Origin of the sequence: uncultured Ilumatobacter sp., assembly GCF_963980585.1 — a bacterium.
Classification (GTDB): Bacteria; Actinomycetota; Acidimicrobiia; order Acidimicrobiales; family Ilumatobacteraceae; genus Ilumatobacter_A.
In genome coordinates this window covers 1-57671 of the sequence record NZ_CAXCAM010000008.1, presented here as the reverse complement: position 1 = coordinate 57671, position 57671 = coordinate 1, and the positions used below count along the sequence as shown (strand labels likewise).

The window sequence follows — 57671 nt, the reverse complement described above, 5'->3', positions numbered from 1 at the left end:
TCATCCAAGACGACTGCGGCGAAGACATCGCGGCCGCCCTCATCTCGTGGCTGGCATAACCATGTCGACTTCGATCTACGACGAGGCGTTCGAGTGGTACTCCAAGAACTGGGACCCAGATCGCCCGGTCGGCGAGTGGTGGGCGCTCCTCGCCGAAACGGGTTGGTCCTTTCCTTCGTGGCCCGAGGGGCGGGGCGGCCGCGGGCTCAGCCCGCGTGACGCCAAGCAGGCCGAGCAGGCTCGACTGGACGCTGGCGCGTACGGGCCTCCCAAGGGTTTGTCGACGTTTCTCGTGGCCCCGACGCTGCTGACCTACGCCACCTCCGAACAACTCGATCGCTTCATGCCCGGCATTGTGCGCGGCACCGACACCTGGTGCCAACTGTTCTCCGAACCAGGAGCCGGCAGCGACCTGGCTGGCCTGTCGACGCGTGCCGTTCGCGATGGCGACGAGTGGATCATCACCGGCCAGAAGGTGTGGAACTCAGGTGCTCAGAATGCGGCGTTCGGCATTTTGATGGCACGGACCGACCCGGATCTGCCCAAGCACAAAGGCATCTCCTTCTTCCTGATCGACATGACCCAAGACGCCGTCGATGTTCGGCCGCTCCGCGAAATGACCGGCGACATTGCCTTCAATGAGGTGTTCCTCTCCGAGGCTCGTGTTGCCAACGACGACCTGCTCGGCGGACAGGGCGAAGGCTGGCGGGTCGGTATGACAACACTGTCGCATGAACGCGATCCAGACAACTCCGGATCCGGTAGCGGATTCGATTTCGCCGGCGCCGATCTGACGCGCACTGCTGGCGAGCATGCAGCAGCGGTCGACGGAGACGTCGACGGGTTTGGATTGGCAATGAGCGGCGGGGCAAACCGGCTCCTCGACGACATTCTCGATGAGTTTGATGGTTCGGCGGACCCGATTCGACGACAACGAATGATGCAGCTCGCCGAACTCCGCCGAACATCACGTTGGTCAACAGCGCGATCAATGGCGGCGGTCAAAGCGGGCGGTCAGCCGGGGCCCGAAGTCTCGACGCTCAAGGTCATCGGCGCGGAGGTGTCACGCCGGACACGCGATCTCGGACTCGAAGCGATGGGACCTGAGGGCATGTTGTGGGGAGACGACACACCGACTGGCGGGCAGTTTCATGCGTACTGCATGTTCACTCCGGCAATGTCGATTGCCGGCGGCAGCGACGAGGTCAACCGGAACATCATCGGTGAGCGAGTGCTGGGGCTGCCTCGCGAGCCCGGCGAGTCCGAACAACGCCAACGACCGTGGTCCGAGCTGCCACGCAACTAAGCGCAGGACAAGCCGAACCCGATCAAACGGAGCACACGATGACCATCTCGACTGATGACCGCCTCGAACTGCACGAACTGCCCGGGCGATACGGCGACGCCATCGATGATCGAGACTGGGCGCGGCTCGACCGAATTTTCACCGATGACGCCACGTTCGACATGACCGACCTTGGCGTTCCGCTCCTCGAAGGGCTGACCGAGATTCGGCGCTTCATGGACGAAGATGCCGAGCATCCGAAGACCCACACAATGACGAACATCTACGTCGATGCTGATGACGATGGCGTTCGCCTCAACTTCCGGATCGTCGCCTTACTGCGCGGCGGTCTCGCTGGAACTGCTTCGTACTACGACCAGGTGATCAAGACCGGTGACGGTTGGCGAGTCCAGCACCGGGTGGTCACCCTCCGTCGCCGGCCTGACTGAGATCGCCCACACGGTCGGAAGCCATTTGCGACTCTCAGGATCTGCCGCGACGGACGGCCTCGCGCATCAGTGACCGGTTGCCTTCTTCGCGGAGCAGGCGCAGCCGAACACGCTCAAGCTTCCAACCGTCGACGGTGCGGATCGCATCATCGGTATAGGTACCAAACATCGTGTAGCGGTCGGACCCCTGTCCGGTATGCAGCCAGTGCTCGGCGCGCATGTGTGCCGTGATCGTGGCCCGGTTGCCGTCGATCGCGTAGCGGTGCGAACCGATGAAGTGCTGCGAGCGCTCGAGACCGGCAAACAGCACGCGGGCATTGGCGACCACCCGGTCAGCGGGCGCTGGACGCGGCGGTGGCTCCGGCTGGTAATCGCTCATGTCCATGGTGACTTCGTCAGCGAACACGGTTCGCCACAAGTCCCAGTCTTCGTGATCGAGGCCGAACGCGTATCGATGGATGAGGTCGCGCAGGTCCGACTCGTCGATGAGTCGTTGCACCAATTCGTCGTTCATGACTGCACCCATTCGTCCGTGCTCAACGCGCCGATATCGGCCGCAGCAATACCAAGCCACTCGTCGAGTACTTCGGCATTGTGTTCCCCGCGAAACGCTGCCACGCCGACGTCGGAGCAGTCAGTCGCCGACATCCGATACGGGTTGCGTACCACCTTGCGCGTGCCACCGGCCCGGTCGTCGACCTCGACCACCGTGTTGCGATGCATGACAGTCGGAGACTCCAATACTTCGCTGCAATCCCGGACGTCAGCCCACGCCAGGTTGGCCGCTTCAAAGGTTGCGATGACCTCGGCCCGACCCGCGAGGCCACACAGGTAGTCCGTGATGATCCTGCGACGCGACGCAACCTTGTCGGCGATATCGGCGTCGGCCGGCGTCGGATCGACCAACCCCGCGGTCTTCGAGAGCTGATGCCAGATCCAGCGGAGGCCCCCGGTCAACATCTTGGGTCCGTCGACGGTTCGCCACACCTCACCGTTGACCGACTCAGTTCGTCGGGCTCCGTCGAGCACATTGACAATGATGTCGGCCGAGAAGGTCATCGCATCGATCATCGCCATGTCAATGTGCTGCCCCCCGTGGCCGGCGTCGCGCATCCGGAGCGCCGAGAGCACACCAATCACACCGTGCATCCCGGAGAGCACGTCCGCGGCGCTCAGGTCGAGGTCGAGCGGCATCTCGTCACCGACCCCGTGGGGCAGGATGCCCGATTCGGCATGGATGATCGAGGCGTACGCGGCGCGCTGCGCCTCTGGGCCGTCCTGACCGAAGCCGCTGATTGACAACATGATCAGCTCCGGATGACGAGCATGCACGGTGGCCCAGTCCAGGCCGAACTTCGCCATCACGCCCGGGCGAAAGTTTTCGATCAACACGTCGGCCTGCTCGGCGAGTTGCAACACCAACTCAGGGCCGCCATCGGCCTGCAAGTCGATGCAAACATTTCGTTTGCCGCAGTTCTGCTGCGTGAAGTAGGTCGAGAGACCGGCGGTCTTGCGACCCCACAGTCGCGTGACGTCGCCATCGGGGGGCTCGATCTTCACGACGTCCGCACCAAGATCAGAGAGCGTGCGTCCGGCGATCGGCCCGGCGAAGACTCGCGAGAGGTCGAGCACCTTCACCCCATCAAGCGGCCGCGGCCCCGCCATCAGGTCAGCCTGCCTTGGGACAGCATCCCGTCGGGATCCATCATCTCGATCTGCTCGCGATAGAGCTTGAGCAGTCGAGGATGGGTGAACATCCAGAACCTCCCGTTCACAATGCCGTCGAGCACGATGCGGCCCACCTCGTCGGGATCCATCCCGTTCGACAGGAAGTCGCCGATCTTGCTGCCGAGCTTCTTGCCGGCCTCGCCGGCCTGCGCCACTTCACCCTGTGCCGCCTTGCGGTTGCGGACGCTGTTGCGGCTGATCTCGGTGTTGATCGGCCCGGGGCAGAGGACCGATGCATGGTGCGGTGACTTGCCGATTCGAAACTCGCGTTCAAGCGTTGCCATGAGCGCGATGACGCCACTCTTGGCGACGTTGTACGGGCCCGCGGCAGCACCGGCGATCAGGCCCGAGACCGACGAGGTGGTGTTGATGTGCCCTCCATGCTCGGACTGTTGGATGAGCGGTTGAAAGACCTTGGTGCCATAGATCGGTCCCCACAGGTCGACCCCGAGTGTCCATTCCCAATCGTCCACCGTGACGTTGAAGAGCTTCGCAAACACAGCAGCTCCGGCGTTGTTGCACAGTACGTCGACGCGTTTGTGGGTGTCCATCGTCGCGTCGGCCATCGCTTGCACATCGTCAAGTTTCGAGACATCGGCCTGCACGCCGATCGCGTCGTGTCCGGCGGATCGCAACTCCGCGGCAGCTGCCTCGACGCGATCAGCATCGATGTCCGCCATCACCACCGCCATTCCGGCTTCGGTGAATGCCCGAGCCATGCCGAGACCGATGCCACCGGCCGCGCCGGTGATCACCGCCACCTTGCCGTGTGGTTCGAATACCAACTGGTCGTCGCTCATGACTTTCCCACCCTGTGGCCCCATCTCGCTTGCGCGCCTGAGAGTCGGCGCTGATGTCACGGATCCCCCGATCCGATGACGACGCTACATCCCCGCGATGATGACCTCATGGCCGAAGAGAAGCAGGACAAGTTCGTGATGGACTTCGACGTGACCGAGCGCGCCGACCGTCCACCGCAGGAGTACTACGACGACATCAAGGCCAAATTTGCCGAGGAGCGCGACCTCCGCCTCGAATACCGACCGCCCGGCACCGAGAACTACCGCGATCTCGACGGCGCGATGGCCGACCTCGCACGTGACCCGTACGCCGACGATTGGGTCGAGCGCACACCGATTGACGATGTGGCCAACGGCGGCGAGGTCGAGGTGCTGTTCATCGGTGGCGGATTCTCCGCACTGCTCACATCGGCACGACTGCGCGAAAAGGGTGTCGAGAGCATCCGCATCGTCGAACGCGGCGCCGACGTCGGTGGCACCTGGTACTGGAATCGGTATCCGGGAGTGGCGTGCGATGTGGTCGCCTACGACTATCTGCCGCTGCTCGACGAGATGAACTACGTCCCCACCCGGCACTACGCGCAGGGCCCAGAGATCTTCGCCCACTGCCAGGCAATCGCCGAGAAGTACGACCTGTACGACCTCGCCGTGTTCCAGACCACCGTGACCTCGACGGTGTGGGACGGCGAGGCCCAACGTTGGAACATCACGACTGATCGCGGCGACACGATGCGCGCCAAGTTCGTGGTCTGCGCAAACGGCACGTTGGCCAAGCCGCGTTTGGCGCGGATTGACGGCATGGAGACGTACCGGGGACACTCCTTTCACACGTCGCGTTGGGATTACGGCTTCACCGGCGCCGACCTCGAAAACCTGCGCGACGTCCGCGTCGGCATCATCGGCACCGGCGCAAGCGCCGTACAGATCATCCCCAACCTCGCCAAGACGGCGAAGAGCGTGCACGTGTTCCAGCGCACCCCGTCCTCGATCGACATCCGTGACGACTGGGAGACCAGCGACGAGTGGGCAGCCAAGCAAGGCGACGGCTGGCAGGCCAGGCGCCGCGCCAAGATCGTCAGCAAGCTGCGCGAGCAGGCCGAACGCCGCGGTCAACTGCGCGGCGGCATCACTCGTGACGAGAAGATCCGCCGTCAGGAGAACAACAACATCGACGCGATGATGCGCATCCACAAGCGCATCGACGACACCGTCGAGGACCCTGCCACGGCCGAGTCATTGAAGCCGTGGTACATGCTGATGTGCAAACGGCCGTGCTTCCACAACGAGTACCTCCCTGCGTTCAACCGACCGAACGTGCACCTCATCGACACCCATGGCAAGGGTGTCACCGAGATCGGCGAGCGCGGCCCGATCTTCGACGGCGTCGAGTATGAAGTCGACCTCCTCATCTACGCCACCGGGTTCGAAGTGCAACAGACCGGCATCTACAACCGGATCGTCGGTGACAACGATCTCGACCTCAACGACAAGTACGACAGCGGCATCCGCACCATGCTGGGCATCCACACCGCCGGTTTCCCGAACATGTTCATCATGGGCGGCTACCAGGCATCGTTTCAGTTCAACCTCACCGACCTGCTGCAAGTGCAGGGCGACCACATTGCGAACTGCATCAAGCACGCCCGCACGCACGGCTACGACACCATCGATGTGACGTCTGAGTCGGAGGACTGGTGGGTGCACGAGGTGATTGCGCACCGCGGAAAAACCACACGCAATCAAGAGTGCACGCCCGGTTACTACAACTTCGAAGGCCAGGAAAACCGACGCCAGGACGGCAACTACAACGGCGGCTTCCCGGCGTACATCGATCACATCGCCGACATCGAGGCTGACATGGACACCCATTTCGTCTACACCAAGGACTGAACACAACATGGCCGACAACACCTGGGAACACATCCGCATCGAGCGCCCGAGTGACCGCGTCGCTCGGATCACGCTCGCCCGACCTGAGGCCGCGAACGCGCAGAACTACCAGATGCTCAGCGAGCTGAACGAGGCCTTTGACGAAGCTGCACGCGACGACGAGGTCCGGGTGATCATCCTCGCCGCGGACGGCAAACACTTCTCAGCCGGCCACGACCTTCGCGCCGACACCGACATGTCCGACATCGATCCACTCGGCACCTGGTGCTGTTTCGACGCCGAGGGCGCCGAGGGCTACATGGCCAAGGAGGCCGAGATGTACGTCGGGTTGTGCTGGCGGTGGCGGAACATCCCCAAGCCGACCATCGCCCAGGTGCACGGCAAGGTAATTGCCGGCGGACTGATGCTCATGTGGCCGATGGACCTCGTGGTGTGCAGCGACGACGCGACGTTCTCAGACCCGGTTGTCGCCTTTGGCGTCAACGGCCATGAGTACTTCACGCACCCCTTTGAGGCCGGCGCCCGCCTGGCCAAGGAAATGCTGTTCACCGGCCGCTCGATCACCGCGGACGAGGCACTCCGATGCGGCATGGTCAACACCGTCGTCGCACGCGACGACCTTGAATCGACGACGTTGGCAATGGCCGAGCGGATCGCCCAACGCCCGATGATCGGCCTCACCCTCGCGAAGCAAAGCGTCAACAACACGCTCGACCAGATGGGGATGTACACCTCGATCCAGTCGGCGTTCGCACTGCACCACGTCGGACACAACCACAACGCGCGAGTGCACGGCATGATTGTTGACCCCGCCGGCGCACAGGTCATCCGCGACGAAGCCTGAGCGCCGGGAGGAGCGGGTGAAACCGCGACGCCGTGGGCCGCATCGTCACGCGACGACTGAGTTGCCTAGGTTCGGCCTATGACCGAACGCATGCCCGCCGTGTCCCTCGCCGCCGTCCCGGGGCGCCGCGCCCAGACCGTCGAGTTGGCAGCCGAGATCGAACAGCGCGGCTTCTCCGGTCTCTACTGCCCCAGCTTCGGCGATGCGATGGGGCTGTGCCTCTCCATCGCTCACGCAACCAACACCATTGAGTTCGGCACGTCGATTCAGCCCATCTATCTGCAACATCCAGTGGCACTTGCGACGTCCGCGAGTTACCTCCACGAAATCGCTGACGGGCGATTCAGGCTCGGTGTCGGCGTCACCCACGGCCCAGTGATCAAACGCCTCGGCGTCGAGACCGGCAAGCCGCTGAGCGACATGCGCGAGTACGTCACGACAATGCGCGAAGCCTCCGAGCAGATGGGCGGACTGCCCGACGTCGTGCTTGCCGCCCTGCGCGACAAGATGGTTGAGCTCTCCGTGGAGGTCGGTGACGGTGCGGTCTGGGCCAATGCGTCGCGGAGTCGGATGGAGCATTCGCTCGACCTCGTCCCCGATGATCGACGCTCATCAGACTTTTGGATCGGCAACATGATTCCGACCGTTATTGACGAGGACATCGAAGCCGCCCGCGCCCGAAACCGCAAGACGTTGCAGGGTTATGTCGCCCTGCCCAACTATCGCAACTACTGGATTGACGCCGGATACGAGGCCGAGATGGAGGCAGTCGCCACCGCTCTGGCTGCACGCGACAAGGACGCCGTTTTCGCTGCGATGAGCGACGCCTGGCTTGACGACTGCACGCTCTCGGGTTCAGCAGATCGCGTTCGCGACGGAGTCGAGGCCTGGTTTGACGCCGGTGTCACTGCGCCGATTCTGGTCCCATCATCGACCTCGGGCGGCCAGGTCAAAGCATTCGCTGAACTGTTCGACACGTTCGGCTGAGGCCGACTCAAGAAACCGCACGCTCAGATCTGGAGACCCGTCGTGGCGCCACCATCGACGAGCATGTTCGCTCCGGTCACAAAGCTGGCTCGGTCACTCACGAGAAACGCGACCACGTTCGCGATCTCTTCGGGTGTCCCCAAACGACGAAACGGATTCTGCTTGAGGGTCGCGTCCCAGAGTTTGCCGCCTTCTTTGCGAGCATCGTCCCAGACCCCTCCCGGGAACAGAATGTCGCCCGGAGAGACGACATTGACCCGGATGCCGCGCCGTGCCACCTCGAATGCCAGCGACTTCACCATGCTGACCGTTGCTGCTTTGACCGCTGCGTAAGCAGCGATCCGCGGCGCTCCGGTGCTGGCTGCACGCGAGCCGATACAGACGAGGTTGGCACCTGCGTGATCTTCCATCTTGCCGAGCGCAGCGCGGAGGAGTTCGTCGGTTCGCACGAGGTCGACATTGACCGATGCGCTCCAATCCGGTCCCGCCATCGCCGACACGTTCGAGACGACGATGTCGAGCCCACCCATCTGCTCGGCCGCCCATTCGACGAGCGCCGTCGGGTCACCCTCGACGGCCATGTCGGTAGCACGGTGATGGACCGTGCCCAGCGCCGACAACTCAGCTGCAGCTGTTGCGAGGCCGTCCGCGTTGCGGGCACAGATCGTGACGACCGCACCCTCTTCGAGGAGCGCCTGCGTGATGCCACGGCCGATGCCCTTGCTTCCGCCCGTGACGAGAATGCGTTTGCCGGTGAGTCCAAGGTCCATCACACAAACGTAGGCGGGCGCCCTGGCAGTGGCGCCGTCGGACTCACCGACGACTCCGCGCCTGGCCAGCTACGAAAGGCCGCCGCGGCCTGCGCGGCGACTCGGTCTCAGGCGTCTGAGCGGGGCGTCGGCGTGAAACGGACGTTGAGATGTTTGACGCCGGTGACCAACGGGATCCCTGCGACGTCAAGCGGGACGGCGTCACCCACCACTTCGATGTCGGGAAGCCGGGTAAACAAGTCGCGGAAAACCACCGCGAGTTCGCGTCGCGCCAAGTTGGCACCGAGGCAGAAGTGCGGACCGGGGCCACCAAAACCGAGGTGGGGGTTTGGACTGCGCAGCACGTCGAACCGCTCAGGATCCTCGAAGACCTTCGGGTCGCGGTTGCCTGCGCCGTACAACATCACGACCTTGTCGCCCGTCACGAAATCGTGGCCCGACATCGTGAGGTCGTTGGTGACGGTGCGGCGCATGAAGGTGACCGGCGACGCGTAGCGAACGATTTCCTCGACTGCGGTTGGTGTGACACCTTCAACGTCGTGTTGCCAGATAGCGCGCTGTTCTGGGTGCTGCGCGAGAAGGTTCATGCCGTGACTGATCGCCGTCCGAGTGGTGTCGTTGCCGGCGACTGCAAGCAGGATGAAGAACGGCGCCACCTCTTCGGGGGCGAGCATCTCACCATCGAGATCATTGTGAACGAGCTTCGATGTGAGATCGTCTGTGGGGTTCTTCCGACGCTCGTCAGCGAGTTCGTTCATCAGTTCGGTCAGCTGGATTCCGGCACCAAAGATGGCCATCATTGGGTCGCCGTCACCGATGAACTCGGGGTCGCCACCGCTGAGTATCACATTCGTTGCGTTGAGCACGGTGTCGAACTCGCTGCGCGGGATCCCCATCATGTCGCAGATCACGAGTAGCGGAAATGGTTGCGAGAGCGCCTTCACCAGGTCAACCTCGCCCTGCTCACAGAATCCGTCGATGACCTCACGCGAAATTGTCTCAACCGAATCGAGGACTGTCGCGAGGTCAGTCGGCGTGAACGTCTTGGCGACAATCGCGCGCTGACGCTGATGGCGCGGGTTGTCCATGTTGATGAACGACCCGAAGAATTCGAGTGCTTCAGGCGGTAGGTCCACGATCGAGATCGCACCCTGGGCAGAACTGAACTCCTTGGCGTTCTTGCTGATCTGGACGATCTCGTCGAAGCGAGTGACAGCGAAGAATCGTTCTTCCTCACCGGTCATGTCATTGACGAACTGGACCTCGCTGAAGGGTCCGGATTCGCGGATCGCGATCATCTCCTGCATTCGATCGTCAAGAGGCTGCGTCCAGAAAGACGGTTCAATCAAGCGGGAGGTCATGAAACGATCGTAGAACGCCAACCCAGGCTGTTCTCGCACCGTGACAATTTGCCCGTAGACCAACCAGCCGGCATGGACACCCACACGAGATACCAGCCGAAACCACCGACGCTTGATTGCGTCCGTATCATCCAGTTTGATGGGCCGTGAGTGGATCGATGAACCCTTTCCACCGCCACTAGAACCTCTGGTATCTCGACGGCGGCGACTGGCTGGCAACCGCCCGTTCGACCCGCGACGGGTACCGTTTTATTACGGGTGGGTTGTAGTGGTCGCAGGCACGATCGGAGCGATCGCCTCAGTACCCGGCCAGACCGCCGGTGTCAGTGTCTTCACCGACGACCTCATCTCGACAACTGGGCTCACCCGGTTGCAGTTGGCGATTGCCTACCTCGTCGGCACCGGAATGAGCGGCCTCTTCCTTGGAGCCGGCGGTCGAGCGATTGACCGGCACGGATCGCGGGTGGTTGCCTTCGCCGCAACGCTCGGCCTTTCGGCGACCCTCGTCGCATTGAGCGCAATTAGGCCGCTGAGTACCCCCATCGGTCTCGTTGTTATGTCCGTCGGATTTGGCTGTCTGCGATTCAGCGGACAGGGCCTGCTCACGCTTGCCTCGCGCACGATGGTCGCGCAGTGGTTCGACCGCCGGAGAGGGCTCGTGACTGCCGCATCTAGCTCTGTCGTGGGCTTCGCTATCGCTGCTTGCCCTGCGCTTTTCCTCATGCTGATCGATATCAACGGCTTCCGTACGGCGTGGCGAATCATGGCGCTCACTTTGGTTGTGGTCGTCGGCTCGATCATCATCACCTTCTACCGAGTCAGTCCCGAGGCCGCCGGGATCAAAATTGACGGGCAGAACCGCACCGCCATCGCCGACGGACCCGAGCCCGGTGCATCCACAGCAGAACAGACGTTGCCGATCTTGGGGACCGAGCACGACGCCACCCGGGCACAGGCCCTCCGTGACGTCCGGTTTTGGGCGCTGACGATTCCGGTTGCAGCGCTCTCTTCGACCGCAACTGCCGTCACGTTCCACATTGTGGACCTCGGTGCAGAACTCGGGCTCACCGACAGCGAGATCGTGCGCATCTTTGTCCCTATCGCCTTCGTTAGCGTGCCCGTCACGCTGCTCACGGGTTGGATGACTGATCGCGTCACGCCGCTGGTTATCGCAGCCGCAATGTCGCTCACCCAGTTGGTGATGTACCCAACAATTGGGTTTCTTGACACTTGGTGGGGCGCAATTGCGGCTGTGATCACGTGGGGCGCCGCACAAGGCTGCTTTTCATCGCTCACCTCGGCAGCTATCCCTAAGGTGTTCGGACGCCGGCACCTTGGGGCGATCTCTGGTATTCAAATGAGCGCGATGGTCATCGGTAGCGCAATCGGACCAGCGTTTTTTGCACTCGTGCAGTCGGTGACCGGTGACTACCGGGCTGCTCTGTGGCTGTCGACGGTTGTCCCGGCCGTTGCGTTGGTGTTGTCGATCGCCGGGCTCCGCCACGACCGGCAGGTAACTGCGTAGCGCTGGTCAGCCCGCAGTGGAGACCGACCCGCCACCGAAAACTTCGAAGGCTCGGAAACTCAACGTCTCCGAGACCTCTCGTTGTCAATACTTCCGGCGACGACAAAACCCCCCGGCTGCGCACCGGCGTCCACAACAGTGTCCAACCCAATAAACATGTTGCAGACCACATGACCCCGACTGCGTCTAGGCCGCCTTAGGACCGTCCCTACTATTTCAACGCTGCGTCACTCCAGTAGACGCGCCTAACAGACTTCACCGTGGCAAAACCAGATGACGACCAGGCCCTGCGGATCTAGAACGTTCGTTGAGGCGTCGACCGCACCGTCGACATCACGGGTTCCGTCAAGCGCTCGAGTCTTTCTTCGCGATCGAGGGCTGGCCTTATGCGCCGACCGATGTCGCAGAGGTCCTGCAAACGAGATACGGCGGTCGGACAACGGATTGGGTATGCCTGGCCGAGATCAGGGAGCCCGGGCATCAACTGGTCTTCTATTCACTCGTCCCGGAACGCGGCCCCGCTGATCGCTTTCCGGAGATCTGCGAATACATCACCCGCGCAAACTTCGGGTTAGCGATTGGCAACTTCGAACTCGACATGCATGACGGCGAGATCAGATACAAGACAAGCATTGACGTAGAGGGTGCAACAATCACACCGGCGATGGTGAAGCAAATCGTCCACGCCAATGTCATCGTGACCGGTCTTTACCTCCCAGGACTGCTGGCGGTCATCAGCGGCGAACTCAGCGCGACCGAAGCCATCGGGCTGGCCGAGCCACCGGGCTAAATCCGAGCAAAACGCCGCCGAGCCCCACATCGGCATCAGCGCACCGCCTGAGTGAGGCTCCGGTGGAGCGGCAGACCCGGTTGGGTTAACGACCCGTAGGTGCGACATTACTCCGCGCTGGCTGACCTTCGAGAGATCTCCTGCTCAGGTGGGTTCATCGTCGATGAAGCGATGATGCTCCGTCTCGGCCAATCCATCAGGCACTGAAGAGCGCACAAGGTGTTCTCCGACGCAGCACCACCCACCGCACCCGGTGAGGAGAACTTTCTCTTCTCGCTTACCGCCGACGGGCACATCACCACACCCTGGCGCGCAAGAAATCGAGGGAATGCTCGATCCAGCGGCGTACACCGGTCGCTGCGCAGAGGTGGTTGACGGATACGCAGACTACGCCGATGCTTTGGCAGGCGAGCGTCTGGGTGTGAAATCGTTTCCTTTCCGATCGGCACCAGCAATTCGTGATTGGCTCAATCGGCGACCACGGAGCCAGACCCCGATGCGACACGCCTGCAAGGCACAATGCTCAGCGACGATCGAACAATTCGTACTCGGCTGGCACCTTCGCGCCGTTCCGGCCATGTCGGTAACAAAAGAAGCCCTGGCTGATCTTGCGATCAACCAGGGCTCCAGATGGTGGCGGGGGCAGGATTTGAACCTGCGACCTTCGGGTTATGAGCCCGACGAGCTACCGAACTGCTCCACCCCGCGGCGAACAGTGAAATTAGAATACGCCGGCAACACGGCGATGACAACCAAGCTCCACGTGACGGTTGACAACCCGCCGGGGTGCCGCCCAGGACGACCCGCTCCGACCCTGCGCAATCGCCACTGATCACATCGCCAGCGCTGCCAGCCGGTACGTTGCTCCGGTGACACCAGCAGACACAGCGACGCCGACGGGCAACGACGATGTCGCCCGCGGACTTCTTGGCGCCGGTATCGCCGTCTGCGCCTGGTCAGTCGGCACCATTCTCGCCAAGGGAATCGAGATGGGCGGCCTTGCCATCGGCGCCTACCGCTTCTGGATCTTCGGCATCGGGTTGGTCATCTGGATGCAGGTCCGGGGCATGCCGTTCAGCGCACGCGTCATGCGCAAGTCGATGTGGGGCGGCCTCGCACTCGGCGCTGACATCGCGCTGTTCTTCACCGCTGTCAAAGAGACAAGCATCGTCAACGCGACGATCATCGGCTCGCTGCAGCCGATCCTCGTCGGCATCATCGCCGCCAAATTCTTCGGCGAGAAGATCCGCAGGCAGGACGCTCTGTGGTCATTGGTCGCCTTGGCCGGCGTCTTCGTCATCGTTGCTTCGTCAGCTGACAACGAGGTCACCAGTCTCCGTGGCGACCTCCTGGCCGCCGCGGCAATGTTCTCCTGGGGCGGCTACTTCATCGCGTCAAAGCAGTCGAAGAAGGACATGTCGCCCACCGAGTTCACCGCGGGCACGTCACTCTGGACCGCAATCATCTGCACACCGCTCGGCTTCGCCTTCGGCCAGGACATGTCGATACCGTCCCCCAAGAACCTCGGACTCCTCCTCGTCATGATCGCCGTGTCCGGCATCATCGGCCACTCGTTGATGAACTGGTCGCTCGTCCGCATTCCGCTGTGGGTCGGATCAACCTTCACACTCCTCATCCCCGTCTTCTCCGCGCTCCTCGCCTGGATCTTCTTTGACGAAGAACTCCTCGCCATCCAAGCCGTCGCCATGGCCGTCGTCCTCGGCTCGCTCGCCGTGATCGTGCGCGGCCAGTCGAGTCCGAAGACCACCGCGCTCCCCGCCAAACAGTCGACCTCATCCTGATCCGTAGCCTGCAGCAGTGATCGCGATCGCCACCACCGAAATCCTGGGTTACCTCGCCTCAGCCATCGTCGTCACATCGCTCACAATGAGCTCAGTGGTGCGCCTCCGGATGCTGTCACTGTGCGGTTCGGCCACCTTCTTTGTCTACGGCCTCCTGATCGAGTCAGCGCCGATCATGTTGACCAATGTCGCCATCGCCGGGATCAACATCTGGTTCCTCAGCAAGGAGTTCCGCGCTGGAGGCATCGACCTGGGTGTGTCCAAAATCCGCGCAGACTCGCCGTTCCTGCTGGACTTCATCAGCTTTCACGCCAGCGACATCGGCAAATTCCAGCCTGACTTCGCGATGCCCGTTGGCCCTGACGTTGTGGCACTGCTCCTGACCCGAGACGGTCTTCCCGCCGGGGCACTGATCGGTACCCAGCACGGCACCACATTGGACGTTGACCTTGACTACGTCCTCAGCGCCTATCGCGACAGTCGTCTGGGCGACTGGCTCTTCAGCGACAAGTCCAAAGTGTTCCGCTCACTCGGCATCAGTGAATTACGCGCTGCAGCCACCACCGATTCCCACGACCACTATCTCGTCCGGATGGGTTTCACACCACCCGCGCGGAACCCCGCCGGACAGAGCGACGATCTTGTCCTCCGGCTCTGACCGCCAACCCGCCGAGACACTCAACAACACTGCCGCCGTTCCGGGTCAAGAAGTCACAGCAGTGACCCGACCCCATTGGTGACCTGCTTGCACCTTGGGTGGATCAACCCATGACGGGGACCGATTTCATCGCTTCGGCGATGTCGGCGTCTGGGAGGTCGTAGTCGACCATTTCGCCCGACAGGTACTTGTCGTAGCTCGTGAGATCGAGATGGCCGTGGCCACAGAGCGCCGTCAGGATGACTTTCTCCTCGCCGGTCTCCTTGCATTCCAGTGCCTCGCGAATCGCCGCCGCGATGGCGTGCGTCGGCTCGGGGGCGGGCACGATGCCCTCGGTCCGAGCGAACTCAAGCGCCGCCGCGAAGCACTCGGTCTGCGGAATCGAGATCGCCTCGACCAAGCCCTCGTTGTAGAGGTGCGATACAAGCGGCGCCATGCCGTGATAGCGGAGGCCACCAGCGTGAATCGGCTCGGGCACGAAGCTGTGGCCCAGCGTGTGCATCTTCATCAGGGGTGTCATCCCTGCCGAGTCACCGAAGTCGTAGCGGTACTCGCCCTTTGTGAGTGTCGGGCACGCAGCCGGTTCGACACAGCGGATGGTCGGGTTCATGTTGCCGGCGAGCTTCTCGCGCAGGAATGGGAACGACAGGCCACCGAAGTTCGAGCCGCCGCCCGTGCAGCCGACAAGCACGTCGGGCACCTCGTCGACCTTGGCGAGCTGCAGCAGCGCTTCCTCGCCGATGATCGTCTGGTGCATCAGCACGTGGTTGAGCACCGACCCGAGGGCGTAGCGTGCGTTTGGATCCTCGACGCACATCGCCACCGCCTCGGAGATCGCAATACCCAAAGATCCGTTGTGGTCGGGGTTCTCAGCAAGCAACTGGCGGCCAAACTCGGTCAGCTCAGACGGGCTGGAATGAAGCGTGGCGCCCCAGATCTCCATCATCGTCTTGCGACCCGGCTTGGCCTTATAGGACGCAGCCACCTGCCAAACCTCACACTCCATGCCGTACTGTGCCGTGGCGAATGCCAAGGCACTCCCCCACTGGCCCGCACCCGTCTCGGTGGTGAGCTTCGTGATGCCCTCCATGTGGTTGTAGTACGCCTGAGGCACCGACGTGTTGGGCTTGTGCGAGCCAGCCGGGCTGCCACCTTCGTACTTGTAGTAAATCCGTGCCGGAGTATCCAGCATCTCCTCGAGCCGCTTGGCGCGGAACAACGGGCTCGGCCGCCAGATCTTGTAGACGTCGAGCACCTCGCCAGGAATGTCGATGTAGCGCTCGGTCGACACCTCTTGTTCGATGAGCGCCATCGGGAACAGCGGAGCAAAGTCCTCGGGGCCTGCGGGCTCGTGGGTACCTGGGTGCAGTGCCGGCGGCGGCGGCGTCGGGAGGTCAGCAACGATGTTGTACCACTGCGTCGGCATCTCGGATTCGTCGAGGAGGATCTTCTTGGGAGTCACTTTTCCGGCCATGACCAGACCGTAGTCAGCTAGATTCAGCTGTGTTCCATGGGACTCTTCCGAAAAAAGACTGACACCCCCGACCAGCTCGACATCCTGCGTTCAGAAATCGTCTCGCTGCGCGAGCGGCTCGATGCCGCAGATCAGCACAAAGCTGAACTTCTCGCAAGAATCGAGGCCGTCGACGAGACCAACACCGCGCTGTACAGCCGCGTCAAAACGGTCGACCAAACCAATGCCGTGCTGTATCAGCGCGTTGACTCGCTTGACTCCACCAGTGCCCAACTCGGCCAGCACGTCGGCACCCTCGACTCGGCTCGAATCCAGATCGCCGAACGGCTCGGAACACTCGATGCCAACGCGACCGAACTGGCCCATCGCGTCGGCTCCGTCGACGGCGAAGTCATCCGCGTGCGCGACGATGTTGCAGCCGTCAACCAACAGGTCAGCAGCGTCAGCACCCTGGGGGCAGAAGTCCAGTCACTGACCGAACGGCTCAACGCGACGCCGGCCCTGCCTCCTCTCCAGGCCGCGCTGCCCGCACCTGATGGACGCTTCGAAGAACTCCTCCGTCAGGTCGCGGCGCTGTCCGACACTGTCACCACCCAGAACCAGACTCCTGTCGTCGACCCCGCAGAAATCAATGCGCTCGCGCAACGACTCGATGCCATTTCGGCCGACCTCACCGCGCAAACAGGACGGGTCGACGAAGCAGTCGCTCAAGCCGACAGCACGCCCGCCGCGGCCACCGTAGATCCCGAAGACGTTGCAGTCATGCGTGCCGAGATGGCACAGATGGCCGAACGCATGGCCACTCTCGATCGACGGATGACCAACGTTTCAATGGAACTTGCCAACCAGCTGACCGAACTGAGCAACGACCTCGAGGTCTTGCTCGACGCAGCGAACGACGACGAGGCCGATGATGGCGACGAGGCCGCAGTTGTCAGCCTCGCCATCGAAGCCGTCCAGCAGAGCACCGAACGGCTCGCCAGCGAGCAGGCCCGCTATCAGATTCAGTTTCGCCAAGACCTCGCCGAACTCGCCGAACGTCTTCGCCGCCCCGCACGCTGACCGCCGAGACTGCCCCCACGAGCGCGCGGCTTGGTCTCAGTTCTGGAGGTCGGCCTCGAGAATCACGATGGCTTCATCAAGCCGCCGGCGGCCTTCATCGACCTTTGTCTGATACTCACCGAGGTTGCCGTCCGCAAGCGCTTCGTCGGCCTGCCGGAACAGATCGTCGGCAATCTGCAGGAGCTCGGCTGCGTCGGTCGACACAACCGGAGCATCGTCATCGGCCGGCGTTTCGGGATCATCCGGCGTCGGCTCGGTCGGCGAGCCGATGCTGTCACCGACATCACCTTCGAAACCAGGGAACAAGCGGGCGAGGCCCTCGCTGATGGTTTCCGTCAGCACCGAGTTGTCGTTGTAGGACACGATCACGAAACGGAACTCGGTGACCGAGTTGACCGTCCCAGTTTCCTGGGGCACTGCCACGTAGTACGGCCGCACGTAGATCAGACCGTCGCCGACAGGAACGAGCTGAAGGTCACCGAAGCGCACCTTCGAGCCGCCGGCATCCTGGTTGTCAAGCGAGATGCGCTCCGAGATTTCGGATTGCGACTCCGCGTTGCCAGCCACGCGTAGCGGGCCATCAGGCAACTGACCATTGCGTTCCTGCACCTCGTAGCTCGTGAGCATGCCGTAGTTGTCGGGATCACTCGACGCAGTCATGTACGCCTGCAGCTGAGTGCGCGTGTCGCCAGTCGAGAACGGCACGAACGGGCGCAGAATCACGAACTCTTCGCTGCGCGGTTCACCCGGCAGGCTCGTGTCGAACATCGTGTAGTACGGCACGAATCGAGCCGCATCAGACTCCGTCGCAAACGTCGACGTGGCCGCAGAGGGCGCCGACGCATCGCTCGTGGAGTTCACGCTATTGCCGGTGTTGGAAGTCGGCGACGATCCCGGTGCCTGAGCGACCGACCATGCGTTGCCATCGCGCTGGAAGAACAGCGCCGGATCAATCCGGTACTTCGAATAGACGTCGGTTTGGATACGGAACAGGTCTTCGGGATACCGCAGGTGATCAGCCAATTCGTCGGGCATCTCACTGAACGGCGTGAACAGATCGGGGAATGCACTGCGCCAGGCCCGGAGAATGGGGTCTTCGTCGTCGACGACGTAGAAGGTGACCTGACCCGTATATGCGTCGACCACGGCCTTGACGCTGTTGCGGACGTAGTTGTCGCTATTCGACAGGCCGGACTGGGACGAACGCTGCACGTCGCCGATCGACTGGCCGTACGGATAGCGACTGGTGGTCGTGTACCCGTCAACCACCCAGACGGCATTGCCGTCGACGCCGACCGGGTACGGGTCAGCGTCGTAGGACAGGAAGGGTGCGAGCTTGTTGAGACGGTCGTTGACTCCGCGCACCCAGAGCATCTGCGAGTCGTCCTCGATCGCCCCGGAGCCGATGATGTTGTAGTCGAGGAAGGCCAAGGCAAAGGCTCCACGACGGGCGAAGGAGTTCATCCGCACGCCCTGGTCGCCTTCGTAGGTGTGGGGCTCGTCGCACTCACGCTCGGTCGACCCGGTGTTGGCAATGCCGTAACCGCTGAGCTCCGGGCTGAAGTACAGCTCGGGGCGGTCGAGTTCGATGGTGCGATAGTCCGGGCGTTGATTGGCCTGCACCTTGCTCGTGGGCGCTGCAACAAGCCCGCACCCGCGAGTATTGATCAAGTGCCGACCCTGCCAGCCGATGTTGCTGATGCCGGCAAGGTCAAGCTCGCGAGCTGCAACCAGCACTTGCTCGGTCTCTCCGTCGAGGGTGTACCGGTCGACGTCAAGGTCGTCAATGCTCAGGCCGGCGACTTCGCCGCGGTCGACCAGGAACCGCGTTTCCATCTCGGTCGGATTGAGCAAGCGGACGTTGCCGAGTGGTTCGAGATCAGCTTCAACCTCACCTGCGGTGAGCGTGCCGAACTGCACGTCGCGAATATCCACGCCCGTCAGCCCCAGCGCCTCGCGCGTGGCTTCGACGTTGCGTTCGATGTAGACCTGCTCGCGGGACTCCTGGTTTGGGTTGACGATGAGCGATTGGACCACGGCGGGGTAAATCACCCCGCCGACGATGGAGACGATGAGCCACAGGGCCGAGGCGAGCAGCGGCAGGCGCCACGAGTCGGTCTTGATCACCGACAGGTACAGCCCTGCAGTGAGCAACGCAATCAGAATGAGCAGCATGATCGCCGGGATCTGCGCGTTGACGACTGAGTACGTGGCTCCGTCGACGATGCCCCTGGTGCTGTTGGTCAGCTCGTAGCGGTCCAGCCAGTAGTCGCCTGCCTTGAGCACGGCAAGCACGGCAAGCAACACCGCGATGTGTGCCTTGGTGGCATGGCGCACCGCCGGCACGGGCGACACGAACACGACGCCACCATTGAGAATGTGTGCAGCTGCGGTGAACAGCAACACGAGAATGACTGCGACGAACATCCAGTCGAGCAGGAACGTCAGGAACGGCAGCTGGAAAACATAGAACCCGACATCGGCACCGAATTGCGGGTCGGCGACGCCGAACGATTTCGAGTTCCGGAAGAGCAGCCATGATTGCCACTGCGCCACTGCGGGAAGCGCAACCACGATTGCCATCACGAACGCGGACGCATAGCGCACGAGTCGCAGCCGCTGACCGAACACCTCGTGGAAGCGCTCCACGTACGGGTGGACGTTGGCTGGGAACGACGTCGGTGCGGCGCGATCAGCGATGAACAAGTTGGCGAACGCCAGCAGGAGGAAAGCGAGGAAGAACAGCGCGAACAGCGTGAACTTGGCGCCGATCACGCCCCAAAAGACATCGCCACGGTCGAGGGCGTCGTGCCAGAGATAGTCGACGTAGAACCGTGCGATGGCGCGTCCGAAAATCAGGACGAACATGAACAGTCCGCCAAAAGCGATGAGGACGCCACGGCCGCTGATGCGTCTCCGTGGACGATCGACCGGAAGGTCTTGTGAGCGCCGCATTGGCGCTGAGATTACCGGTCCGCGGCAACCAACAGGCAGCGGCAGCCCGGATGCGCGGGAGCAAATGAGTCACCCGTCGGGAACTCTCCACCCGCCGCGATGGCTCCTTCCAGCGCATTGTCATCGCAATCGGGGCATGCAGCGAACCGTGTATCCACTTCCCAGACGATGGGCGTACCCGGGTCAAAACCAGCCAGGACGCCCCGCCCGTGCGCACATCGCATCACATCATCGAGCGTTTCGTCGATGTACTGGGTCTTCCATTCGCGGTACACCGCACGCACCTTTTTGGTGACGACGGCGTTGTCGCCCTCGCCTTCGGTGATGCATCGGGCCAGGCGGTCGCGCAGCGGCATCACGAGCCACTGGATCAGGGCATCGTTGGCGACACCGACGGCGTCGGCCGCCAACGCCTGACGGATCTTGCGATCGACCGTGCGGGACGTGGCACTGCCTCGGTGGACTGCCTCCAGCAGATCCTCCCCAATCGCACCGGTGTAGTGGGAGGCGTGCTCGCCCACTTCCGGCAGCAGTGCGTCGATCATGTGAACGGCGTCGCTGCGGCGAAGCGCATCGAGGACATCGTTCTGCTCGTCGGCGAGTGCCCGTTTGAGCTTCTTCGCGCTCGACACGATCAGCGGCGTGATCACCTCGTCGCGATGCTCGAACGCCGTTTGCTCGACCTCGGCAGCATCTTCAGCCGCATCTTCAGCCGCATCTTCAGCCGCATCTTCAATGGCATTGTCCGCCGCGGTCACCCCGGCGACAGCCGTCTGATCATCGGGCGCATCGACCGCCACATCGGCTGGCAAGACCGCATTGTCGGCATCGGCATCGGCATCGGCATCGGCGCGATCCACGTCTGTGGTATCGGCACGGAGGCGGGCAAAGAGATCGACGACCACATGGTCGGCCTCTTCGTCGGCTTCGGCTTCGGCTTCGGCTTCGGCTTCGATCGTCTCTGTCTCGGCATTGACGTCGTCGGAGGAATCGTCATCGACCGCCTCTGCACTGTCATTGACATCGACCGCCTCAACGTCGTCGATGTCGGCCACGTCAGCACTGAGGTCGACGGCATCGACGCGGTCGTCATCGTTGATCTCGATGATCCGCAGCCTTGTGGTGGCATCGACGGTCGGCTCGTCCGCCGTGTCGACAGATTCCTCCGCCGGAGCCTCGACGGCGCGGGTGCCGGAACCGGGCGTCTCGGCGCCATCGGGGCGCGGCGAGTTGGCGATCATCACCGGGAGCGGGCCCGTGGTCGGTGTGAGATTGACGTACTCGTCCGGCTCGCCCAGCGGCTGCATCTCGGCGACGACGTCAACAGCAACGAGACGAGCGCGCTCGAACGCCTGCGTCAAACGATCGCGCCCGTGGATGAGTTGCTCGATCTGCTCGCGTGCAAGTTCACGCCGGCGAGCGAGCTCGCTGAGCACCCGCTCACGATACGCACGCGCCTCGTTGACCATTTCGCGACCTTGCTGCTTGGCCATCGACAACTCTGACTCGGCGTCAGCGCCTGCATCTGCCCGGCGGCGCGACGCCTCGATATCAGCTTCCTCACGCACTCGCGAAGCTTCGTCACTTGCCTCGTGGAGAAGCTGCGCGGCAGCCTGTTCGGCTTTGTCGCGGATCTCGTTGGCGCTCTCGCGGGCGGTCGTCAACACCCGAACCGCTTCCTCGCCAAGCATCTGCGTCATCGTCGCCTCGTCGACGCTGCCGCTACCGGCTTCAGCCTGTGCTGCGTGCAATTCGCGTTCGAGAAAACGCTCGCGTTCACTCAATCGGCCGAACTCGGCAGCCACCATGCGAAGAAAGTCGCGGACCTCGGCCTGGTCGTAACCGCGACGGCTCGTGCCGAAGGAAGCGTCAGCGATCGACGTCGGCGACGACGGGTCAGGGCGGGAAAACGACATGGCCATATCGCAACGGTACGCGCCCCGGCAACCGAGGTGGTGGCAATGGTCCGAAGCGCTCCGGCATCAACGATGAGGTGCTCAAGTTGCGTCGATGGCGCCAATCGGCACAAGTGGGTCGCCACCGAGGGCTTCGAGCGCCGCGAGCGCCTCCTCCAGATTGGCCACCGGCACGATTTCGACGCGGCCATGGCCCGCGTCGTCAAGCTTCTGGCGGAGCTCGTCCTGCCCCTCCGCCAGCTCTCGCTGAGACGCCGGAACAAGGAACACCTCGACGCCGTGTTGCAGCACAGCATTTGACTTCTGCGACAGACCGCCGATGGGACCGACCGAACCGTCGAGCGAAATGGTGCCCGTGACGGCGATGTTCGTGCCGCCGGTCAGCTCACCAGGCGTGAGCTCATCGATCAGCGCCAGCGTGAACGCGAGTCCAGCCGATGGACCGCCGATTCGCCCGGTGTCGATGCTGACCTCGAACGGCAACGTGACCACACGAGTATCGAACGGGCGAAACCCGATGATGGTGCGGTCCGGGTCATCCGGCGATGCTGCGAGTTCGACCGTTACATCGAGGATGCCTTCGTCAGGCCGGCGGATCTTCAGTTCGACCACGTCGCCCGGCGCTTTGCCCTCCAGGACAGCGGACAGGTCTTCGACCGAATTGAGCACGACACCCTCAGCCTCGAGAATCGTGTCGGATGGATCGATGGCCAAGTCCGACGGGAAGAACTCCTCGCAGAGACCGTCGTCACCCAGCGTTCGACACAACACCTCTTGCACCACGACTTCACCGAGGCTGATCTCCGGCTCGTAGCCAGCCGCTGACAGCGCCACGAACTGGGCTTCTTGCGCGGCGGTGCGCATCTGCTGCAGCGCCGCAGCGCGCCGCTGCGAGGCGGTGCGGACACCGAACTTGTCTTCCTCGGTGAGTAAGTCGATCGCCGGGTCACCACGGCCTGCGAACCAGCTGAGGAGGGTCTGTTCAGGTGCGCTGACCGTGACGAAGAAGAAGTCTCCTTCAGGCGCAAACCGTGGGACATCATCAGGCAGATCGCTGCCGAACAAGACACGGTCGTTCACCGACTCAGCTGATGCCGGGACCTGGGCATAGGGCGCTTCCTGCACTTCCATCGTTCGCCGGTTCTCTTTCTCAGCAACCACCGTCGCCGGGATGAGCGCTGCGGCACAGATCCCGAGCAAAGCGACCAACCCCAGGACGGCCGGGACCCACGCCCAGCGCGAGCCAGACACGATGGTGTCTGCGGTACCCAGTGGCGTTGCGGGTTGCGGAGTGTTGAGTACCGTGTCGTTTGTCGTGTCAGTCACAGATCTCACCACTCAGGCCGGTTGGATGGTCGCACTCGCCATCGCGGCGCTGGTTGCTGCTGGGTGGCGCAAGACTGCCAGAGCGACGCCCCAAACACCACGCAGGGAGCCGGTTGTTCGCAGAAAATGGGTGCCGATCGGCGTTGCTGAGACCACTGTGCCGCTGTATCGCCGGCCCAACGTGCTTCGCCGCGCCTGGGCAATCGTCGCGAGTTCCGGCATTGCACTCGTGCTCGGCGCCGTGCTTGCCATCGTCATTGCGTTCGGTGTTTCGTACGCGGTGATCACGCTGACCGACTTGCTCAAGCAGTGACCATGCCCGATCGCCGAGCAGTCGCGATTGCTGGACACACTGGCGACGCAGTCATTGCTGCCGCAGGCCTGGCTGGCGACGCTGCCGTTCGGGCAACCGCCCTCGGCGCGCTCGAGCGACTCGGCAAATTGACCGACGAACAGATCATCACCGCGCTCGACGACCACGACGTTCGGGTCCGCCGCCGGGCCGCGGAAGTCGCCGCGACACACCCCGCCGTTGATCTCGTCCCGACGCTGTCAGATACCGACCCGAACGTGGTGGAGACTGCCGCATGGGCGTGCGGCGAGCACGAGTCGAACCGGCCCGAAGTGGTCCGTCGGCTGATCGAGCTGTCGGCCGATGCGGCTGAACCGCTCGTCCGCGAAGCCGCCGTCGCCGCGTTGGGCGCAATCGGCGACCCGGCAGCGATCGACGTGATCATCGCAGCAACGTCCGACAAGCCCGCAGTCCGTCGCCGCGCCGTGCTGGCGCTCGCGCCGTTCGAAGGCGACCATGTGGATGCAGCCATTGACCGCGCCCTCGAGGACCGCGACTGGCAAGTCCGTCAAGCTGCCGAAGACCTCCGCCGCGCCCAGTCCTGAGTGGTCGTCAGAATTTGTAGCGGTACACGTTGGTGTCGCGCGCTTCGAAACCGATGCGTTGATACAAGCGGTTCGCTGCTTCTCGCGACGGACGGCTGGTGAGGCTCACGTCCTTGGCGCCTCGCGACTCTGCTTCGGCGAGCGCGGCCTCGTTGAGGAGTCGCCCAACGCCATGACCCCGTGCAGCATCATCGACGACAACATCTTCGATCCAAGCCTTCAGACCGGTGGGAATCCGGTAGAACGCAAGGGTCAGGCTGCCGACGATGACCCCATCGACGCGCGCGACGAACAACACCGTGTCGGCGCCGTCGACCAGCACTCGGAGCTGGTCGGCGTCAGGTGGCGGGGAAGATTGCGACAGCTGCGGAATCAGATGCGCAAACGCGGCAACCAACTCATCGTCAACGACGGCTGCCACGGCCACTGATGCACCGCTCTGCGGCACGGCAGGCACAGCCGACGGTGTCGGAACGGATGGGGACTGGCTCGACTCACTCACGGTCACTGGACGGTAGCGTGGTTCTTGTGGGGACCGAGCATGTTCGATGGCTGTCCGAACCGACGTTGACGCGCCCTGTACTGATCGCCGGGTTCACCGGTTGGAACGATGCAGGTGACGCATCGTCAGTCGCGTTGCGCACGATGATCGAAGCATGGGGCGCCAATGCGCTCGCCGAAATTGATCCTGAGCCGTTCACCGATTTCGCCACGGTCCGCCCTCAGGTCAAACTCGACGACGACCGCCAACGAAGCATCGTCTGGCCGACGGTCGGCGTGTGGTCGGTCTCGCTCCCCGGCACGGACGTCATCTTGGTGCTCGGGCCCGAACCAGCGTTGCGTTGGCGGGCATTCTCCGACCAGATCGTGGGGATCTGTGATCGTTTCGGGGTGACCATGGCGGTCTCGCTCGGTGCGCTGCTCGCCGATGTTCCGCACTCGCGGCCAGTGCAACTCATCGGCACCGCAACCGACGACACGCTCATCGAGCGCTTCGAACTCCAACGGTCTCAGTACGAGGGCCCCACCGGCATCGTTGGTGTCTTGCATGATGCGCTACACCGATCGGGCCTGGCCACCGCATCGCTCTGGGCCGCAGTTCCCGGCTATGCATCGCAAATACCCTCGCCCAAGGCAGCAATGGCTCTCGTCGAGCGTGCGTGCACGATGATTGGCACACCGGCACCTCTGCAAGCCCTCGCCACCGGCGCGGCCGAATACGACGCACGCGTTGCAGCGCTGATCGGCGACGACGACGACATGGCCGAGTACCTGTCACGGCTCGAAGAGATCGTCGACGACGTCGACGACGGATCGATCAACACAGCCGAGCCGGTCGACTCCGAAGAATTGATGAACGAAGTCGAGCAGTTCCTGCGCGACCAGGAATAACTGCCTGGCCAGTTGAGTCAGTCGGCCTGACGCCAAATCGGACTACGCACGTCATCAAACGTGGCGGGGGCCTGAACACCGCTGATTGCATCAAAGGCCATCGACGACCACCATCCGGCTCCAGCCGTGGCCTCCGGAAGACCTCCATTCGGGAACCAGCCGACATCGGCAGTCTCAAGCGGGTGCGGTTCGAGCGCTCCGCCGGTTGCCCGGCAGTGAAAGAGCAGCATGTACATGCCGAAGCGACTGAAGCCCATGCGCTGGCCGTCAACCACACCGAGAAGTCGTGTCGGCTCGCACTCGATGCCCGTCTCTTCGTGCACTTCCTTCACCGCCACCTCCGCAGGCGAATAGCCGACATCAGCCCAGCCTGTTGGGTACAGCCAAATCCCTGAGTCCTTCCGCTGGACCAGGAGGATCTCATCGTCATCGTTCCCGACGATGGCACCGATCGCCACCTTCGGAGTGACGTATCCGGGCACTCCCTCCCCAATCGACTCGACCCATTCACCGACGAACTCATCTCGAACGCTCTCGCTGCGCTCATCGCCTCGTGACGCCGCCTTGATATCGCCTGCGACGTGCAGGACCTCTTCGAATCGCTCCCGTTCGTAGAGGTTTTCCGTGAACCCCATCCCGGTACGCGCGATGCCGGCTAGCGCCTCGCTCCATCGCGCCAGGTCGTTCACCAAGTTGGGCGTCGGGTCATCGTCAGCGGTGGTCACAGACGAGAACGCTACGACATGGATTCGACCTGGGAGTCATCCGCCGATCGATGTCGGCCAATCAGGCCACCGCATGCAGGAGCGCCCGCTGAATCTCCTTGCGGTGAAACTTGTCCGTCACAAGATCGCCGGCCGACGTCCGGACATAAAACGTATCGACCACTTCCATGCCAATGGTCTGCACGCTCGCGTGGCGGATGTCGAGGCCAAGCTCGCCGATCGCCTTGGTGATGCGGTGCAGAATGCCAATCTTGGTAACGGCTCGGACCTCGATCACCGTCGCGTTGCTCGACGCATCGTCGTGGAAGACGACCTTCGGAGGCCCCGGCTGTTCAGCCTGCGTGCGTCGGCGGCGCCGATAGGTCTTGGCTCGCTCGACAAGACGCGCCTCAATCGCGAGTTGGTGGGCCAACGCTCGTGACAGATCAGTCTTCAGCGACCGCCAGTTCATGCCCGTCTCGGGCAACACGATGCGGAACTGTGACGCCGCCATGCCTTGCTCGTCGGAATGCGCGCTGGCGGTCAGCACGTCGAGGCCGTGCAGCGAGAGCACCCCTGCGACTTGACTGAAGACACCCGCTGAGTCCGGGCTGACCACGGTGATCAAATCGTCGCGTCGTCCAACCGCAACCTCAGCAGCAGCCATGAGAAGCAGCGTCTCGGCATCAGGGAACAGACGCCACGTCACCTCTGCGACGTCGCCGCCGCCGAGGACGTGACGCACACGTGCCGCGAGCTCATTGACCAGTTCTTCCTTCCACGACCCCCATGCCGAGGGCCCAGTGGCAAGCGAATCAGCCTCTGTGAGGGCGTGCAGGAGATCGAGCCGCTCGACGCTGCCCAGAGCGTCGGCAACTTGACTGATCGTCGCCTCATCGGTCAAGTCGCGGCGCGACGCGACGTCGGGAAGAAGCAGGTGGTGCTCGACCATTGCGACGAGCGTGTCGACGTCGGCCGGCGTGAGGCCGAGCTTCGGACCGACCTGGCGAACCAGGTCCATACCGACGATCGTGTGGTCGCCCGGGTATCCCTTGCCCAGGTCGTGGAACAGTGCGCCCAGCACCAAGAGGTCGGGCCGCGACACTCGTCCGACGAGTTCGGCGGCGTTGGCCGCAGCCTCCCACAGATGACGATCGACGGTGAATCGGTGATACGCGTTGCGCTGCGGCTTCGAACGGTTTGGCTCCCATTCAGGGAGCAGCCGAGCAAACAACTCACGCTGATCGAGCGCTTCGAGCACGCGAATCGACCGGTGCCCCTCAAGGAGCAGCGCGACCAGCTTGTCCTTCGCTCCGACCGGCCACGTTCCCGTCCACGGAGCAAGCTCCTCGTGCAGGCGATCAAGTGTCGACCGCCCAATACGGCAGTCGTTGCGCGCTGCTGCGACGGCGGCCTGCAACACCAGCGTCGGATCCGACGCCGGGTTCGCAATGTCTGAGAGTTCAATCTCGCCATTGCGCAGCACGATGCCCGACGAAATCGCGCGGTCCGGCGGGCGATCATCGCTCGCCACCGATCGCCCCCAGTTTTCATCGACCAGCCACGCGATGGTTCGGCCGGCCGCAGCGACGTCGGCCATCAGCGCGTCGGCGTCATCCCACCCACCTGTTGCCGATGCTGCGTCCTGATCCTCAAGACGCAGCACGTCACCGGGGCGCTGCGTGGACAGGTGCAGCGCGACACGTACGCCCAGCAAGGTGTCGTAGCAGCGATCGAGCTCGACGAGATCTTCCGGCAGAACTGCCAGGCCGCTCTCGCGCGCCCACATCAGTGACTGCACGTCGCGGAGCCCTCCGTGTCCGCTCTTCAGGTCGGGCTCAAGACGGTATGCCACGTCGCCCGCCTGGTTCTGGCGTTCGCGCACTCGCGAACGGAGCCCCCCGAGAAATCTGTCGGCATGCATGCCCCATGACGCGTTGCCGCGCTCGATGACTTCGCTTGCAAGCGACTCGTCGCCGGCAAGCCAGCGCGCAGTCAACAACGCCGTCGCAGAATCGAGATCGTCAGCTGCCAGCGTCATGGCTTCCTTGACGCTGCGAACCGCATGCCCAAGTTTGATGCCGGCATCCCACATCGGATACCAGAGCGCGCTGGCAATCGGCTCGATTGCCGCCATTGCCTTCTTGCCCTTGACATCGTGGACGAGCAACACATCGAGATCGCTTTGGGGCGCAAGCTCCCCGCGTCCGTAACCACCCACCGCGAGGATGGCGAGCCGCCCCTTGAGCTCCGGGTTTGCCTCCACGGCTTGCGCGAAGAGCTGACGAACCCATCCGTCGGTCACATCTGAGAGCGCGCGGCAGTAGTCACGGCCGCCACCACGGAGCCCAATGCCACCCGCACCAGCCGCACGAGCGGCCTCGAGGTGGGCAGCGCGATCAGCCGCTGTGACAGTCAGCGCATGGCCAGCGGTCACGTGAGGTCGGCGTGAGTAAGGACAGCGAGGCGGACGCCGTCATTGTCGGCGGTTGCCGCGATCGGGGGGATGCCAGTTGATGCGTCGATGACGAGATCATAGGCGTCGAGGTCGATTCGGAGTTGTTGTCATGGCTTCGCTGATCCGGATCACGGTGAGGTCCAGCGCAGCGATGCCCAGCGACGTGTCGCCGCGCCTTCTACTGTGCAACCCAATGGTTCGATTCCGCCGCTTCCACGTGCGTCGCCACAGTCTTGCTGTGCTGGCGATCGCCGCGGCTGCTTGCACCCCCGGCAGCGATGCTGCGCCCGAGACGACACAAGCTGCAAGTACGACAACGTTCCCAGCACTTGATCAGTCAGACGGCATTCTCACCATCGGGCTCCTGCTCCCCTCGTCCAACCCGACCTTGGGTCAAGGCCTGATCGACGCTGCCAACATTGCTGTCGATCGGATCAACGATGCCGGAGGCGTCCTCGGCCGAAATGTTCGAGTTGTTGAGCAGGACGAAGGGCTGGGCGACGGCACCGCCGCGGCCAGCATCGCTGCACTCCTCGAGTCGACCCCCAGCGTCGATGCCGTGATCGGCCCGTCGTCATCGCTCGTCGCGCTCAGCCAGCTCGACACGCTGGTCGCTGCAGGCATCCCGTCGTGTTCACCCACAGCGACGGCGCTCGCGCTCGACGACTTCCCCGACGAGCGATTGTTCTTCCGCACGGTGCCGAGCGACTCGCTCCAAGCGGTTGCCGCCGCTGATCTTGCTGAACGAACTGGCGTCCAGGACGTCGCCGTCGTGTACATCGACGATGCGTACGGCCGGCCATTCGCAGCCGCCGTCGAGGACGCGCTGGCTGCAGGCACCCGATCGGTGAGCCGCGTCGAGACCTACGGCTTCGTCCGCACAGACGGCGATCTCGCCGACAAAGCCCAACGAGTTGCCGACTCTAGGGCGCGGGTGGCGATTCTGCTCGCCGGGAGCGACGACGGAGCAGCCTTCCTCGAGGCACTTGACGACACCAGCTTCGGCTCGATCACCGACATCATCGTCAACGATGCCTTGCGTGATCCAAGCATTACACCGCGGGTTGAGGCCTTGGATCCGGCACTACGCGCACTGGTCCGGGGCGTGGCTCCGCAGGCACAGTCAAGCGACGCCGACCGCCCCTTCGACCCACCCGGCCTCTTTGCGGCCCAGGCCTTCGACTGCGTCAATCTGATTGCACTCGCCGCGTATTCAGTCGACAGTGACGACCCTGCGGAGTTTGCCTCGCAAATTCCAGCGCTCACTGTCGGAGGTCGAGTCTGCCTGTCGTTCGAGGCCTGTTCGGTGCTGCTCGACGAACCGCTCGATATCAACTACAACGGGCCTGATGGCATCACCGAACTCCTGGTGATCGGCGACCCCGCGCGAGCTCGATTCGACGTGTTCCGCTTCGACGACACCGGTCGCGCCGAGTTCACCCAAGCATTGGTTGCCGCACGTCGCTGACTCCGAGAACGCGATCATCGACGGAGTGCACCGAGCGCCGCCAAGCTGATTGCCGAGGACGCTCTCGGAGCGTGTTGTCAGAGGATGTTGTCGAGGTATTCGAGGTAGCCGACATAGAAGGCGCCGAACTCGCCGTACAAGGCGGATCCCTCGTCAAAGCGCATCGTGTAGACAACGTCCTTGATCACGTCGGGGCTCTTGGCAAACAGCGTGACGCCCCACTCGAAGTCGTCGAGACCGGTGGACCCGGAAATGACCTGGGCCACTTTGCCAGCAAACGTTCGCCCGCTCTTGCCGTGCTCCATCATCATTTCCTGACGACGGTCGTACGGAGTAGCGAACCAGTTGGCGGCGGCCTCGCGCTTCTTGCTCATCGGATAGAAGCAAAACGCGTTCAACCCCTCGGGCGGAATGGTCGGCGTGAGCCGCGCCCGAAGCATCTCTTCGGGCATGCCCTTGGCGTACTCCGAGACCTCGGTGATCGACACATAGCTGTCGACGATGTCGAGACCCGCGTTGGTGAGACTGGTCTGGAGCGCCCGAAGCGTGCGCCAGTCGGCGCACAACGCCATGAATGCGACGTCGCATTTGTGACCGAGCATCGCCGCGGTGATCACTTGACAGTCGGCACCCTCAGCGGTCTTCACTGCTGCAAGGACCGCCTCACGGTCAAGGTTCGGGGTCGGCTTGGCGAACAGATGCACGACGCTCAGGCCATCTTCCATCAACATGCGCTCACGCTATCGCCGGTGTTGACGCCGAGCAGTCGCTACTCAACGGCAGGCAGGCGTTCGGGCGCGTAGACGTTGAACGCCGAACCGCGGACAAAGCCTGCGAGTACCAGCCCGGCGCGCCGCGCCGCATCGACCGCCAACGACGTGGGGGCACTGACCGCTACGAGCGTAGAAAACCCGCCGGCCCACGCCTTTTGCACCATTTCGATGCTCGCCCGGCCGCTGACAAACATTCCCAGCCCCGTCGCGGGCACAGAGCCACGCGAGTCGAGCAGCATCGAACCAATCACCTTGTCCACCGCGTTGTGGCGACCCACATCTTCGCGTGTCACGAGGATCTCGCCATCGGCGCTGAAGGCTGCGGCGGCGTGCACCGACCCCGTCCGCTCGAACAGACCCTGCATGCCAAGCACGCGATCAGGGATACCCGCAACGATGTCGAGATCGATGGGCGGTGTCACAGGAAGCGAGGCCAGACGTGCCCACAGGTCGTCCAACTGCTCGCTGCCGCACCACCCACAACTCGATGACACGTTGCCCAGCCGAGGTGTCGGCTCAGGTGCTCGGCCACCGGTCTCGACGTTGACGATATTGAACTCGCTGTCGACGGGACTCCCGTCGGCGCAGTATCGAACGCCGATGATCGGCGCGCCGGCAAGCAGTCCCTCGGTGAAGCAGAATCCGGTCGCCAACTCGTAATCGTGGCCCGGGGTTCGCATGGTCGTGGCCACCAGCGCGCCGTCGAGTTGAATCGACATTGGCTCTTCGACGATCAGTTCGTCTGGCTCGCGGCGCGTCGTGCGTTCGGCACCGAGGCCTGCCACTTTGGTGATGATCATGCGCTCGGAGCGACGCCGTGCCATCGGTGCAGGCTACGGCAGAGCAGTGGGTTCCCGAGTGCGATCAGGCTGTGGTGGCGATGTACCGCAACCAGGCTTGAGCAGCGCGCACGTCACTCCCCACAGAGCTCTGAAAGTAGAGGGAGGGCTCAACAAGTTCGAGCTCCAGCAACACCGGACCGTTCTCGGTGGGCACCACGTCCACACGGGCATATGCCAACGGACCGAGCGCCCGGACCGACGGACAGCTCAACACGGCCTCGGCCAAAGACCGCTCCGCCTCGCTCGCTGTGCGGCCGCCGATCTCTTCCTTTGCGAAGAAGCCGCCCTCCAGTTCAACGTCGGTCGACACGAGAATCGCGCCCTTGCTAAACGCGTGGTCGTAGACCAGATCACCGCCATCACCCAGGTACACGAGCGCCGTTTCCCCATGCTCATCGATCATGTCGAGGTACGGCTGCACGATCGCCGCGTGTCCCTCACCATGCAGCGTGAGCACATGATCAGCGACTTCGTTCGGCATGCAGCGGCGCGCTCCATTCGAGCCTGCCCCCACGGCCGGCTTCACGACGAATACCTCGGCAGCGGGATCAACGCTGGGCAGGACATCACCGACTTCGACGAAGGTCATCGGGGCGACAGCGACTCCGTCTCGAGCCAGGTCGTTGAGGTAGTGCTTGTCGATGCTCCACGCGACTGCGGAGACGGGGTTGACAATGCGAGTCTGCTGAATCACCGCATCGAGCCAGGCCCGAAACTCGGCAATCCGGTCGGCATAGTCCCACGTCGAGCGCAAGATGATCGCGTCGTACCGCTCCCACTCGACGTTGTCGTCGTCCCAGCTGACGACCTCGACATCAGCACCGCCGTCGAGCAGCGCGATGCGCAGCGGCTCAAGGTCAGGGTCAAGCCCAGCGGCACCGATTGCCGTCACCAAACCAAGCACCGGGGAGAGGGTACGGCGGAACAACGACGGACACCACGCCACCGCTGATGACACACGTGAACTCAGCGACGCCGGCCGCAGTCCGCCTCAAGATGCGCTGACGGCACCTTCCGAGCCAGGCCCGAAGCCGCGACGGGCGTACCGTGCCCAGGTGGACGACGCGCTGACTTCCCAACGCGCGCAGCGGCTGCCGCTCTACATCGGCGGCATGATGGGACCGTTTGGCACGATCGTCATCCTGCCGATGTTCCCCGAACTCCGCGAGTCCTTCAATGCCTCTTCGGCCGCGGTCAGTTGGGGATTCACCATCTATCTCCTCCCGTTCGCTGCGGTCTTGCTCGTGTCCGGCACGCTCGGCGAACGGTGGGGGCGCCGACGCACCGTGCGCGGTACGTACGTCTTGTTCGCCGTGGCGTCGGTGGGATGCGCACTCGCTCCAAACCTGTGGATCTTCCTCGCCGCTCGGGCGCTGATGGGCGTCGCAAACGCATTCATCACTCCGCTGCTCGTTGCCGGCCTGGCCGAGGTGGTTGCTCCGGCGCTGTTCGGTCGAGCAGTCGGCGTCTACTCAAGCTTCCAGGCAGCAGGCGGAGCGCTGGCCCCGATCATCGGTGGGCTCGCTGCCGACACCAACTGGCGCTGGGCCTTCGTCGGCACGGCCACGATGGCTGCAGTACTCGCCTTCGTACCGCCCCAGGGCGAGCCCGCCGACCCTGCGGACGCGAAGGCGCGCCCCTCATTCCGGGCGCTACTCACCAAGCAGATGATCATCCTCGGCGTGGGTGTGATGGCTGCCGCCGCCGGTCCGATCGGCATCAATGTGCTCGTTGGCGTGACCGCACGCGACGACCTCGACCTCACCGGCAGGGAGGCCGGTGTCCTCCTGCTCGCGGGGCCCGTGATGGCCATGCTGACCGGACCACTGTGGGGCCGCCTGCTCGACCGGGTCGGCGCCCGCACCGCCGGACTGGCCGCTGTCACCGGAGCCACAGTGATCGCCGGGCTGCTTGGCTTTGCCGACACCCCAACGAGCCTTGCGGTCTTGTCTGCGGTCTCTGGGGCCCTCATCGGATTCGTGGCCGTCGTGTTCCAGGCACTCGCGTCCACCATCGTGCCCGACAACCGCGGTGGAGCGCTGTCGTTCATCCTCGCGTTCAGGTTCTTTGGACACGGCGTCGGGCCAGTGATCTGGATCCCCGTCCTCGAGCAGAACGTGCTCCTGGCGTTTCTCGGCGCGGCGTCACTGGGCATCATCACGATCGCGACGTTCTTTGCCGTGATCGAACCACGCCGGACCGACCTGCAATCCCGACCAGATCAGTAGGGATTCCCGATATCGTTGCTCTATGGCAGTGAACGTCCGAATCCCCACCACCATGCGTCCCCTCACCGGGGGTGAGAAGCTGGTCGAGCTCGACGCTGGCTCGCTGTCGAACGTGATCGCCGCGCTCGAAGCCAAGCACCCGGGAATGGGCGAACGGCTCCTCGATGATGACGGCGCGCTCCGCAAGTTCGTCAACATCTTCGTCGACGATGACGACGTGCGGTACCTCTACGGCCTCGACACCAAGGTCGACGATGGATGGACCGTGTCCATTATCCCCGCCGTCGCTGGCGGCTGAGTCCGCCGAGCGGCGAGCCTCCGGGGCTTGCCGCACTACGTTCGGCGTATGTCGCCGCACCCTCCGATACTCCCTGAGCTGACTTGGCTCGGCCAGCCGGGCAACGCCACCATCACCGACGACCACGTCACCTTGCCTGCGGGACCGGAGACCGACTGGTTCAACGACCCTGACGCGACGACGCGTCTGGCAACAGCGCCCGTCCTTCGTTTCACCGTCTCTGAGGATTGCCAAGTCTCGGCAAAGGTCACCGTCGACTTTGGAGCAACATTCGATGCTGGCGTGCTGTTTGTCCACCAGGGCGACGAGGACTACGCAAAGCTCTGCTTCGAGCGTTCACCGCTCGGCGACAACACGATGGTCTCGGTCGTGACGCGCGGCGTGTCCGACGATGCCAACGGACCAATCATCGAGGGCAATGTCGTCTGGGCCCGCGTGTCGGTGTACCGCGACGTCGTCGCCTTTCACTGGTCGAGCACGGGACACCGCTGGCACCTGCTCCGATTCTTCGCACTCCGCACACCGCACCGCGCCACCTCCATCGGGTTCTCAACGCAATCGCCCACCGGTCCGGGATGTACCGCAACGTTCAGCAACATCAACTACACGCCCGGCGCACCGATCAACATTCGCGACGGGTCCTAAGGCAGGACTGCACTTCCGCCCCACACACCTCATTGACCGACACGAGGATCGTCGTCGTCCGGTCACTTAAGGTGCGCCCTATGCGAGTCTTGGCGGCACCCGACAAGTTCAAGGGAACGGCCACCGCGCACGAGGTTGCTCGCACCATCGGGCACGCGTGCTGGGAGCGCGACATCGATTGCGTCGAGATTCCGCTCGCCGATGGCGGCGATGGACTCCTCGACGTGCTCGGCGGACCGAATCGCACCTCGACCGTGACAGGCCCGCTCGGTGACCCGATCGAGGCCGGCTGGCGGCTGCATCGCGACACTGCCGTGATCGAGATGGCCCGGGCGAGCGGCCTTGTTCTCGCTGGCGGTCGCGACGGTAACGATCCACTTGATGCGACAACGACGGGCACTGGTGAGCTGATCGATCAGGCGCTCGATCTCGGCGCTCGGCGCATCATCGTCGGCCTCGGAGGTTCGGCCTCAACCGATGGCGGATTCGGAGCGATTCGCGCCATCAACGCCGTGTCACGCCTCAAGCAGGTCGAGTTACTGGTGGCCTGCGACGTCAACACCGTGTTCACCGATGCGGCGGCCGTCTTCGGCCCACAGAAGGGCGCCTCGCCGGCCCAAGTGAAGATGCTCACGGGCCGCCTCGAGCGGTTGGTGCAAATGTTCGCCAGCGACTTCTCGGTCGATGTCACCACCATCGAGGGCGGCGGAGCCGCAGGCGGCCTCGGCGGAGCGTTGGCCGCACTGGGCGGGCGGCTCGTCGCCGGGTTCGAACTCGTCGCCGATGAACTCGACGTCTATGACCACCTCGACGTCGATCTCATCATCACGGGCGAAGGCCGACTCGACGAGTCCAGCTTCGATGGCAAAGTGGTCGGTGGCATGACGGAACTGGCACTCGAACACGACACGCCAATCGTCGCGATCGTCGGCGATGCGGACGATCGAACCGTCGAACATCACCGCAACCGAATCGACGTCGTGTCGCTCACCGAGTTGTTCGGCGCGGAACTGGCGTTGACCGAACCCAAGCAATGCATTCAGCGTGCCGCCGAGCAGGTACTCGGGCGAGCGTTATCAGGCTGACGCGACGACTCAGCTCTCCGTGGTCTACTCGTCGGCGGCAGGCTCAGTGGGAGCCACCACGTCGCCACCGGCAACCGGCGGTGACGTACCGAGATCTGGAGTTGTCTCCGCCGCAGCCTGTTGCGCCAGACTCTCAAGCGTCTTGTCGGCTTCGTTGTTGCCCAACATCAGCAGCACCCCGGCACCATCGAGAGAGCCGTTTTCGACCGGTGGCGGTGTCGGCACGACGTCAACGGCGACGCCACCGAGCGAGCGAGCGACAGACTCAGCTACGCCCAGGGCAGCGGTGTTCGTCGGGTCGTAGTAGACGATGCTGTCATCAAGGGTCACCGTCCCATTGACCGGCGAGCCCATGTTGTACCCAACATCAGCGAGCGACTCGGACATTCGACCGGCCGATCCGCCGACCGTATTGGCGTTGGCCACCACGACGGTGGCTCCTTCGGTCACGAGCGGCACCGTGGTCGTCGTGGCCACCGCGATCGTGGTGGTGACTCCGGAATCGAACGTGGTGGTCGGCTGGACATCGGTGACGACCGGGTCGCTCGATCCACCAGCCGACGAGGAATCGTCAGCAGTGAGATCGCGCAGGATCAAAAATCCCGCAATGACCGCCACGACGGCAAGCACGATGCTGAGTGTGGAACCGACGGGCGAGCCACCGACTCCTTGACGGGGAGAACGTCGGGTTGCCCCGACACCGCTCCCGGCGATGCCTTCTTCGTTGCTCATGCGTGGGCGCCCTCTCCGGAACCTGCGGATGCGATGCCGTCGATCCGCGCTTGACGTGCTCGGAGACGCAGTCGCTTGAGACGGCGCACGACCAGCGGGTCATGCTCCATTGCGGCGGGGTCGTCGAGCACGGCGGCCAGTTCGGCCTGATAGTTCTCCGGCGAACACTGAAAGCGCGCCCGGACCACTTGGTCGCGCGGCTCTTCGTTACTCCACCAGGATCGTTCGAAATCGAGCATGGCGGCATGTCGTTCGCTGAGCATCACTCCAAAGAATGCCTGGTCGACGGCGCAAATTACAAGCACCCCCCGAGATATGTTCAAGCTTCGTGTCAGATTCTTCATCGCCATCCGCCGAGAGCACCGCCGTCGATCGACCGTTTCTCATCGGTGTTGCAGGGGGAAGCAGTTCAGGAAAGACCACAATCTCGGAGCGTCTCGTCGATCTGACCGGCGAAGAACACCTGTCACGAATCGAACTCGACTCGTACTACCTCGACCGGAGTCACGAGCCGCTCGAGACACGCAGCGCCGCGAACTACGACCATCCCGACGCATTCGACTGGCCGCTCCTCAACGACCACATGGCTGCGCTCGCCAACGGCGCGTCCGTCGAAGTGCCGATCTACGACTACGCCGAGCACAACCGCAGCGGTCATACCCGCACCGTTCACCCCAAGAAAATCATCGTGGTCGACGGGATCCTCGTCCTCTGGGACCGGGCATTGCGCGAGCGATTCGACCTCAAGATCTTCGTTGATACCGCGCCCGACATCCGCTTCATTCGGCGCCTCACTCGCGACGTCGCCGATCGCGGCCGTACCGCACAGAGCGTCATCGACCAGTACCTCGAAACGGTCCGGCCCGCTCACGAGCGATTCATCGAACCAAGCAAGCGGTACGCCGACGTGATCATCCCCGAAGGCGGCCTCAACCGGCCCGCTCTCGAAGTACTCCTCGCCAGAGTTCGCGAACTCACTGTCTGAATCGGTCGAGTTCGCCTGACCTCGAATCTGATCGAAGTGGCCGATGTCCTGCGAGTTGAGCGAGTGACTTGGTTTGGGTGAGACTCAGCTCATGAACTCGATCTATGACGAAACCCACGAGCTGTTCCGGGAAAGCTTCCGGGCATTCGTTGACGCTGAGATCGTCCCCAAGTACCCGGACTGGGAAGCCGCTGGGATCATGGACCGTGAGTTGTATGTCGAGGCCGGCAAGCACGGATTCGTGGGCATGTCAGTTGCAGAGGAGCACGGCGGTGGCGGAACGACGGACTTCCGGTTCAATGCGATCATCGCCGACGAACTGGCCCGCCGTGGCATCAACGGCGCTGGCCTTGGCCTGACCCTGCACAACGACATCGTCACCCCGTACTTCATCGAGTACTGCAACGAGGAACAGGCCGCGCGCTGGCTCCCCGGCATCGCCTCCGGCGAACTGATCACCGCCGTTGCCATGACCGAACCTGGCACCGGCTCGGACCTCGCGGGCATCAAGACCACTGCCGTACGCGACGGCGACGAGTTCGTGCTCAACGGAGCGAAGACATTCATCACCAACGGCATCAACTCCGACCTGGTGGTGGTGGTCTGCATGACCGACGCCGAAGCGGGACGCAACGGTATGACGCTCCTCGTCGTCGAGCGCGGGATGGAGGGCTTCGAGCGAGGCCGCAATCTGGACAAGATCGGCCAAAAGTCCGCGGACACCGCTGAGTTGTTCTTCGCCGACGTTCGAGTCCCAGCGGCCAACGTGCTCGGCGAGGAAGGCAACGCGATGGAGTACCTCGCGTTCAACCTCGCCCAGGAGCGTCTATCGATCGGTCTCTTCGGAGTCGCCGCGGCACGGTCCGCGCTCGAGTGGACCGTCGAGTACGTGAAGGAACGCACTGCATTCGGCCAACCCATTGCGTCGTTTCAGAACACCAAGTTCGTGCTCGCCGAAGTCGCGACCGAGATCGCTGTCGCCGAGCCGTTCATGGAGCAGTGCATCCTGAAGCTGAACGAGGGCACGCTCAGCCCGGCCACCGCAGCAATGGCCAAGCTGCACGGTACCGAGCTCCAAAACCGCGTCACCGACCGTTGCCTCCAACTGTTCGGCGGCTACGGCTTCATGACCGAATACCCCATCGGCCCGGCCTACGCCGACGCCCGAGTGACGACGATCTACGGCGGCACGAGCGAAATCATGAAGACGATCATTTCCAAAGACGTCCTCAAGTAGCCACGCGCGCAAGTCGCTGCGCGACGCTCAGACGATCTTGTTGTCGCCTTCGCCCCAGTACCGGTCGCGCAACACACGCTTGTAGAGCTTGCCGGTGGGCAGCCGCGGTAGTTCTGGATCGAAGTCGATCGAGCGCGGCACCTTCTGACGCGAGAGGTGCGCGCCACAGAACTCGGTGAGCTCGCGGACCAGGTCGTCGTCACCCTCCACGCCGGGCATCAGCTGCACCACGGCTTTGACCTCTTCGCCGAGATCGACATTCGGCACGCCGAAGACCGCCGCATCGGCAACCTTGGGATGGGTGATCAACAGGTTCTCGGTTTCCTGCGGATAAATGTTCACGCCGCCCGAGATGATCATGAACGTCTTGCGGTCGGTGAGGTACAGGAAGCCGTCCTCATCGACGTAGCCAACATCATTGACCGTTGTCATCGAGCCGTCAGCTGACGTCGACTCGACAGTCTTGGCGGCATCGTTGTGATACTCAAACTCGCTACCCGACTTGAACCACAGCGTGCCCGGCTGGCCAAGCGGCAGCTCGTTCATGTCGTCGTCGGCGACGAACACCTCACCCAACACGATCTTGCCGACCGTTCCCTTGTGCGCCAGCCACTCCTCACTGTTGCACGCCGCAAACCCGAGCCCCTCGGTCGCGCCGTAGTACTCATGGATGATCGGGCCCCACCACTCGATCATCTGCTCCTTGACCTGGACTGGGCAAGGCGCAGCCGCATGAATCGCGATTTCAAGTGAGGAAAGATCGAACTGCTCGCGCTCTTCGATTGGCAGTTTGAGCATTCGGCTGAACATCGTCGGCACCAGTTGGGTGTGCGTCACGTTGTACTGCTCGATCAACGTGAGGTACTCGAGCGGATCGAAGCGTTCCATGACGATCACTGTGCCGCCGCGCCGAATCGCGAGATTGACCGCAGCCTGCGGCGCCGAGTGATACAGCGGTGCGGGCGAGAGATAGATCATGTCGTCGCGGTACTGCCAGAGGTTCGAAAGAAAGTCGAACAGCGGCAGTCCCTTGGCCGGTGATTGTTCCGGCAGTGGGCGGATGATTCCCTTCGGCTGACCGGTGGTGCCCGAGGAGTACAGCATCGAGGTACCGAGCAGCTCGTTCTCGATCGGTGTCGACGGCTGCGATGCCAGGGCCTCGGTGTAGCTCCGAACGCGATTGTCGTCGACACCGGACAGATCAGGATCACCGACGACCAAGACAAGTGACACCTGCTCGAACGTCGGAAGTGCCTCGAGGACAACGTCGAGTTTGGCTGCCGAGGTGATCAGCACCTGCGATTCGCTGTTGTTGACGATGTAGGCCATTTCATCCGCGGTGAGGTAGGAGTTGATGCACGTGTAATACAGCCCCGAGCGCTCCCCTGCTCCGCTCGCTTCGATGTGCCGGTCATTGTTCTCCATGAACACCGAATAGTGATCGCCCGGTCCCAATCCGTGCGCTGTGAGAAGGTGCGCCAACCGATTACACCGCTCGTCGAGTTCACGGTGGCTGACCGACGCACCGTTCGACGCCATGATGAACGCCGGACGATCCGGATGCTTCGTGACATAGGTGCCTGCGTACATGGTGTCCCCCAGAGAGATGTCGGCGATGCTGTGACCTAAGGTTCTCAGCGATGCCGACATTAGGCGGTGGGCAAGACGGGATACGAGGGGAACGCCATGCTGCGCAGGCAAATGCCAAAGGGAACGATGAAGGTCACCGTGCTGGGCGCCGGTTCGTGGGGAACCACAGTTGCGTCACTCGTTGCGGGCAAGAACGACGCAACGGTGTGGGGTCGTGACGAAGCCCAGATGGCCGAGATTCGCGACCAGCACAAGAACTCGAAGTACCTCGCCGACTACGACCTGCCCGAGAACCTGCACGGCACTGCTGATCTCGAAGAAGCGGTGGCGGGCGCGCATGTCCTCGTTGTCGGCGTCCCATCACATGCGTTCCGGGCGACGCTGGAGGCAGCCAAGCCGTTCGTGCATCCGTGGATCCCGATCATCAGCCTCACGAAGGGTCTTGAGGCCGAATCGATGCTCCGCATGACCGAGGTGATCAAAGACGTGCTGCCCGGTCGCCCGGTCGCTGCACTGTCAGGACCGAACCTCGCGAAAGAGATCATGGCCGGCCAGGCCGCGGCGAGCGTTGTTGCAACGCACGACCTTGAAGTCGCTGCAGCCCTGCAGGCCATCTTCCAGAGCGGATTGTTTCGCGTGTACATCAATCATGATGTCGTCGGCGTCGAGATGGGCGGTGCGCTCAAGAACGTCATCGCCATCGCTGCTGGCATGGCCGAAGGGCTCAGCGTCGGAGACAACACTCGCTCCGCCGTGATTGCTCGCGGGCTCGCCGAACTTTCGCGGCTCGGCGAGGCAATGGGTGGTGAAGCGGCGACATTCTCCGGTCTTGCTGGCCTCGGTGACCTCGTCGCCACCTGCGTGTCGAAACAGAGTCGCAATCGCTACGTCGGCGAACAACTCGGCAAGGGTCGGCCACTGCAGGACATTCTCGACGAGATGAACATGGTCGCTGAGGGCGTGAAGACGGTCAGCAGTGTGATGCAACTCGGCGAGCAGTACGGCGTCGACCTGCCAATCTGCGGCGAAGTCAACAAGGTGATCACCGGCGCGGTCACCGGCGATCACGCCTACCGCGGCCTCTTTGCCATGCAGCCCGGCCACGAAGCCGAGCCCGGCTGACCTTCCACCGCTCCCGCATTTCCTTTCACCGCTCCCGCATTTCCTTGTTTGTGTCGGGATTTTTGCGGACTGGTCCGCAAAAATCCCGACACAAACGCTGGGCTCGCTGGCCAGTGACGGCTGGCACAGTCCGGTTGCCTACTGTCTGGCAGATGGAGATGCACTTCGCCACCGTTTGGGAATCAATCGCCGACGTCATTCCTGACGCACCAGCTGTCACCACGGGCGACACCACCCGTACATGGGCCGAGTACGACAACCGTGGCGCTCGGATGGCACAGGCCTTCACCGCCGCCGGGCTCGGCCCAGACTCGAAGGTCGCGCTGTTCATGTACAACGGCAACGAGTACATGGAGGCTCACTACGGCGTCTTCAAGATGCGCGGCGTCGCTATCAACGTCAACTATCGGTACCTCGACGAAGAGCTCTGGTACCTCCTCGACAACTCCGACTCCGAGGCGATCGTCTTCCACGCCTCGCTTGCCGACCGGGTCGCTCGAGTTGTCGACCGCCTCCCGAATCTCAAGCTGCTGATTGTCGTCGACGACCTCCTCGACGGCGAGGAATGGGTCGATGTCCCTGGGGCCCAGGCCTATGAGGACGTCATCGCCGCTCACGAGCCGATGGAGCGGATCGAGCGACGCGAGGACGACATGTACATGCTCTACACGGGCGGCACCACCGGCATGCCCAAGGGCGTGATGTACGCCGTTGGCGGCTCGACTGCCGCTCTCGCCGGGTCGGGCTATCCGCTGCTCGGAATGGAGTTGCCGGAGTCGGCCGAGCAGATGGCACCGATGGTCAAACAACTCACCGACGCGGGGGGCCAGTACACATCGGTCCCCTGCGCCCCAGTGATGCACGGTACCGGATGCTGGCTTGGCTGGTTCATCCCGATGCTCGGGGGCGCACACATCGTCAACCTCACCGCACGCAGCCTCAAAGCTCACGAGGTGCTCGAAACAGTCGAGCGCCACGGAGTGAATGGGCTGACGATCGTCGGCGACAGCTTCGCCAAGCCGCTCGTCCGCGCACTCGACGAAGGCAAGCCTGACGGTTCGAAGTACGACATGTCCTCGATCAAGATGATGAACTCGTCCGGTGTCATGTGGACCACCGAGGTCAAGAACGACCTCATCGATCGGATCGAACAGGTCGTGTTGATCGACGCGATGGGTTCAACCGAAGGGTCGATGGGCACACAGATAATGGCCAAGGGCATGCAAGCCGAGACGGCACGATTCACCAAGGGTCCGCTCGCCAAGGTTTTCAACGAACACGACGAGGAGGTCGTGCCGGGGTCGGGCGAGGTCGGCATGGTTGCCGCTGGCGGCAACGTGCCGCTTGGCTACTTCAAGGACGAGACGAAGTCAGCACGCACGTTCCGCGTTATCAACGGTGAGCGCTACTCCTTCCCCGGCGACTTCGCCACGGTCGAAGAAGACGGCACCCTCATCCTGCTCGGCCGCGGCAGTCAGGTCATCAACACCGGTGGCGAGAAGGTGTTCCCCGAAGAAGTCGAAGAAGCGGTCAAACGAGTCGACGGCGTCCTCGATTGTCTCGTGGTCGGCGTACCCGACGAGAAGTTCGGCAATGCGGTCACTGCCGTCGCTTCGCTGGTCGACGGCGCCTCGGTCGAAGCAAGCACCATCATCACCTCGGTCAAGGCCGAACTCGCCGGGTTCAAGGCCCCGAAGTCTGTGATCTTCGTCGACCACGTCCCCCGCGCCCCCAACGGCAAGGCCAACTACAAGGCGGCCAAGGAGATCGCCACGGCGACCTGAGTCAGAGCAGTTTCTCGGCAAAAAAGTCGAGGACGCGCTCCACACTGGTGTCGTCACGCTGTTCGGTCAGCGTCGAGTGGTCCTGCTTCTTCTCGCTGGGCAACTCGATGGCGATGAACGCGTCGCCGAGCTTCTCGCGCAGCGTCGAGAAACGATCGCCGACCAGCTTGTCATCGGTGAAGCGCAGGCCGAGCACTTGGCAACCATGCTGGGCGCGCTCGATGACGGCTGCCTCGTCGTCAGGTGACAGGTTGAGGTCGGCCCCGCGCTCCTTGCCGATGGGGAAGGGCATCGACGGTTGGGCGAGGACCGGCGCCACCATCAGGTCGTCGACCATCATGCCGAGTGCAAAGCCACCCGAGAAACACATGCCAACCGCACCGACACCCGGCCCGCCCACGTCGGCGTGCACGTTGCGAGCCAGAGCGCGCAACCAGGCAATGACCGGCGAGGTCTTCTTCATGGCCATCGTGGTGAATTCGTTGGCGATGCAGATCTTGAGCATTGATTGTGCGAGGTAGAGCTGCGATGGCCCCTGACCGGGCGTACCGACCAACGACGGCATCACCACCGTGAAGCCGCGGCCGACAACCTCGTTGGCAAACTTCGCGACGAGCGGGGTAATCCCCGGAATCTCGTGGATCACGATGACCGCAGGGCCAACGCCACGCCGATACGTCGGAAAGGTGATGTCGGCGGCAGAAAACTCACCCAGCGTCCAGCCGGCAAGCACACCGGTACGGATGGGGACGGCACCGTCGGGCCTGGTCGGGTTGTCCGTCGTGGTCATGATGTCTGCTTTCAGCTGAGGCGCTCGAGAGCGTCTTCGGCGAGACGTTCGGTACCCTCTTTAAACGAGGCGAGCGTCTCTTGATCGATTTCTTGGTCACCCATTGCGCCATGCAGATAACGGGCGTAAACCCCCTCGGAGATCACGGCGAGGCGCCACGCTCCGAAGGCGCGGTAGTACCCGATGTTGCTCATGTCGCGGCCGGTGCGGTTGGCATACCGTTCGACCAGCTCGTCATACGTGGGGAAGCCGTCGATTCCCGTCGGGTCGTTGGCACGGAGTTGTTCTTCGCCTGGGTCAGACCAATACACCCCCACGTAGCCGACGTCGGCCAGCGGGTCCCCAAGCGTGCACAGTTCCCAGTCGAGCACCGCAGCGATGCGCCCCGTCCCAGTATTCACGAGCAGGTTGCCGAAGCGATAGTCGCCGTGGGCGATCGAGACACCCACCTGTTCCGGCAGGTTGCGTGCGAGCCGTTGCGCGACCTCGTCGATGGCCGGCAGCTCGCGCGTCTTGGACTTCTCCCACTGTGTGGTCCAACGCTTGACCTGACGCTCGATGTATCCCTCACGGCGAGCGAGGTCACCCAGGCCGATGCTGTCGATGTCAACCTCGTGGAGGTCCGCAAGGACGTCAATCAGATGTTCCCCGGCAGCCCGGCGGAGCTCAGGCGACATGGGCTCCGCGCGCTCAGGCGAATCAAGCACGACCCCGTCGACGTACGCCATCACATAGAAGGGCGCATCGTTCACCTCGATGTCACGACAGACGGCCAACGTCTCCGGCACTGGGACCCCGGTGAGACCAACCGCCGAGATGATGCGATGCTCTCGCTCCATGTCGTGGGCCGTGGCGAGCACCGAACCCGTTGGCGGACGACGGAGAACAAATTTGTGACCGCTGGCGTCGGTGACGGTGAACGTCAGGTTCGATCGACCACCGGCGATGATGTCGAACTGAAAGGGCGCGACCGCACCTTCCACATGATTGGAGAGCCACGTCGTGACCTTCGGTATGTCAATCCCCACGATGTCACTCACGGGACGAGACGGTAGTGCCCGTCAGGCGCAGGCCCCTGATCCGACGAAGAAGCTGAGGCCCTCAGCCGGGTCGGCCGACGCCGGAGACCTTGCCCCAGTTGACGGAGCCGACCTTGACGACGCTGCCGGTGTTCGGCGCGTGCACGTGCTGTCCACCGCCGAGGTAGACGCTGACATGGCTGATCGGGCTGTAGAAGAAGATGAGGTCACCCGGTTGCGCAGCGCCCTTGGCGACATGTGGGATGGAGGCGTACTGCGCTCGGCTCTGGTGCGGGAGGTAGACGCCAGCTTGTGCCCAGGCGTACTTCGTGAGACCCGAGCAGTCGAACGACACGCCAGGGTTCGAGGTTGCGTACCGATAGGGCACACCCTGCTGGCTCAGAGCGGCGTTGACAGCCGTGCCGGAGCGAGATGACACCGCTGGTGGCGGACTACTCGGTGCTGGCGCGGACGATCCTCCGCCCGAGTCCGAGGTGGATGTGCCACCCGAGGTGGACGTCCCGCCCGAGGTCGATGTGCCACCCGAGGTGGAGGTGGAGCCTCCGCTGCTGGTGGTGGTGTTCGCTGCGGCGCTTGCGCGCTGCTGCGCTTCGTACTCGGCTTTGACCCGAGCCGCTGCTTCGCGAGCACGACGAGCCTCTTCTTCGGCCACCAACTCACCGAGCTTGGCTTCAGCGTCGGCACGTGCCGCGGTGTACTCGCCAGTCAGCCGCTCAGTGCGCTCCTGTGCATCGACGAGGCTCTTCGCGAGCTGTTCGGCCTCGGTGCGTTTGCGGCCAAGCTCGGCACGCTCGACTTCGAGATCCTTGACGATGGCGTTGAGATCGTCGGTCGTGACGGTGCCGGCGCTGAGTGCGACACGAGCCAGTTCATCGCGCTGCATGACGGCGTTCAAGTTGTCGGTGTCTTCAAAGAGCGGACCGAGTGGCGTGTCCCCCGCTCCAACGAAGGAACGGATAGCCATTTCGCCCAGGTCCCCGCGCAGATCATTGATCTCGGCCTCTTTGGCAGCGACACGTGCCTCGGCTTCGACAATTTCCTCGTCGAGCAGAGTCTGAGCATCAACCGCAAGGACGTATTCCTCACCGATGCGGCGGGCATCCTCTTCGAGCCGTTCGAGTTCGTCGACGATGTCTTCGACCCGCTGGCGCTGTTGATCGACCGGGTTCGCGTTGGCGACAGTCGGCGTGAACGCCGGAACCATCAGCGCGGACGCGAGGACGACCGGGACAATGCGCAAGAGCTTGGTCATCACCGGAGCGATGCTACCGAATATGACGATCATGTTGCGAAATTCCAACGAAAGTTCATGAAGTGCGGTCTGTCACCCCACCGGGCACTCATCGACACCGGGTCTCAGCGCTCGGCGCAGCCGCTCATTCCCACTCGATGGTGCCTGGAGGCTTCGAGGTGATGTCGTAGGCGACGCGGTTGACGCCCGCGACCTCGTTGATGATCCGTTGGCTCATGACTTCGAGCGTCTCATACGGAATCCGGGCCCAATCGGCAGTCATTGCGTCGTCGCTCGTGACTGCCCGGATGATGATCGGATGGCCATAGGTGCGCTCGTCGCCCATCACCCCAACCGAGCGAACGTCGGCAAGCAGCGCTGCGTAGCTCTGCCAGATCTCCCGTTCAAGACCAGCGTTCTTCAACTCCTCACGCACGATGGCGTCGGCCTCTTGCAGCAGGGCAACGCGTTCGGGCGTCACTTCACCGATGATTCGGACGCCGAGCCCCGGACCGGGGAACGGTTGGCGCCAGACCATTTCGTCAGGCAGCCCCAACTCGGTGCCCAGTGCGCGCACCTCGTCCTTGAACAGATCGCGCAGCGGCTCGATCAATTCGAGCTCCATATCGTCGGGCAGTCCGCCGACGTTGTGGTGGCTCTTGATCACTGCCGCAGTGCCATCGGCACCGCCCGACTCGATCAGGTCGGGATACAGCGTGCCCTGGACCAGGAACTTGGCCTCGGTCAAGCCCCCGGTGTGCTTCTCGAACACCCGGATGAAGCGTTCGCCAATCGCCTTGCGCTTGGATTCGGGCTCGGTCAGTCCGGCGAGCGCCTCGAAGAACGACGCGCCTTCGTCGGCATGGATCAGCTCGATGCCGAGGTGGCGGCGGAAGGTCTCGACAACCTGCTCGCTCTCGTTCTTGCGCATGAGCCCAGTGTCGACATAGATACACGTGAGCTGGCTGCCGATGGCCTTGTGCACCAACGCAGCGGCGACGGACGAGTCGACCCCGCCTGACAGCCCGCAAATGACTCGGGCGCCGCCCACCCGTTCGCGGATCAGCGCGACTTGTTCGTCGATGACCGATGCCATCTTCCAGTCGTTTGCAATGCCGGCACGCTCATGGAGGAACCGGGCCATCGCCCCCATGCCGAACGGGCTGTGCTTCACCTCTGGGTGAAACTGCACTCCATAGATCTTGCGATCGTCGTTCTCCAGCACGGCGACCGGCGCTCCGGGCGATGACGCGGTGACCGTGAATCCCGCGGGCGCCTCGGTGACGCCATCGAAGTGACTCATCCAACACTCATGCTCGCCAGGCGCCTCATCCGGAAGGATCAGCGACGCTCCGTTTCGAGTGAGCTCGGTACGCCCGTACTCGCCCTTCATTCCTCGGCCGACCGTGCCGCCGAGCTGCTGGGCGATCAGTTGGGCGCCGTAGCAGATGCCCAAGATCGGGATGCCCAAGTCGTACACAGCGGGGTCGAGCGACGGCGCACCGTCGACATGCACGCTCTTGGGGCCACCGGACAAGATGATGGCGGCGGGATGCTTGGCCGCCATCTCAGCGGCACTGAGCCGGTGGCCGACGATCTCGGAGAACACGTTCAACTCACGGACGCGCCGCGCAATCAACTGGGCGTATTGAGCACCGAAGTCAACAACGAGCACAGTGGCCCGCTTCGAGCCGGCGTCGCCGGCGTCGTGGCTGTCAGATTGGGTGCTGGTGTCATGAGGGGTTTGCTGCGGTTGACTCAAGACCGTGAATCGTAGAGGAGTCGGCCACAGCCGCCGACCAGGCGTTGACGAGAAGTTCAGGCAAACGTCTACCGTGCGCCCGACGGCACTGCTGTTCGCCGCGCTGCTCGCCAGCGCGGCGATCTTCTTGTCCGCGCTCAGCCTGAGTACGCCCGCATCAGCAATCGGCTTGTCACCGAGCAACGCCGTCGCCACTTCTCCACCGGTTGAGCCGCGACCGCCGATCACCACCAACGACTTCTTTCCGGAAGAACGCGACCTCACTTCCTGCATCGGCGTGCTCGAACGTCCCGGCTGCGGCAGCGAGAGTCGCGGTGGCTGGCGTCAGACATTGATCCTCGTCGCAATCTTCGGCGGTCTCGCCGTCGTCTTCGGCAACGTCGCTCGCGGCGTGATCAAGAACCGCCGGGCTCAGCAGCCATAACTGCTCAGTTCCGTGCCGCCAGGTACGGCGCGACGGCTCTACCCTGCTGCCATGACGCCGGACGAGTTTCGCGAGCACGGACACGCGATGATCGATTGGATCGCCGACTACGTCGACGACGCCGGAAGTCGACCGGTGTTTCCCGACATCAAGCCCGGTGACATCCGGCGCCAACTCGCGGAGCATCCACCTGGCGCTCCGCAACCGTTTGCCGATGTGATCGCCGATCTCGAGGAGGTGATCGTCCCTGGGCTGACTCAGTGGCAGCACCCCGATTTCTTCGCCTGGTTCCCGTCGAATATCACGTATCCGTCAATCCTCGGCGAACTGATGTCTGCCGGGCTCGGCATCAATGCAATGGCCTGGGTGACATCGCCTGCCGCGACCGAACTCGAGACGCTGATGCTCGACTGGATGCACGAACTCTTGGGCCTGCCCGAGCGTTTCCGCTCGACGAGCGAGACGGGTGGTGGCGTCATCCAGGGCACAGCCAGTGAGTCGACGCTCACCGCGATGCTCGCTGCCCGCTGGCGGGCCACGGGCGGTGACATCAACGCCTCGGGCGACACGACCAAGCTCGTCGGCTACACCACCAGTCAGTCCCATTCGAGTATCGAGAAGGGCTTCCGGATCGCCGGCATCGGCACCGACAACATGCGCATTGTTCCGCACGACGAGCACTTCGCCATGCGACCTGATGCGTTCGCTGAGCTGGTCACTGCTGACCTTGCGGCGGGCCTCACGCCATTCTTCGTGGTCACCTCCCACGGCACGACCTCATCACTGGCGTTCGATCCGACACCTGCAATCGCCGCCGTCGCACGCAACCACGGCATCTGGGTCCACGTTGATGCGGCAATGTCAGGCATCGCCGCGCTGGCACCTGAGCACCGCTGGGTGAATGACGGCCTCGATCAGGCCGATTCGTACACGACGAATCCGCACAAGTGGATGGGGATCAACTTCGACTGCAATCTGTTCTGGGTTGCAGACCGCGCCGCCCTGATCGGCGCGCTCAGCGTCCTGCCCCCGTACCTCGCATCCGAGGCAGCACAGTCGGGTGCCGCCATCGACTACCGCGACTGGGGCATCCCCCTCGGTCGGCGATTCCGCGCCCTCAAACTTTGGTTCTCGCTGCGGACCGACGGCGTTGTCCCCGTGCAGGCGATGATTCGCGAACATGTCGAGCTGACCCAACAGCTCGCCGAACGCGTGGCTGCCGATCGTCGGTTCGACATCGTTGCTCCGCATCCTCTCAACCTGCTGTGCATCTCGCGTCGCGCCGATTCCGTCGACCAAGCAAACGCAGCGACCGACGCCCTCATCGAGGCGGCGAACGCAGCAGGCATCGGTCTCTTCACCCGCACCGTGCTCGACGGGCGGTCGGTGATGAGGATCTCCATCGGGGCACGAGCCACCGAAGCGGCACACGTCACCGCCATGTGGGACCGCGTCACCGAAATCGTCTGACTCGCCGTCGAGCCCCATACTTCGTCACGATCACACGGTGCGAACAGCCAGCGGATGGACAACCGTCATCCTCGTCGGGGTCGGGGCCATCGTCGCGCAGGCCTTTGGCCGGTTCACCTACAGCGTGCTCCTCCCCGCGATCCGCGATGATCTCGATCACTCGAACACGGTCGCCGGTCTCCTGGGCACGACCAACGTGCTGGCCTACCTCGTTGGCACGTTCGTGGTCGCGTCGCTCACGACGCGTTACAAGCTCTTGACCGTCATGCGGAGCGGCTTTGTCTTCTCGTTGGCCGGCCTCGCTGGCGCCGCAGTGGCACCCAATGCGGCGGTCCTCGGCATTGCGCTGTTCTCGATGGGCTTCGGCGGCGCGTTGATCTGGGTGCCATCACCGGCCATCGCCGCCCGGGCCGTGGGCGAGAACCGCCGCGGCTTGGCGGTCGGGGCCGTGGGCGGCGGGGTTGGAATCGGAATTGTCATCACCGGCCAGCTCGCACGCATTGTTCGCGAGCGGTCTGGAGACGAGGCATGGCGCGACGTGTACCGCATCGATTTCGCGCTCGGCGTTCTGGCGGTCCTGATGATCCTGATGTTTCTCCGTCATCAGCAGAGCGCCCCAACCGGCCAGAAAGTCGGCGGTGCCGGTTTCGGATCGCTGCGACAGATGCCCGGCTGGGTGGCAATCACGGGGGCCTACACCGCGTATGGGTTCTGCTATTTGATCGCTGTGTCATTCTTGACCTCGCGCCTCGAAGACGACGCGGGGTACACCGAGAGTCTGGCGTCGACCATGTTCACACTCGTCGGACTCGGCGCTGTGGCCGGTGGGATTCTCATGGGTGTTATCGCCGACCGAATTGGCGAGCGAATCACGCTGGTCGTCGGCTTCTGTGTCTTCGCCTCGGCGCTCGTTGGCATTCTGACCGGTGTCGTCGCCATCGTCGTGGTGGGATCGGTCATCGTCGGCCTCATGTTCGGCGGCCTGCCGTCCGTGGTGATTGGCTACGTCGTCCGCAACACGACTGCCGAAGCATTCGGGCCAAGTTTCGCCGCGGCCACATTTGCTTTCGGTGTCGCCCAGGTGACATCGCCGCAGCTCGGTGGCTTGATTGCGGACCTGACCGGCGGATTCACGCTCGTCTTCATCGTGGCGATCGGCTTCGCCCTCGGTGGCGCGGCGATGGCGACCCGACTGCCACATCGCTGAAACCACTCATCGGGGGCGCCCCTCACGTTGCATCTCAGGGGAGGGTGAGCAGGTCGAACAGCATGCGCGCCGTTGCGCCCCACACCGTCTCGTCGTCGAGCTCGAAGAAGTGCAGCGGCCGATCCATTGGCAAGTTCCCCCATCGCTCGAGCCGATAGGTCGCGGGGCGAGTGAGCTCAGCAATCGGTGTCCACATCACCCGGTCGGCCTCCATCGTCTGCGGCTCGAGATGCGGGCGACGGTCAAACCCGACATCAAGGCGCGCCACCACCGGGACGATGTAGCTCTTCGACACAATCGTGCTCAGGTGCTCAAGCTCGCCGACGACGGTCGGCAACTCCGGGTCGAGACCGACCTCCTCGTGTGCTTCACGCAGCGCCGTGTCGACCGCTGACTCGCCGGGATCGACTCGACCGCCGGGGAAGCTGATCTCGCCCTTGTGATTCTTCATCTCCATCGAACGCCGAGTCAGCAGCACCTCAGCACCATTCGGGCCGTCGGCGAGCAGCAGGAGTACCGCCGACAGCTTTGCGTCGGGGAACGTCGGCAACATCGGGCCTGACCGTTCAGGCACACGGCTGAGGAGCTCGCCGGAGGACCACTCGGCGTCAAGCGACCACGGCGTGTCGAAGTGCTCGGTGTATGACGCCGGACGTGGAATGTGCTGTGCCCCACCGGGTCGCCGCTGCATGGTCATCGCGATGTGTGCTCCTCTGCAACCCTGATCGACCCAGCCAAACAGTCAACGACCAGGATGACGGCATCCCGCGCTGCTCGGCCCAAGCCGCAATGATCCTCGCCAGAGCTGGAGCTGGAGCTGGCGGCACGAGATCCGTGAAGCATGACTACTGCTGATCCTTCATCTTTTTCCGGAATCGTTTGGCAGCGTTCACACCGCCACCGACCGCTCGACCCGCCTTCTTACCGATCTCTTCGCTCGCGGGCCGTGCCAGACGTTCACGGCGCTCCGTCTTCTGCTGGTGCTTGTCCTGCTTCCGTTCGGTCTTCTCAGAGAAGTCTGAGTTGAGCCAGATGAAGAACATGACGAACGTCATGGCACCCAGCAGCAATCGACCGGTGCTGTCGACGTCAAAGGCCGGTTGGAACAGCGCAACGACAAGCAGCAGCATGACGACCACGTCAAGCCATCGGTGCACGGTGCGTCCGACCAGCGGAAACGCGCTGGCCGGCCCCTTGGCAATGGCCGCGTTGAGCATGATGAGCATCCCCATGACCGCAGGAACCATCGGTTTGGGCGCCTGGAACGACGCGGCAATCAGCACGAGGCCAATCAAGTACTCAACGATCTGGTGCATCCAGAACGGACGCTGAGCCCCCTCAATCGCCGGCATGCCCTGAGCGTACCGAGCCGATACCGGCAAGCCGTCCGGCCATGCCACACCCCAACGGTCATTGAAAACGAGTCCAGCCCCGGAATCGCTCGATGCGATTCCGGGGCTGGACTGAGATTCGGAACGACGGAGTCGTTCCAACCTGACGAAGTCAGGGGCTGACACGACAGCGTCGTGTCAGAGGGCTCACATCATGCCGCCCATGCCACCCATGCCGCCGCCGCCGCCCATGCCACCCATGGGGTCGCCAGCAGCTTCGGGCTCGTCAGCGACGAGCACCTCGGTGGTCAGCAGCATCGCGGCGATGGACGCCGCGTTCTGCAGACCCGCACGGGTCACCTTGGCCGGATCGATGATGCCGGCAGCGATGAGGTCCATCATCTCGCCGGTTGCGGCGTTCATGCCCATCGGACCTTCGGCGTTCTCGACCTCACGGACAACGACGGAACCTTCGAGGCCGGCGTTGTTCGCGATGTTGAGGCCCGGAGCAACGAGTGCCGACCAGACGGTCTTGGCGCCGGTCTGCTCGTCGCCTTCCAGCGACTCGACAACCGTCTGGACCGCGGTGCGGGCACGAATGAGGGCGGTGCCGCCACCGGCGACCACGCCTTCTTCGATGGCTGCACGAACCGAAGACACTGCATCTTCGATGCGGTGCTTCTTTTCCTTGAGCTCAACCTCGGTGGCTGCGCCGACCTTGATGAGGGCAACGCCGCCAGCGAGCTTCGCGAGACGCTCCTGGAGCTTTTCGCGATCCCAGTCAGAGTCGGTGTTCTCGATCTCTGCCTTGATCTGGTTGACGCGACCGTCGATGTCGTCCTTCTCGCCGCCGCCATCAACGATGGTCGTGTTGTCCTTGGTGATCACGACGCGCTTGGCGGTGCCGAGCAGGTCGAGGGTGACGTTCTCCAGCTTGAGGCCGACCTCTTCGCTGATGACCTGGCCGCCGGTGAGGACTGCCATGTCTTGCAGCATCGCCTTGCGGCGGTCGCCGAAGCCGGGAGCCTTGACGGCTGCTGCGTTGAACGTGCCACGGATCTTGTTCACCACGAGGGTGGCCAGCGCTTCGCCGTCGATGTCCTCAGCGATGATGACCAGCGGCTTGCCGGTCTGCATGACTGCTTCGAGGGTCGGGAGCATGGCCTGGACCGTGCTGATCTTGGCGCTGTTGAGGAGCACGTAGCAGTCGTCGAGGACGACTTCCTGGCGCTCAGCGTCGGTCACGAAGTACGGCGACAGGTAGCCCTTGTCGAACTGCATGCCTTCGGTGAAGTCGAGCTCGGTGCCGAACGTGTTCGACTCCTCGACCGTGACGACGCCGTCTTTGCCGACCTTGTCGATGGCGTCGGCAATGACCTGGCCGATGCTTGCGTCAGCTGCCGAGATCGTGGCGACCGAAGCGATATCGCTCTTGTCGTCGACGTCCTTGGACTGCTCGCCAATCGAGATGACAGCGGCGGCCACGGCGGCCTCGATGCCCTTCTTGATCGACATCGGGTTGGCGCCAGCGGCGACGTTCTTCATGCCGGCCGAGATCATGGCCTGGGCGAGGACGGTGGCGGTGGTGGTGCCGTCACCAGCGATGTCGTCGGTCTTCGTGGCGACTTCCTTCACGAGCTGTGCGCCCATGTTCTCGAAGACGTCGTCGAGCTCAATTTCCTTGGCGATCGACACACCGTCGTTGGTGATGGTCGGTGCGCCGAACTTCTTGTCGAGCACGACGTTGCGGCCCTTGGGACCAATGGTGACCTTGACGGCGTCAGCGAGCTTGTTGACACCGGCTTCGAGTGCGCGGCGCGCCTCGTCATCAAATTTCAGAATTTTTGCCATGTTGTGGTTACTTCCTTTTCAGAGTTCCGTTCAGAGTCAGCTGTTCAGCTGACGATCGCGAGGACGTCGCGGCTGTTGAGGACGAGCAAGTCTTCGCCGCCCGAGGAAACCTCGGTGCCGCCGTACTTGCTGTAGAGGACGGTGTCGCCGACGCTGATGCCGACTTCGATCAGATCGCCAGTGGTCTCGGAGCGCTTGCCCGGACCGACAGCGAGCACTTCGCCCTGCTGCGGCTTTTCCTTGGCGGTGTCGGGGATGACGAGACCGGATGCGGTCTGGGTCTCGGGCTCGTTCGGACGGACCACGAGGCGGTCGTCCAGCGGCTTCAGGTTCATGGTGTTGGCCTCCAATGGCACGTTCACATGTTGAATTGACAGGAGCGTCCGGGGTGACAGTGCGATTGGCACTCCCCTTCTGCGACTGCTAATGCTAAGGAGTCGCGCGGCGGTTGGCAACCGAGGGGTGAGAGTGCCAACCGATCGGGCTTGAGCTGACGACCAGACCAGTCTCTCCGATCAAGTTGCTCAAGCTGCTCAAGCTGCTCAAGCTGATGCGACGTTGCGCAGCAGCACCAGCGTCTCGGCAAGAGGAAGGCCGATCACATTGGTGACACTTCCGTCGACTCGTTCGACGAAGCCCGCTGCTGCACCCTGAATGCCATATCCGCCGGCCTTGTCCTGCCATTCGTTGGCGGCCTCACCCGTCTCGAGGTACCAGTCGATCGCCCCGTCATCGAGGTCAGCAAAGGTCACCCTGGTGGTGACGAGGATCGAGCTGGAGCGGCGTGCGCCAGTCAACGGCACCGAAACGGTGACGCCGGTGTGCACCAGATGATCGCGGCCCGACAGCATTCGCAACATCCGGTAGGCATCGTCGACATCGAGCGGCTTCTCGAGGATCTCACCGTTGACCTCGACCGTGGTATCAGCAGCGAGCACGATGTCTGCGCTGCTGGCGAGTGGCGACTCCATGGCTGCCGCAGCTTTCTCGATCGACAGGCGGCGCACGTATGCCATGGGAGATTCGTCAGGCAACGGTGTTTCGTCGATATTCGCGGGCCGCACAGCGAAGCGCAGCCCGGCGCCTGACAGCAGCTTGCGCCGACGGGGCGAGCCCGAGGCCAGGACGAGCGGCGACGACAGGGCGAACACCTCAGCCGCCGGACAAGGCCATGACGTCGCCGTCGTCGGGGACGGTGACGTCGGTGTCGAGCGTCTCGCGGGCATTGGCGTCGAGCCAGCCTGCAGGGACGGCGACCTTGATCGGTCCGTTGGTGTGACCGCGCTTGATGCGCTCGCCACCTTCGACGATCTCGGCTGCCGAATCGAGCGTGGCGATGATGTCGTCGAGTTCCGCGAGCGAGCTGTTCGTCGAGAGACGACGACGCACCTCGGGTCCGACCGGGTAGCCGCTCATGTACCAGTTGGCATGCTTGCGGAAGTCGCGCATGGCGTGATCTTCGCCCATGTGGGCGGCAAGCAGCTTGGCGTGTTCGGCCATCACGTCACACACTTCACCCAGCGTTCGACTCGGGCGCACCGGTCGACCCGACATCGCATCGACGAGGTCGCCGAACAACCACGGCCGTCCGAGACACCCGCGACCGATGACCACGCCGTCACAGCCGGTCTCGTCCATCATGCGCACGGCGTCGTGCGCTTCCCAGATGTCGCCGTTGCCGAGTACGGGGATCGAGCCGACCGCCTGCTTCAACTCGGCAATCGCTTCCCACCGCGCCTCACCGGAGTAGTGCTGCTGCACCGTTCGGGCATGCAACGCAATCGAGGCAGCGCCTTCCTCAGCACAGATCTGCCCCGTACGGACGTGCATCAACCAGTCGTCGAAGAGGCCCATCCGGAATTTGGTGGTGACCGGGATGCCATACGGACTGGCGCTTTTCACCGCCGCGCGAACAATCGAGCGGAGCAACTCGGGTCGAGCCGGCACTGCCGCACCGCCGCCTTGGCGGGTGACCTTGGCGGCCGGGCATCCGAAGTTGATGTCGATGTGGTCAACGCGGCCGGCATCACAGAGGATGTGGACGGCCTTCCCCATGATCTCGGGATCCGAGCCGTAGAGCTGCTGGCTGCGTGGTTGCTCGCCAGGACCGAAGCTGATCATCCGTTCGGTCTTGGCGTTCTTGTGGACGACTGGCGTCGCCATCGCCATTTCGTTGACGTAGACGAGGCCGGGCGCGAACTTGCGGCACATCTCGCGAAACGGCGCGTTGGTCACACCCGCCATCGGGGCGAGCACCACGGGAGCCGACAGCTCATGGGTACCAATCGCAAACGTCATTGCCCGGAACGGTATCCGCCTCAACGCCACCGCGCTCGACCACGTGGTCTCCACCAGTTGACCGATCGCCAGCGACGAGACGCCGCCATTGGCGATGGCACTCCCGATGACAGCGCGACATATCGACCACGGCGCACACGCCGGCACCAGCCGCGTCGCTCGAGCGACCGCAGCGTGTCCGACACGCGTCGCCGTGGTGACATCTTCTGCCGCCCGTCGAGGTCGATCCCGTGAACCGCGTGGAGCCGATCAACCACATCGCTTGAGCTCAACTCGCGATCAGCCGCCAGCAGCACCACAAGAATGGCGCGCCGAAGGTCGAAATCTCTGACGCTGGTCTCCATATCCGCACAGTGGGGCGGCGGGAGATCACAGCGGAAGCCGGTCAGCCGGTCAGCCGGTCAG

54 protein-coding genes and 1 tRNA gene (1 of these 55 running past the window's edge) are annotated in these 57671 nt (G+C 63.4%); 26 read left to right on the top strand and 29 right to left on the bottom strand.

Translation table 11 applies throughout. The features are described from left to right. The 3 genes in view from ACH2DW_RS04425 to ACH2DW_RS04415 are tightly spaced (at most 38 nt apart) and all read left to right on the top strand, a layout consistent with a single transcriptional unit that may run on beyond the window. A protein-coding gene (locus ACH2DW_RS04425) for a haloalkane dehalogenase (RefSeq protein WP_394928503.1) crosses the window boundary here: on the top strand, window positions 1–59 show its 3' portion. 853 nt of this gene lie to the left of the window's left edge; the window shows 59 of its 912 coding nt (coding positions 854–912); its start codon lies beyond the left edge, outside the window; it ends in the stop codon at window positions 57–59. 2 nt (window positions 60–61) lie between these two features. Continuing rightward, window positions 62–1306, top strand: coding sequence for an acyl-CoA dehydrogenase family protein (locus ACH2DW_RS04420; RefSeq protein WP_394928502.1), 1245 nt, complete (start codon window positions 62–64; stop codon window positions 1304–1306). 38 nt (window positions 1307–1344) lie between these two features. Continuing rightward, window positions 1345–1734, top strand: coding sequence for a nuclear transport factor 2 family protein (locus ACH2DW_RS04415; protein ID WP_394928501.1), 390 nt, complete (start codon window positions 1345–1347; stop codon window positions 1732–1734). Window positions 1735–1768: 34 nt separating this feature from the next. Here ACH2DW_RS04415 and ACH2DW_RS04410 read toward each other — a convergent pair whose 3' ends face one another. From ACH2DW_RS04410 to ACH2DW_RS04400, 3 genes are read right to left on the bottom strand one after another with little or no spacing between them, the layout of a single operon-like run. Continuing rightward, a complete protein-coding gene (locus ACH2DW_RS04410) occupies window positions 1769–2248 on the bottom strand; it encodes a nuclear transport factor 2 family protein (RefSeq protein WP_394928500.1) in 480 nt (159 codons plus the stop codon). Beyond that, window positions 2245–3399, bottom strand: a complete 1155-nt coding sequence (locus ACH2DW_RS04405) for a CaiB/BaiF CoA transferase family protein (RefSeq protein ID WP_394928499.1) — start codon at window positions 3397–3399, stop codon at window positions 2245–2247. The genes ACH2DW_RS04410 and ACH2DW_RS04405 overlap by 4 nt, the downstream gene beginning before the upstream one ends. Then, a complete protein-coding gene (locus tag ACH2DW_RS04400) occupies window positions 3399–4262 on the bottom strand; it encodes an SDR family NAD(P)-dependent oxidoreductase (RefSeq protein ID WP_394928498.1) in 864 nt (287 codons plus the stop codon). Before ACH2DW_RS04400 ends, ACH2DW_RS04405 begins: the two co-directional genes overlap by 1 nt. Window positions 4263–4370: 108 nt before the next feature. Here ACH2DW_RS04400 and ACH2DW_RS04395 point away from each other — a divergent pair, with 108 nt between their 5' ends. The 3 genes from ACH2DW_RS04395 to ACH2DW_RS04385 all read left to right on the top strand — a co-directional run bounded on the left by ACH2DW_RS04395 (window position 4371) and on the right by ACH2DW_RS04385 (window position 7983). Then, complete coding sequence (locus ACH2DW_RS04395; protein ID WP_394928497.1) at window positions 4371–6152, top strand: flavin-containing monooxygenase; 1782 nt, start codon at window positions 4371–4373, stop codon at window positions 6150–6152. Window positions 6153–6159: 7 nt separating this feature from the next. Next, entirely contained in the window at window positions 6160–6996 is an 837-nt protein-coding gene (locus tag ACH2DW_RS04390; protein ID WP_394928496.1) for an enoyl-CoA hydratase, read from the top strand. Window positions 6997–7074: 78 nt separating this feature from the next. Next, window positions 7075–7983, top strand: a complete 909-nt coding sequence (locus ACH2DW_RS04385) for an LLM class flavin-dependent oxidoreductase (protein WP_394928495.1) — start codon at window positions 7075–7077, stop codon at window positions 7981–7983. A gap of 23 nt (window positions 7984–8006) precedes the next feature. Here ACH2DW_RS04385 and ACH2DW_RS04380 read toward each other — a convergent pair whose 3' ends face one another. Further along, complete coding sequence (locus ACH2DW_RS04380; RefSeq protein ID WP_394928494.1) at window positions 8007–8753, bottom strand: SDR family NAD(P)-dependent oxidoreductase; 747 nt, start codon at window positions 8751–8753, stop codon at window positions 8007–8009. A gap of 107 nt (window positions 8754–8860) precedes the next feature. Beyond that, window positions 8861–10114, bottom strand: a complete 1254-nt coding sequence (locus ACH2DW_RS04375; RefSeq protein ID WP_394928493.1) for a cytochrome P450 — start codon at window positions 10112–10114, stop codon at window positions 8861–8863. 268 nt (window positions 10115–10382) lie between these two features. Between ACH2DW_RS04375 and ACH2DW_RS04370 the strand changes: the two genes are divergently transcribed. Continuing rightward, on the top strand, window positions 10383–11639 hold the full coding sequence (locus ACH2DW_RS04370; RefSeq protein ID WP_394928492.1) for an MFS transporter: 1257 nt from the start codon (window positions 10383–10385) through the stop codon (window positions 11637–11639). 307 nt (window positions 11640–11946) lie between these two features. Next, the gene (locus ACH2DW_RS04365) at window positions 11947–12429 is read left to right on the top strand and encodes a YbjN domain-containing protein (protein ID WP_394928491.1); all 483 of its coding nucleotides are present in this window, start codon (window positions 11947–11949) and stop codon (window positions 12427–12429) included. A 631-nt stretch (window positions 12430–13060) separates the two neighbouring features. Here the strand turns inward: ACH2DW_RS04365 and ACH2DW_RS04360 are convergent. Further along, window positions 13061–13137, bottom strand: a tRNA-Met gene (locus tag ACH2DW_RS04360). 161 nt (window positions 13138–13298) lie between these two features. On the opposite strand from ACH2DW_RS04360, the gene ACH2DW_RS04355 reads away from it, so the two are divergent. Together ACH2DW_RS04355 and ACH2DW_RS04350 are read left to right on the top strand one after the other, a co-directional pair. After that, window positions 13299–14231, top strand: coding sequence for a DMT family transporter (locus tag ACH2DW_RS04355; RefSeq protein ID WP_394928490.1), 933 nt, complete (start codon window positions 13299–13301; stop codon window positions 14229–14231). A 16-nt stretch (window positions 14232–14247) separates the two neighbouring features. Then, window positions 14248–14889 (top strand): hypothetical protein, encoded by a 642-nt coding sequence (locus tag ACH2DW_RS04350; protein ID WP_394928489.1) that lies wholly within the window; start codon window positions 14248–14250, stop codon window positions 14887–14889. A 103-nt stretch (window positions 14890–14992) separates the two neighbouring features. Here the strand turns inward: ACH2DW_RS04350 and ACH2DW_RS04345 are convergent, their stop codons facing one another. Next, entirely contained in the window at window positions 14993–16363 is a 1371-nt protein-coding gene (locus tag ACH2DW_RS04345; protein WP_394928488.1) for a TrpB-like pyridoxal phosphate-dependent enzyme, read from the bottom strand. Window positions 16364–16399: 36 nt separating this feature from the next. On the opposite strand from ACH2DW_RS04345, the gene ACH2DW_RS04340 reads away from it, so the two are divergent. After that, entirely contained in the window at window positions 16400–17425 is a 1026-nt protein-coding gene (locus tag ACH2DW_RS04340; RefSeq protein ID WP_394928487.1) for a hypothetical protein, read from the top strand. Window positions 17426–17461: 36 nt separating this feature from the next. Here ACH2DW_RS04340 and ACH2DW_RS04335 read toward each other — a convergent pair whose 3' ends face one another. The 3 genes from ACH2DW_RS04335 to ACH2DW_RS04325 all read right to left on the bottom strand — a co-directional run bounded on the left by ACH2DW_RS04335 (window position 17462) and on the right by ACH2DW_RS04325 (window position 23622). Beyond that, the gene (locus tag ACH2DW_RS04335) at window positions 17462–20380 is read right to left on the bottom strand and encodes a UPF0182 family protein (protein WP_394928486.1); all 2919 of its coding nucleotides are present in this window, start codon (window positions 20378–20380) and stop codon (window positions 17462–17464) included. A gap of 11 nt (window positions 20381–20391) precedes the next feature. Further along, window positions 20392–22302 (bottom strand): DivIVA domain-containing protein, encoded by a 1911-nt coding sequence (locus tag ACH2DW_RS04330; protein ID WP_394928485.1) that lies wholly within the window; start codon window positions 22300–22302, stop codon window positions 20392–20394. A gap of 75 nt (window positions 22303–22377) precedes the next feature. Beyond that, on the bottom strand, window positions 22378–23622 hold the full coding sequence (locus ACH2DW_RS04325; protein ID WP_394928484.1) for a S16 family serine protease: 1245 nt from the start codon (window positions 23620–23622) through the stop codon (window positions 22378–22380). On the opposite strand from ACH2DW_RS04325, the gene ACH2DW_RS04320 reads away from it, so the two are divergent. Next, window positions 23612–23935: a hypothetical protein gene (locus ACH2DW_RS04320; RefSeq protein ID WP_394928483.1), complete on the top strand. Its 324-nt coding sequence runs from the start codon at window positions 23612–23614 to the stop codon at window positions 23933–23935. The genes ACH2DW_RS04325 and ACH2DW_RS04320 overlap by 11 nt on opposite strands. A gap of 2 nt (window positions 23936–23937) precedes the next feature. Next, window positions 23938–24519, top strand: a complete 582-nt coding sequence (locus ACH2DW_RS04315) for a HEAT repeat domain-containing protein (RefSeq protein WP_394928482.1) — start codon at window positions 23938–23940, stop codon at window positions 24517–24519. A gap of 7 nt (window positions 24520–24526) precedes the next feature. Here the strand turns inward: ACH2DW_RS04315 and ACH2DW_RS04310 are convergent, their stop codons facing one another. Continuing rightward, complete coding sequence (locus ACH2DW_RS04310) at window positions 24527–24946, bottom strand: GNAT family N-acetyltransferase (protein WP_394928529.1); 420 nt, start codon at window positions 24944–24946, stop codon at window positions 24527–24529. 101 nt (window positions 24947–25047) lie between these two features. Between ACH2DW_RS04310 and ACH2DW_RS04305 the strand changes: the two genes are divergently transcribed. Beyond that, on the top strand, window positions 25048–25911 hold the full coding sequence (locus ACH2DW_RS04305) for a PAC2 family protein (protein ID WP_394928481.1): 864 nt from the start codon (window positions 25048–25050) through the stop codon (window positions 25909–25911). Between the two features lie 17 nt (window positions 25912–25928). Here the strand turns inward: ACH2DW_RS04305 and ACH2DW_RS04300 are convergent, their stop codons facing one another. After that, the gene (locus tag ACH2DW_RS04300; RefSeq protein ID WP_394928480.1) at window positions 25929–26636 is read right to left on the bottom strand and encodes an NUDIX hydrolase N-terminal domain-containing protein; all 708 of its coding nucleotides are present in this window, start codon (window positions 26634–26636) and stop codon (window positions 25929–25931) included. Between the two features lie 61 nt (window positions 26637–26697). Then, on the bottom strand, window positions 26698–29052 hold the full coding sequence (locus ACH2DW_RS04295; RefSeq protein WP_394928479.1) for a [protein-PII] uridylyltransferase: 2355 nt from the start codon (window positions 29050–29052) through the stop codon (window positions 26698–26700). A 214-nt stretch (window positions 29053–29266) separates the two neighbouring features. Between ACH2DW_RS04295 and ACH2DW_RS04290 the strand changes: the two genes are divergently transcribed. Continuing rightward, complete coding sequence (locus ACH2DW_RS04290) at window positions 29267–30541, top strand: ABC transporter substrate-binding protein (RefSeq protein WP_394928478.1); 1275 nt, start codon at window positions 29267–29269, stop codon at window positions 30539–30541. A 77-nt stretch (window positions 30542–30618) separates the two neighbouring features. On the opposite strand, the gene ACH2DW_RS04285 is transcribed toward ACH2DW_RS04290, so the two are convergent. Genes ACH2DW_RS04285 through ACH2DW_RS04275 form a run of 3 tightly spaced genes read right to left on the bottom strand, consistent with a single transcriptional unit; the run spans window position 30619 to window position 33060 of the window. After that, a complete protein-coding gene (locus ACH2DW_RS04285) occupies window positions 30619–31272 on the bottom strand; it encodes a chlorite dismutase family protein (protein ID WP_394928477.1) in 654 nt (217 codons plus the stop codon). A 38-nt stretch (window positions 31273–31310) separates the two neighbouring features. Then, entirely contained in the window at window positions 31311–32138 is an 828-nt protein-coding gene (gene fdhD, locus ACH2DW_RS04280; RefSeq protein ID WP_394928476.1) for a formate dehydrogenase accessory sulfurtransferase FdhD, read from the bottom strand. Between the two features lie 40 nt (window positions 32139–32178). Continuing rightward, a complete protein-coding gene (locus ACH2DW_RS04275) occupies window positions 32179–33060 on the bottom strand; it encodes a RimK family alpha-L-glutamate ligase (protein WP_394928475.1) in 882 nt (293 codons plus the stop codon). A 151-nt stretch (window positions 33061–33211) separates the two neighbouring features. Between ACH2DW_RS04275 and ACH2DW_RS04270 the strand changes: the two genes are divergently transcribed. The 4 genes from ACH2DW_RS04270 to ACH2DW_RS04255 all read left to right on the top strand — a co-directional run bounded on the left by ACH2DW_RS04270 (window position 33212) and on the right by ACH2DW_RS04255 (window position 36412). Then, the gene (locus ACH2DW_RS04270; RefSeq protein WP_394928474.1) at window positions 33212–34384 is read left to right on the top strand and encodes an MFS transporter; all 1173 of its coding nucleotides are present in this window, start codon (window positions 33212–33214) and stop codon (window positions 34382–34384) included. Window positions 34385–34406: 22 nt separating this feature from the next. Continuing rightward, the gene (locus ACH2DW_RS04265) at window positions 34407–34682 is read left to right on the top strand and encodes a MoaD/ThiS family protein (protein ID WP_394928473.1); all 276 of its coding nucleotides are present in this window, start codon (window positions 34407–34409) and stop codon (window positions 34680–34682) included. A 48-nt stretch (window positions 34683–34730) separates the two neighbouring features. Next, entirely contained in the window at window positions 34731–35327 is a 597-nt protein-coding gene (locus tag ACH2DW_RS04260) for a DUF1349 domain-containing protein (protein ID WP_394928472.1), read from the top strand. Between the two features lie 80 nt (window positions 35328–35407). After that, a complete protein-coding gene (locus tag ACH2DW_RS04255; RefSeq protein WP_394928471.1) occupies window positions 35408–36412 on the top strand; it encodes a glycerate kinase in 1005 nt (334 codons plus the stop codon). Between the two features lie 24 nt (window positions 36413–36436). Here ACH2DW_RS04255 and ACH2DW_RS04250 read toward each other — a convergent pair whose 3' ends face one another. After that, on the bottom strand, window positions 36437–37144 hold the full coding sequence (locus tag ACH2DW_RS04250) for a LytR C-terminal domain-containing protein (RefSeq protein ID WP_394928470.1): 708 nt from the start codon (window positions 37142–37144) through the stop codon (window positions 36437–36439). Then, window positions 37141–37407: a DUF3263 domain-containing protein gene (locus tag ACH2DW_RS04245; RefSeq protein WP_394928469.1), complete on the bottom strand. Its 267-nt coding sequence runs from the start codon at window positions 37405–37407 to the stop codon at window positions 37141–37143. The genes ACH2DW_RS04250 and ACH2DW_RS04245 overlap by 4 nt, the downstream gene beginning before the upstream one ends. Before the next feature lie 65 nt (window positions 37408–37472). On the opposite strand from ACH2DW_RS04245, the gene udk reads away from it, so the two are divergent. Beyond that, window positions 37473–38129 (top strand): uridine kinase, encoded by a 657-nt coding sequence (udk, locus tag ACH2DW_RS04240; protein WP_394928468.1) that lies wholly within the window; start codon window positions 37473–37475, stop codon window positions 38127–38129. A gap of 91 nt (window positions 38130–38220) precedes the next feature. Continuing rightward, window positions 38221–39366: an acyl-CoA dehydrogenase family protein gene (locus ACH2DW_RS04235; RefSeq protein ID WP_394928467.1), complete on the top strand. Its 1146-nt coding sequence runs from the start codon at window positions 38221–38223 to the stop codon at window positions 39364–39366. A gap of 27 nt (window positions 39367–39393) precedes the next feature. Here ACH2DW_RS04235 and ACH2DW_RS04230 read toward each other — a convergent pair whose 3' ends face one another. Continuing rightward, window positions 39394–40956 carry an AMP-binding protein gene (locus ACH2DW_RS04230; protein ID WP_394928466.1) on the bottom strand — a complete coding sequence of 521 codons (1563 nt, stop codon included), beginning with the start codon at window positions 40954–40956 and terminating at the stop codon, window positions 39394–39396. Between the two features lie 96 nt (window positions 40957–41052). Here ACH2DW_RS04230 and ACH2DW_RS04225 point away from each other — a divergent pair, with 96 nt between their 5' ends. Together ACH2DW_RS04225 and ACH2DW_RS04220 are read left to right on the top strand one after the other, a co-directional pair. Further along, complete coding sequence (locus ACH2DW_RS04225; RefSeq protein WP_394928465.1) at window positions 41053–42078, top strand: NAD(P)H-dependent glycerol-3-phosphate dehydrogenase; 1026 nt, start codon at window positions 41053–41055, stop codon at window positions 42076–42078. A 152-nt stretch (window positions 42079–42230) separates the two neighbouring features. Further along, entirely contained in the window at window positions 42231–43862 is a 1632-nt protein-coding gene (locus ACH2DW_RS04220; protein WP_394928464.1) for an AMP-binding protein, read from the top strand. Window position 43863: 1 nt separating this feature from the next. On the opposite strand, the gene ACH2DW_RS04215 is transcribed toward ACH2DW_RS04220, so the two are convergent. From ACH2DW_RS04215 to guaA, 4 genes are all read right to left on the bottom strand, one after another. Next, entirely contained in the window at window positions 43864–44652 is a 789-nt protein-coding gene (locus tag ACH2DW_RS04215; protein WP_394928463.1) for a dienelactone hydrolase family protein, read from the bottom strand. An 11-nt stretch (window positions 44653–44663) separates the two neighbouring features. After that, the gene (locus ACH2DW_RS04210; RefSeq protein ID WP_394928462.1) at window positions 44664–45692 is read right to left on the bottom strand and encodes a phosphotransferase family protein; all 1029 of its coding nucleotides are present in this window, start codon (window positions 45690–45692) and stop codon (window positions 44664–44666) included. 61 nt (window positions 45693–45753) lie between these two features. Further along, on the bottom strand, window positions 45754–46944 hold the full coding sequence (locus tag ACH2DW_RS04205) for an NlpC/P60 family protein (protein ID WP_394928461.1): 1191 nt from the start codon (window positions 46942–46944) through the stop codon (window positions 45754–45756). Between the two features lie 124 nt (window positions 46945–47068). Beyond that, a complete protein-coding gene (gene guaA, locus ACH2DW_RS04200) occupies window positions 47069–48598 on the bottom strand; it encodes a glutamine-hydrolyzing GMP synthase (RefSeq protein WP_394928528.1) in 1530 nt (509 codons plus the stop codon). A gap of 160 nt (window positions 48599–48758) precedes the next feature. On the opposite strand from guaA, the gene ACH2DW_RS04195 reads away from it, so the two are divergent. Genes ACH2DW_RS04195 through ACH2DW_RS04185 form a run of 3 tightly spaced genes read left to right on the top strand, consistent with a single transcriptional unit; the run spans window position 48759 to window position 51786 of the window. Beyond that, window positions 48759–49109, top strand: a complete 351-nt coding sequence (locus ACH2DW_RS04195) for a hypothetical protein (protein ID WP_394928460.1) — start codon at window positions 48759–48761, stop codon at window positions 49107–49109. 51 nt (window positions 49110–49160) lie between these two features. Then, window positions 49161–50579: a pyridoxal phosphate-dependent decarboxylase family protein gene (locus tag ACH2DW_RS04190; RefSeq protein ID WP_394928459.1), complete on the top strand. Its 1419-nt coding sequence runs from the start codon at window positions 49161–49163 to the stop codon at window positions 50577–50579. A 37-nt stretch (window positions 50580–50616) separates the two neighbouring features. After that, on the top strand, window positions 50617–51786 hold the full coding sequence (locus tag ACH2DW_RS04185; protein WP_394928458.1) for an MFS transporter: 1170 nt from the start codon (window positions 50617–50619) through the stop codon (window positions 51784–51786). 34 nt (window positions 51787–51820) lie between these two features. Here the strand turns inward: ACH2DW_RS04185 and ACH2DW_RS04180 are convergent, their stop codons facing one another. From ACH2DW_RS04180 to dusB, 6 genes are all read right to left on the bottom strand, one after another. Beyond that, window positions 51821–52483, bottom strand: coding sequence for an NUDIX hydrolase (locus ACH2DW_RS04180; RefSeq protein WP_394928457.1), 663 nt, complete (start codon window positions 52481–52483; stop codon window positions 51821–51823). Between the two features lie 148 nt (window positions 52484–52631). After that, window positions 52632–53138, bottom strand: coding sequence for a hypothetical protein (locus tag ACH2DW_RS04175; protein ID WP_394928456.1), 507 nt, complete (start codon window positions 53136–53138; stop codon window positions 52632–52634). Between the two features lie 186 nt (window positions 53139–53324). After that, window positions 53325–54968: a chaperonin GroEL gene (gene groL / locus ACH2DW_RS04170; RefSeq protein WP_394928455.1), complete on the bottom strand. Its 1644-nt coding sequence runs from the start codon at window positions 54966–54968 to the stop codon at window positions 53325–53327. 44 nt (window positions 54969–55012) lie between these two features. Next, window positions 55013–55303, bottom strand: a complete 291-nt coding sequence (groES, locus tag ACH2DW_RS04165) for a co-chaperone GroES (RefSeq protein ID WP_394928527.1) — start codon at window positions 55301–55303, stop codon at window positions 55013–55015. Window positions 55304–55510: 207 nt separating this feature from the next. Further along, on the bottom strand, window positions 55511–56119 hold the full coding sequence (locus ACH2DW_RS04160; RefSeq protein WP_394928454.1) for a Maf family protein: 609 nt from the start codon (window positions 56117–56119) through the stop codon (window positions 55511–55513). Window position 56120: 1 nt separating this feature from the next. Next, window positions 56121–57266, bottom strand: coding sequence for a tRNA dihydrouridine synthase DusB (gene dusB, locus ACH2DW_RS04155; protein WP_394928453.1), 1146 nt, complete (start codon window positions 57264–57266; stop codon window positions 56121–56123). Window positions 57267–57671: the final 405 nt, after the last annotated feature.

Bases quoted from the DNA above. Each gene is read 5' to 3' on its own strand.
- ACH2DW_RS04420 (WP_394928502.1), top strand. From the start codon at position 62: ATGTCGACTTCGATCTACGACGAGGCGTTCGAGTGGTACTCCAAGAAC.
- ACH2DW_RS04415 (WP_394928501.1), top strand. From the start codon at position 1,345: ATGACCATCTCGACTGATGACCGCCTCGAACTGCACGAACTGCCCGGG.
- ACH2DW_RS04410 (WP_394928500.1), bottom strand. From the start codon at position 2,248: ATGAACGACGAATTGGTGCAACGACTCATCGACGAGTCGGACCTGCGC.
- ACH2DW_RS04405 (WP_394928499.1), bottom strand. From the start codon at position 3,399: ATGGCGGGGCCGCGGCCGCTTGATGGGGTGAAGGTGCTCGACCTCTCG.
- ACH2DW_RS04400 (WP_394928498.1), bottom strand. From the start codon at position 4,262: ATGAGCGACGACCAGTTGGTATTCGAACCACACGGCAAGGTGGCGGTG.
- ACH2DW_RS04395 (WP_394928497.1), top strand. From the start codon at position 4,371: ATGGCCGAAGAGAAGCAGGACAAGTTCGTGATGGACTTCGACGTGACC.
- ACH2DW_RS04390 (WP_394928496.1), top strand. From the start codon at position 6,160: ATGGCCGACAACACCTGGGAACACATCCGCATCGAGCGCCCGAGTGAC.
- ACH2DW_RS04385 (WP_394928495.1), top strand. From the start codon at position 7,075: ATGACCGAACGCATGCCCGCCGTGTCCCTCGCCGCCGTCCCGGGGCGC.
- ACH2DW_RS04380 (WP_394928494.1), bottom strand. From the start codon at position 8,753: ATGGACCTTGGACTCACCGGCAAACGCATTCTCGTCACGGGCGGAAGC.
- ACH2DW_RS04375 (WP_394928493.1), bottom strand. From the start codon at position 10,114: ATGACCTCCCGCTTGATTGAACCGTCTTTCTGGACGCAGCCTCTTGAC.
- ACH2DW_RS04345 (WP_394928488.1), bottom strand. From the start codon at position 16,363: ATGGCCGGAAAAGTGACTCCCAAGAAGATCCTCCTCGACGAATCCGAG.
- ACH2DW_RS04340 (WP_394928487.1), top strand. From the start codon at position 16,400: ATGGGACTCTTCCGAAAAAAGACTGACACCCCCGACCAGCTCGACATC.
- ACH2DW_RS04335 (WP_394928486.1), bottom strand. From the start codon at position 20,380: ATGCGGCGCTCACAAGACCTTCCGGTCGATCGTCCACGGAGACGCATC.
- ACH2DW_RS04330 (WP_394928485.1), bottom strand. From the start codon at position 22,302: ATGGCCATGTCGTTTTCCCGCCCTGACCCGTCGTCGCCGACGTCGATC.
- ACH2DW_RS04315 (WP_394928482.1), top strand. From the start codon at position 23,938: ATGCCCGATCGCCGAGCAGTCGCGATTGCTGGACACACTGGCGACGCA.
- ACH2DW_RS04290 (WP_394928478.1), top strand. From the start codon at position 29,267: ATGGTTCGATTCCGCCGCTTCCACGTGCGTCGCCACAGTCTTGCTGTG.
- ACH2DW_RS04285 (WP_394928477.1), bottom strand. From the start codon at position 31,272: ATGTTGATGGAAGATGGCCTGAGCGTCGTGCATCTGTTCGCCAAGCCG.
- fdhD (WP_394928476.1), bottom strand. From the start codon at position 32,138: ATGGCACGGCGTCGCTCCGAGCGCATGATCATCACCAAAGTGGCAGGC.
- ACH2DW_RS04265 (WP_394928473.1), top strand. From the start codon at position 34,407: ATGGCAGTGAACGTCCGAATCCCCACCACCATGCGTCCCCTCACCGGG.
- ACH2DW_RS04260 (WP_394928472.1), top strand. From the start codon at position 34,731: ATGTCGCCGCACCCTCCGATACTCCCTGAGCTGACTTGGCTCGGCCAG.
- ACH2DW_RS04255 (WP_394928471.1), top strand. From the start codon at position 35,408: ATGCGAGTCTTGGCGGCACCCGACAAGTTCAAGGGAACGGCCACCGCG.
- ACH2DW_RS04250 (WP_394928470.1), bottom strand. From the start codon at position 37,144: ATGAGCAACGAAGAAGGCATCGCCGGGAGCGGTGTCGGGGCAACCCGA.
- ACH2DW_RS04245 (WP_394928469.1), bottom strand. From the start codon at position 37,407: ATGCTCAGCGAACGACATGCCGCCATGCTCGATTTCGAACGATCCTGG.
- ACH2DW_RS04235 (WP_394928467.1), top strand. From the start codon at position 38,221: ATGAACTCGATCTATGACGAAACCCACGAGCTGTTCCGGGAAAGCTTC.
- ACH2DW_RS04230 (WP_394928466.1), bottom strand. From the start codon at position 40,956: ATGTACGCAGGCACCTATGTCACGAAGCATCCGGATCGTCCGGCGTTC.
- ACH2DW_RS04225 (WP_394928465.1), top strand. From the start codon at position 41,053: ATGCTGCGCAGGCAAATGCCAAAGGGAACGATGAAGGTCACCGTGCTG.
- ACH2DW_RS04220 (WP_394928464.1), top strand. From the start codon at position 42,231: ATGGAGATGCACTTCGCCACCGTTTGGGAATCAATCGCCGACGTCATT.
- ACH2DW_RS04215 (WP_394928463.1), bottom strand. From the start codon at position 44,652: ATGACCACGACGGACAACCCGACCAGGCCCGACGGTGCCGTCCCCATC.
- ACH2DW_RS04205 (WP_394928461.1), bottom strand. From the start codon at position 46,944: ATGACCAAGCTCTTGCGCATTGTCCCGGTCGTCCTCGCGTCCGCGCTG.
- ACH2DW_RS04190 (WP_394928459.1), top strand. From the start codon at position 49,161: ATGACGCCGGACGAGTTTCGCGAGCACGGACACGCGATGATCGATTGG.
- ACH2DW_RS04180 (WP_394928457.1), bottom strand. From the start codon at position 52,483: ATGACCATGCAGCGGCGACCCGGTGGGGCACAGCACATTCCACGTCCG.
- ACH2DW_RS04175 (WP_394928456.1), bottom strand. From the start codon at position 53,138: ATGCCGGCGATTGAGGGGGCTCAGCGTCCGTTCTGGATGCACCAGATC.
- groL (WP_394928455.1), bottom strand. From the start codon at position 54,968: ATGGCAAAAATTCTGAAATTTGATGACGAGGCGCGCCGCGCACTCGAA.
- groES (WP_394928527.1), bottom strand. From the start codon at position 55,303: ATGAACCTGAAGCCGCTGGACGACCGCCTCGTGGTCCGTCCGAACGAG.
- dusB (WP_394928453.1), bottom strand. From the start codon at position 57,266: ATGACGTTTGCGATTGGTACCCATGAGCTGTCGGCTCCCGTGGTGCTC.